This is a genomic window from Desulfitobacterium chlororespirans DSM 11544 (assembly GCF_900143285.1).
Taxonomy (GTDB): Bacteria; Bacillota; Desulfitobacteriia; order Desulfitobacteriales; family Desulfitobacteriaceae; genus Desulfitobacterium; species Desulfitobacterium chlororespirans.
On record NZ_FRDN01000007.1, the window covers coordinates 210,518 to 266,465 of the forward strand.

62 protein-coding genes and 1 riboswitch (1 of these 63 only partly in view) are annotated in these 55,948 nt (G+C 49.6%); of the genes, 10 read left to right on the top strand and 52 right to left on the bottom strand.

Features of this window, described 5'->3' with window-relative positions; genetic code table 11:
- From BUA14_RS11775 to BUA14_RS11805, 7 genes are all read right to left on the bottom strand, one after another.
- Positions 1 to 493, bottom strand: partial view of an FhaA domain-containing protein gene (locus tag BUA14_RS11775; RefSeq protein ID WP_072772767.1) — the 5' portion only. 311 nt of this gene lie to the left of the window's left edge; only the first 493 of its 804 coding nucleotides appear in the window; the start codon lies at positions 491 to 493; the stop codon falls past the left edge of the window.
- Positions 490 to 1,563: a dual-specificity RNA methyltransferase RlmN gene (gene rlmN / locus BUA14_RS11780; protein ID WP_084078565.1), complete on the bottom strand. Its 1,074-nt coding sequence runs from the start codon at positions 1,561 to 1,563 to the stop codon at positions 490 to 492. Before rlmN ends, BUA14_RS11775 begins: the two co-directional genes overlap by 4 nt.
- A gap of 14 nt (positions 1,564 to 1,577) precedes the next feature.
- The gene (gene rsmB, locus BUA14_RS11785) at positions 1,578 to 2,939 is read right to left on the bottom strand and encodes a 16S rRNA (cytosine(967)-C(5))-methyltransferase RsmB (protein WP_072772768.1); all 1,362 of its coding nucleotides are present in this window, start codon (positions 2,937 to 2,939) and stop codon (positions 1,578 to 1,580) included.
- Between the two features lie 36 nt (positions 2,940 to 2,975).
- On the bottom strand, positions 2,976 to 3,938 hold the full coding sequence (fmt, locus tag BUA14_RS11790; RefSeq protein ID WP_072772769.1) for a methionyl-tRNA formyltransferase: 963 nt from the start codon (positions 3,936 to 3,938) through the stop codon (positions 2,976 to 2,978).
- Between the two features lie 656 nt (positions 3,939 to 4,594).
- Positions 4,595 to 5,047 carry a peptide deformylase gene (def, locus tag BUA14_RS11795; RefSeq protein WP_005811815.1) on the bottom strand — a complete coding sequence of 151 codons (453 nt, stop codon included), beginning with the start codon at positions 5,045 to 5,047 and terminating at the stop codon, positions 4,595 to 4,597.
- Positions 5,048 to 5,213: 166 nt separating this feature from the next.
- Positions 5,214 to 7,541, bottom strand: coding sequence for a primosomal protein N' (gene priA, locus BUA14_RS11800; RefSeq protein ID WP_072772770.1), 2,328 nt, complete (start codon positions 7,539 to 7,541; stop codon positions 5,214 to 5,216).
- Between the two features lie 224 nt (positions 7,542 to 7,765).
- Complete coding sequence (locus BUA14_RS11805; RefSeq protein WP_005811819.1) at positions 7,766 to 8,086, bottom strand: heavy metal-binding domain-containing protein; 321 nt, start codon at positions 8,084 to 8,086, stop codon at positions 7,766 to 7,768.
- A 374-nt stretch (positions 8,087 to 8,460) separates the two neighbouring features.
- Here BUA14_RS11805 and BUA14_RS11810 point away from each other — a divergent pair, with 374 nt between their 5' ends.
- From BUA14_RS11810 to BUA14_RS11820, 3 genes are all read left to right on the top strand, one after another.
- Positions 8,461 to 9,699 (top strand): solute carrier family 23 protein, encoded by a 1,239-nt coding sequence (locus tag BUA14_RS11810; RefSeq protein WP_072772771.1) that lies wholly within the window; start codon positions 8,461 to 8,463, stop codon positions 9,697 to 9,699.
- Between the two features lie 181 nt (positions 9,700 to 9,880).
- Positions 9,881 to 10,273 (top strand): HEPN domain-containing protein, encoded by a 393-nt coding sequence (locus tag BUA14_RS11815; RefSeq protein ID WP_011460531.1) that lies wholly within the window; start codon positions 9,881 to 9,883, stop codon positions 10,271 to 10,273.
- On the top strand, positions 10,249 to 10,560 hold the full coding sequence (locus tag BUA14_RS11820) for a nucleotidyltransferase domain-containing protein (RefSeq protein ID WP_005811823.1): 312 nt from the start codon (positions 10,249 to 10,251) through the stop codon (positions 10,558 to 10,560). The genes BUA14_RS11815 and BUA14_RS11820 overlap by 25 nt, the downstream gene beginning before the upstream one ends.
- Before the next feature lie 288 nt (positions 10,561 to 10,848).
- On the opposite strand, the gene BUA14_RS11830 is transcribed toward BUA14_RS11820, so the two are convergent.
- The 8 genes from BUA14_RS11830 to BUA14_RS11865 all read right to left on the bottom strand — a co-directional run bounded on the left by BUA14_RS11830 (position 10,849) and on the right by BUA14_RS11865 (position 16,342).
- Positions 10,849 to 11,514: a TIGR04282 family arsenosugar biosynthesis glycosyltransferase gene (locus tag BUA14_RS11830; protein ID WP_072772772.1), complete on the bottom strand. Its 666-nt coding sequence runs from the start codon at positions 11,512 to 11,514 to the stop codon at positions 10,849 to 10,851.
- Positions 11,507 to 12,190 (bottom strand): TIGR04283 family arsenosugar biosynthesis glycosyltransferase, encoded by a 684-nt coding sequence (locus BUA14_RS11835; RefSeq protein WP_072772773.1) that lies wholly within the window; start codon positions 12,188 to 12,190, stop codon positions 11,507 to 11,509. The genes BUA14_RS11830 and BUA14_RS11835 overlap by 8 nt, the downstream gene beginning before the upstream one ends.
- The gene (gene arsS / locus BUA14_RS11840; protein WP_072772774.1) at positions 12,187 to 13,170 is read right to left on the bottom strand and encodes an arsenosugar biosynthesis radical SAM (seleno)protein ArsS; all 984 of its coding nucleotides are present in this window, start codon (positions 13,168 to 13,170) and stop codon (positions 12,187 to 12,189) included. The genes BUA14_RS11835 and arsS overlap by 4 nt, the downstream gene beginning before the upstream one ends.
- 3 nt (positions 13,171 to 13,173) lie before the next feature.
- Positions 13,174 to 13,506 (bottom strand): arsenosugar biosynthesis-associated peroxidase-like protein, encoded by a 333-nt coding sequence (locus BUA14_RS11845; protein WP_005811834.1) that lies wholly within the window; start codon positions 13,504 to 13,506, stop codon positions 13,174 to 13,176.
- Positions 13,507 to 13,520: 14 nt separating this feature from the next.
- On the bottom strand, positions 13,521 to 14,270 hold the full coding sequence (locus BUA14_RS11850; RefSeq protein ID WP_072772775.1) for a heterodisulfide reductase-related iron-sulfur binding cluster: 750 nt from the start codon (positions 14,268 to 14,270) through the stop codon (positions 13,521 to 13,523).
- A complete protein-coding gene (locus tag BUA14_RS11855; protein WP_005811838.1) occupies positions 14,267 to 14,932 on the bottom strand; it encodes a TVP38/TMEM64 family protein in 666 nt (221 codons plus the stop codon). The genes BUA14_RS11850 and BUA14_RS11855 overlap by 4 nt, the downstream gene beginning before the upstream one ends.
- The gene (locus BUA14_RS11860; RefSeq protein ID WP_072772777.1) at positions 14,922 to 15,641 is read right to left on the bottom strand and encodes a TVP38/TMEM64 family protein; all 720 of its coding nucleotides are present in this window, start codon (positions 15,639 to 15,641) and stop codon (positions 14,922 to 14,924) included. Before BUA14_RS11860 ends, BUA14_RS11855 begins: the two co-directional genes overlap by 11 nt.
- A gap of 200 nt (positions 15,642 to 15,841) precedes the next feature.
- Positions 15,842 to 16,342 (bottom strand): rhodanese-like domain-containing protein, encoded by a 501-nt coding sequence (locus tag BUA14_RS11865; protein ID WP_035214003.1) that lies wholly within the window; start codon positions 16,340 to 16,342, stop codon positions 15,842 to 15,844.
- Positions 16,343 to 16,607: 265 nt separating this feature from the next.
- Here BUA14_RS11865 and BUA14_RS11870 point away from each other — a divergent pair, with 265 nt between their 5' ends.
- Positions 16,608 to 18,215, top strand: coding sequence for a gamma-glutamyltransferase family protein (locus BUA14_RS11870; RefSeq protein WP_072772778.1), 1,608 nt, complete (start codon positions 16,608 to 16,610; stop codon positions 18,213 to 18,215).
- Positions 18,216 to 18,326: 111 nt separating this feature from the next.
- On the opposite strand, the gene BUA14_RS11875 is transcribed toward BUA14_RS11870, so the two are convergent.
- Both BUA14_RS11875 and BUA14_RS11880 read right to left on the bottom strand, forming a co-directional pair.
- Positions 18,327 to 19,691, bottom strand: coding sequence for a sensor histidine kinase (locus BUA14_RS11875; RefSeq protein ID WP_072772779.1), 1,365 nt, complete (start codon positions 19,689 to 19,691; stop codon positions 18,327 to 18,329).
- Complete coding sequence (locus tag BUA14_RS11880; RefSeq protein ID WP_072772780.1) at positions 19,688 to 20,407, bottom strand: response regulator transcription factor; 720 nt, start codon at positions 20,405 to 20,407, stop codon at positions 19,688 to 19,690. Before BUA14_RS11880 ends, BUA14_RS11875 begins: the two co-directional genes overlap by 4 nt.
- Before the next feature lie 146 nt (positions 20,408 to 20,553).
- Between BUA14_RS11880 and BUA14_RS11885 the strand changes: the two genes are divergently transcribed.
- From BUA14_RS11885 to BUA14_RS11895, 3 genes are read left to right on the top strand one after another with little or no spacing between them, the layout of a single operon-like run.
- The gene (locus BUA14_RS11885) at positions 20,554 to 21,468 is read left to right on the top strand and encodes an ABC transporter ATP-binding protein (RefSeq protein WP_072772781.1); all 915 of its coding nucleotides are present in this window, start codon (positions 20,554 to 20,556) and stop codon (positions 21,466 to 21,468) included.
- Complete coding sequence (locus tag BUA14_RS11890) at positions 21,465 to 22,217, top strand: ABC transporter permease (RefSeq protein ID WP_072772782.1); 753 nt, start codon at positions 21,465 to 21,467, stop codon at positions 22,215 to 22,217. Before BUA14_RS11885 ends, BUA14_RS11890 begins: the two co-directional genes overlap by 4 nt.
- 2 nt (positions 22,218 to 22,219) lie before the next feature.
- Positions 22,220 to 22,954: an ABC transporter permease gene (locus BUA14_RS11895; RefSeq protein ID WP_072772783.1), complete on the top strand. Its 735-nt coding sequence runs from the start codon at positions 22,220 to 22,222 to the stop codon at positions 22,952 to 22,954.
- 135 nt (positions 22,955 to 23,089) lie between these two features.
- Here the strand turns inward: BUA14_RS11895 and BUA14_RS28870 are convergent, their stop codons facing one another.
- Positions 23,090 to 23,407: a hypothetical protein gene (locus BUA14_RS28870; protein WP_345788633.1), complete on the bottom strand. Its 318-nt coding sequence runs from the start codon at positions 23,405 to 23,407 to the stop codon at positions 23,090 to 23,092.
- 461 nt (positions 23,408 to 23,868) lie between these two features.
- On the opposite strand from BUA14_RS28870, the gene BUA14_RS11910 reads away from it, so the two are divergent.
- The 3 genes from BUA14_RS11910 (at position 23,869) to BUA14_RS11920 (ending at position 25,145) form a co-directional block, all read left to right on the top strand.
- The gene (locus tag BUA14_RS11910; protein WP_072772784.1) at positions 23,869 to 24,138 is read left to right on the top strand and encodes a type II toxin-antitoxin system Phd/YefM family antitoxin; all 270 of its coding nucleotides are present in this window, start codon (positions 23,869 to 23,871) and stop codon (positions 24,136 to 24,138) included.
- Positions 24,125 to 24,439, top strand: coding sequence for a type II toxin-antitoxin system RelE/ParE family toxin (locus BUA14_RS11915; RefSeq protein ID WP_084078567.1), 315 nt, complete (start codon positions 24,125 to 24,127; stop codon positions 24,437 to 24,439). Before BUA14_RS11910 ends, BUA14_RS11915 begins: the two co-directional genes overlap by 14 nt.
- Positions 24,440 to 24,593: 154 nt before the next feature.
- Positions 24,594 to 25,145: a hypothetical protein gene (locus tag BUA14_RS11920; RefSeq protein ID WP_072772785.1), complete on the top strand. Its 552-nt coding sequence runs from the start codon at positions 24,594 to 24,596 to the stop codon at positions 25,143 to 25,145.
- Positions 25,146 to 25,314: 169 nt separating this feature from the next.
- On the opposite strand, the gene BUA14_RS11925 is transcribed toward BUA14_RS11920, so the two are convergent.
- From BUA14_RS11925 to BUA14_RS12090, 34 genes are all read right to left on the bottom strand, one after another.
- Positions 25,315 to 26,025: a vitamin B12 dependent-methionine synthase activation domain-containing protein gene (locus tag BUA14_RS11925; protein ID WP_072772786.1), complete on the bottom strand. Its 711-nt coding sequence runs from the start codon at positions 26,023 to 26,025 to the stop codon at positions 25,315 to 25,317.
- 15 nt (positions 26,026 to 26,040) lie between these two features.
- A complete protein-coding gene (locus BUA14_RS11930; RefSeq protein WP_072772787.1) occupies positions 26,041 to 27,891 on the bottom strand; it encodes an ASKHA domain-containing protein in 1,851 nt (616 codons plus the stop codon).
- 81 nt (positions 27,892 to 27,972) lie between these two features.
- Entirely contained in the window at positions 27,973 to 28,692 is a 720-nt protein-coding gene (locus BUA14_RS11935; protein ID WP_011460548.1) for a GntR family transcriptional regulator, read from the bottom strand.
- A complete protein-coding gene (locus BUA14_RS11940; protein WP_018307002.1) occupies positions 28,668 to 29,318 on the bottom strand; it encodes a cobalamin B12-binding domain-containing protein in 651 nt (216 codons plus the stop codon). The genes BUA14_RS11935 and BUA14_RS11940 overlap by 25 nt, the downstream gene beginning before the upstream one ends.
- Positions 29,319 to 29,442: 124 nt before the next feature.
- On the bottom strand, positions 29,443 to 30,141 hold the full coding sequence (locus BUA14_RS11945; RefSeq protein ID WP_018307001.1) for a DUF1638 domain-containing protein: 699 nt from the start codon (positions 30,139 to 30,141) through the stop codon (positions 29,443 to 29,445).
- A gap of 13 nt (positions 30,142 to 30,154) precedes the next feature.
- The gene (locus BUA14_RS11950) at positions 30,155 to 30,961 is read right to left on the bottom strand and encodes a methyltetrahydrofolate cobalamin methyltransferase (RefSeq protein WP_072772788.1); all 807 of its coding nucleotides are present in this window, start codon (positions 30,959 to 30,961) and stop codon (positions 30,155 to 30,157) included.
- A gap of 73 nt (positions 30,962 to 31,034) precedes the next feature.
- Complete coding sequence (locus tag BUA14_RS27900) at positions 31,035 to 31,178, bottom strand: hypothetical protein (protein ID WP_005811854.1); 144 nt, start codon at positions 31,176 to 31,178, stop codon at positions 31,035 to 31,037.
- A gap of 13 nt (positions 31,179 to 31,191) precedes the next feature.
- Positions 31,192 to 32,337 carry a uroporphyrinogen decarboxylase family protein gene (locus BUA14_RS11955; protein ID WP_072772789.1) on the bottom strand — a complete coding sequence of 382 codons (1,146 nt, stop codon included), beginning with the start codon at positions 32,335 to 32,337 and terminating at the stop codon, positions 31,192 to 31,194.
- Positions 32,330 to 32,977, bottom strand: coding sequence for a cobalamin B12-binding domain-containing protein (locus BUA14_RS11960; protein WP_072772790.1), 648 nt, complete (start codon positions 32,975 to 32,977; stop codon positions 32,330 to 32,332). Before BUA14_RS11960 ends, BUA14_RS11955 begins: the two co-directional genes overlap by 8 nt.
- A gap of 229 nt (positions 32,978 to 33,206) precedes the next feature.
- Complete coding sequence (locus BUA14_RS11965; RefSeq protein ID WP_072772791.1) at positions 33,207 to 34,019, bottom strand: energy-coupling factor transporter transmembrane component T family protein; 813 nt, start codon at positions 34,017 to 34,019, stop codon at positions 33,207 to 33,209.
- A complete protein-coding gene (locus BUA14_RS11970; protein WP_072772792.1) occupies positions 34,010 to 35,818 on the bottom strand; it encodes an ABC transporter ATP-binding protein in 1,809 nt (602 codons plus the stop codon). The genes BUA14_RS11965 and BUA14_RS11970 overlap by 10 nt, the downstream gene beginning before the upstream one ends.
- Positions 35,819 to 35,991: 173 nt before the next feature.
- The gene (locus BUA14_RS11975) at positions 35,992 to 36,504 is read right to left on the bottom strand and encodes an ECF transporter S component (RefSeq protein ID WP_011460553.1); all 513 of its coding nucleotides are present in this window, start codon (positions 36,502 to 36,504) and stop codon (positions 35,992 to 35,994) included.
- 74 nt (positions 36,505 to 36,578) lie between these two features.
- A complete protein-coding gene (locus tag BUA14_RS11980) occupies positions 36,579 to 37,352 on the bottom strand; it encodes an AIR synthase related protein (RefSeq protein WP_072772793.1) in 774 nt (257 codons plus the stop codon).
- 107 nt (positions 37,353 to 37,459) lie between these two features.
- Positions 37,460 to 37,641, bottom strand: a riboswitch (cobalamin riboswitch).
- 165 nt (positions 37,642 to 37,806) lie between these two features.
- Entirely contained in the window at positions 37,807 to 38,997 is a 1,191-nt protein-coding gene (metK, locus tag BUA14_RS11985; RefSeq protein ID WP_072772794.1) for a methionine adenosyltransferase, read from the bottom strand.
- A 5-nt stretch (positions 38,998 to 39,002) separates the two neighbouring features.
- Positions 39,003 to 40,205 carry a bifunctional phosphopantothenoylcysteine decarboxylase/phosphopantothenate--cysteine ligase CoaBC gene (coaBC, locus tag BUA14_RS11990; protein WP_072772795.1) on the bottom strand — a complete coding sequence of 401 codons (1,203 nt, stop codon included), beginning with the start codon at positions 40,203 to 40,205 and terminating at the stop codon, positions 39,003 to 39,005.
- A complete protein-coding gene (gene rpoZ, locus BUA14_RS11995; RefSeq protein ID WP_072772796.1) occupies positions 40,205 to 40,411 on the bottom strand; it encodes a DNA-directed RNA polymerase subunit omega in 207 nt (68 codons plus the stop codon). The genes coaBC and rpoZ overlap by 1 nt, the downstream gene beginning before the upstream one ends.
- Before the next feature lie 2 nt (positions 40,412 to 40,413).
- Positions 40,414 to 41,016, bottom strand: a complete 603-nt coding sequence (gene gmk, locus BUA14_RS12000) for a guanylate kinase (protein WP_072772797.1) — start codon at positions 41,014 to 41,016, stop codon at positions 40,414 to 40,416.
- Positions 41,017 to 41,027: 11 nt separating this feature from the next.
- Positions 41,028 to 41,303 (bottom strand): extracellular matrix/biofilm regulator RemA, encoded by a 276-nt coding sequence (gene remA / locus BUA14_RS12005; RefSeq protein ID WP_005811866.1) that lies wholly within the window; start codon positions 41,301 to 41,303, stop codon positions 41,028 to 41,030.
- Positions 41,304 to 41,318: 15 nt separating this feature from the next.
- Complete coding sequence (locus BUA14_RS12010; RefSeq protein ID WP_072772798.1) at positions 41,319 to 42,200, bottom strand: YicC/YloC family endoribonuclease; 882 nt, start codon at positions 42,198 to 42,200, stop codon at positions 41,319 to 41,321.
- Between the two features lie 579 nt (positions 42,201 to 42,779).
- Positions 42,780 to 43,667, bottom strand: a complete 888-nt coding sequence (locus BUA14_RS12020; RefSeq protein ID WP_072772800.1) for a radical SAM protein — start codon at positions 43,665 to 43,667, stop codon at positions 42,780 to 42,782.
- 1,002 nt (positions 43,668 to 44,669) lie between these two features.
- Positions 44,670 to 46,028, bottom strand: a complete 1,359-nt coding sequence (locus BUA14_RS12025; RefSeq protein WP_072772801.1) for a radical SAM protein — start codon at positions 46,026 to 46,028, stop codon at positions 44,670 to 44,672.
- A gap of 11 nt (positions 46,029 to 46,039) precedes the next feature.
- A complete protein-coding gene (locus tag BUA14_RS27905; RefSeq protein WP_072772802.1) occupies positions 46,040 to 46,357 on the bottom strand; it encodes a hypothetical protein in 318 nt (105 codons plus the stop codon).
- 16 nt (positions 46,358 to 46,373) lie between these two features.
- The gene (locus BUA14_RS12035) at positions 46,374 to 46,922 is read right to left on the bottom strand and encodes a putative phage tail protein (protein ID WP_242954639.1); all 549 of its coding nucleotides are present in this window, start codon (positions 46,920 to 46,922) and stop codon (positions 46,374 to 46,376) included.
- A gap of 1 nt (position 46,923) precedes the next feature.
- A complete protein-coding gene (locus BUA14_RS12040) occupies positions 46,924 to 48,033 on the bottom strand; it encodes a baseplate J/gp47 family protein (protein ID WP_072772804.1) in 1,110 nt (369 codons plus the stop codon).
- Entirely contained in the window at positions 48,023 to 48,424 is a 402-nt protein-coding gene (locus BUA14_RS12045) for a GPW/gp25 family protein (RefSeq protein WP_072772805.1), read from the bottom strand. Before BUA14_RS12045 ends, BUA14_RS12040 begins: the two co-directional genes overlap by 11 nt.
- A gap of 11 nt (positions 48,425 to 48,435) precedes the next feature.
- Positions 48,436 to 48,708 carry a hypothetical protein gene (locus BUA14_RS12050; RefSeq protein ID WP_072772806.1) on the bottom strand — a complete coding sequence of 91 codons (273 nt, stop codon included), beginning with the start codon at positions 48,706 to 48,708 and terminating at the stop codon, positions 48,436 to 48,438.
- Positions 48,709 to 48,728: 20 nt separating this feature from the next.
- Entirely contained in the window at positions 48,729 to 49,796 is a 1,068-nt protein-coding gene (locus BUA14_RS12055; RefSeq protein ID WP_072772807.1) for a phage late control D family protein, read from the bottom strand.
- Positions 49,797 to 49,806: 10 nt separating this feature from the next.
- Positions 49,807 to 50,382: a LysM peptidoglycan-binding domain-containing protein gene (locus BUA14_RS12060; RefSeq protein ID WP_072772808.1), complete on the bottom strand. Its 576-nt coding sequence runs from the start codon at positions 50,380 to 50,382 to the stop codon at positions 49,807 to 49,809.
- A gap of 44 nt (positions 50,383 to 50,426) precedes the next feature.
- On the bottom strand, positions 50,427 to 52,544 hold the full coding sequence (locus BUA14_RS12065) for a phage tail tape measure protein (RefSeq protein WP_072772809.1): 2,118 nt from the start codon (positions 52,542 to 52,544) through the stop codon (positions 50,427 to 50,429).
- Positions 52,545 to 52,817: 273 nt separating this feature from the next.
- The gene (locus tag BUA14_RS12070; RefSeq protein ID WP_072772810.1) at positions 52,818 to 53,159 is read right to left on the bottom strand and encodes a hypothetical protein; all 342 of its coding nucleotides are present in this window, start codon (positions 53,157 to 53,159) and stop codon (positions 52,818 to 52,820) included.
- 39 nt (positions 53,160 to 53,198) lie between these two features.
- The gene (locus BUA14_RS12075; protein WP_072772811.1) at positions 53,199 to 53,633 is read right to left on the bottom strand and encodes a hypothetical protein; all 435 of its coding nucleotides are present in this window, start codon (positions 53,631 to 53,633) and stop codon (positions 53,199 to 53,201) included.
- Positions 53,634 to 53,657: 24 nt separating this feature from the next.
- Entirely contained in the window at positions 53,658 to 53,846 is a 189-nt protein-coding gene (locus tag BUA14_RS12080; protein ID WP_072772812.1) for a 4Fe-4S binding protein, read from the bottom strand.
- A gap of 11 nt (positions 53,847 to 53,857) precedes the next feature.
- A complete protein-coding gene (locus BUA14_RS12085; RefSeq protein ID WP_072772813.1) occupies positions 53,858 to 55,267 on the bottom strand; it encodes a phage tail sheath N-terminal beta-sandwich domain-containing protein in 1,410 nt (469 codons plus the stop codon).
- 22 nt (positions 55,268 to 55,289) lie between these two features.
- Complete coding sequence (locus BUA14_RS12090) at positions 55,290 to 55,763, bottom strand: hypothetical protein (protein ID WP_072772814.1); 474 nt, start codon at positions 55,761 to 55,763, stop codon at positions 55,290 to 55,292.
- Positions 55,764 to 55,948 lie beyond the last annotated feature (185 nt).

Sequence of the window (55,948 nt, forward strand, 5' to 3'; positions counted from 1 at the left end):
AATTTCGGAGATTGTAAGGAAGTTCCCCTTGAAAGATATTGGTCTGATCCCGCCAATCCACAGATTCAACCGCTTCCTGGGCTTCTTCTTCGTACTCGTCATCGTCGTCCCAAAGGACCTCGATGGAATCATCAAAATCCACTTCGATGAACATTTCATGAGGCTTTACCGTGTCATCGGAGTGAAGTTCGATGGAAGGTTTGCTCAAGAAAGTGAAGCCGCTTTTCTTGCCCTCGGCATGCAGATATTTGGAAAGCTCAATTAAAAAGGCATCCCCAAAATTAGCAAAAGGACTCCAATCACTGGAGTGGAGAAAAACCCGGTAAACATTAGGCACATAAACCTGGGAAATGCTCACCTGCTTGTTTTTCTGCATGATGCGAACCAGTTCTTTAGCCAATTCCACAGGTTGCAGCCGAGAATTGTTATTCTTTTTAAACATACCCGTAAATAGACTTTCCGCTACTTCTTCAAAACGGGCCAATAGGTTCATTTCTGCTCACACTCCAATTGCCGTCTTAATTGACCGCAGGCTGCGTCGATATCTGTTCCTTTTTCTTCACGAACAGAAACGGGGATGCCCATACTCTCTAAACTCTGGGCAAATTGCTGAACCTCCTTGGCCGTGGGCCGGGCCATGCCTGTTCCCGCTACAGGGTTGACCGGAATGAGATTCACATGGGCTAATTGTCCCTTTAAAAGGTGCCCTACTGCTTGAGCAGCTTCCCGGGTTGCCTGACCGGAAATCAAAGCGATCTCAAAGGTAATACGGCGGTTCGTCAGCGTTGTATAGTCTCCGCAGGCTTCCATAAGTTCCTCTAAGGGATACTTGCGATTTATAGGAATGAGTTGATCCCGGGTCGTATTATGGGCGCTATGTAAAGAAACGGCCAAGCCTACCTGAGGGTTATCTTTGGCTAATTGCCGGATTTTCGGGGCTACCCCGCTGGTGGAGATGGTCATTCGCCTCATCCCAATCCCCTGACCTTCTGGATCATTGAGCAGTTCGATGGCTTTGAGAACCGCCTCATAATTCAATAAAGGCTCACCCATGCCCATAAAGACAATATTCGTGACCTGAAAATCCGGATCTTCCTGGCGCATGAGATAAGTGATGTCCAGAACCTGACCCAGGATCTCCCCGGGGCTTAAATTTCTCCGCCATCCCCCCAGGCCGGTGGCGCAGAAGGCACAGCCCACGGCACAACCAATCTGAGTGGACACACAGACCGTATGACGCTCTCTGTTCTTGCGGCGATCATAATCCATCAGCACACATTCCAGGGTTTCGCCGTCAGCACAACGGAAGAGAAATTTACGGGTGCCATCCTGAGAAATCTGTGCCTTGACTTTCCTTAGGGGCTGCAGGAAGAGACCCTCCTGCAGCTTTTGCCGATCCCCTGCTCCAATGTTCCTGAGCTCTTCCCAGTTTTGAACAGCTTTCTGCTGGACCCACTGGAATACTTGGCGGCCCCGGAATTTCGGCAGTCCCAGCTCGACACAATGCTGGGTTAATTCACTTTGATTCAGATCCCGGCAATCCATTCTCTTCATAGTATTCACCCAAATCTTTCCACCTAAACTTCCACCCGGCGAAATTTCGCCAGGAAAAAGCCATCCATACCCTGTTTATGGGGCAAAATCTGCAGAAATCCCTTGGCGGCTTGTTTCCTGTCTTGTTCTGATGCCAAAGAATAGGGAAGTTCCCCGCTGAAATCAACGGTGGTGAATTCCGGATGATTGGCACGAAAAGCCTTCACCACTTCGAAATTCTCCTCAGGTTCAATCGTACAGGTCGAATAAACCAGCTCGCCGCCGGCCGCAACGCATTGAGCCGCCCGCTCCAGGATGGCCAATTGCAAGGCCGGTAAAGTTTTTATTTCATCCTGTTCCTTATGCCAGCGCATATCCGCCCGGCGACGCAGGACCCCCAACCCCGAACAGGGGGCATCAACCAACACTTTATGACAGGAAGCATCCTTTACTCCCGCCAGCTCCCGGGCATCTCCGGCCTGGGCGCGGATGATGGTAATCCCTAAACGGGCGGCCAGATCTTCGATAAGCTTCACCTTATGGGGGTGGATATCAAAAGCAAGGATTTCTCCCTGATTCTCCATCCTTTGCGCCAGGTGAGTGGTTTTCCCTCCCGGGGCGCCGCAGGCGTCCAACACCTTTTGCCCGGCTTGAGGATTTAAGACATGAGCAATCAATTGAGAACTTTCATCCTGAACGGTGAAGTGTCCTTCCTGAAAACTGGGCAGTTTATCCAGAGATCCGAAGTCTTCGATCACCAAACTCTCCGGAACCCGTTCCCCAATCGTCACCTTTACTCCTTCCCCCTCCAGCCTTGCTTGTAAGTCCGCCCGGGAAATCTTCAGGGTATTGGTACGGATCCACACAGGAGCGGGCTCGTTATTGGCTTGGCATAAAGCTTCCGTATCCGCCATGCCATAGCGTTTCAACCAGCGCTTCACCATCCACTCCGGGTGAGAATAGCGCAGGGAAAGAAAGCGGACGGGTTCCTTCTCTTTGCTGGGCCAAAGCATGTCCCAACCGGTTTCCAAAACTCTCCTTAAGACACTGTTCACTAAGGAAGTGTATTTTCCCTGCTGCTTTTTGGTCAACTCCACCCCTTCGTTGATGGCCACAGCTGCGGGAATCCTGGAAAGGTAGAGAATCTGCAAGGCGCTGATTCTGAGAATCCAACGCACCTCATGGGGCAGTTGGGATAAAGGTTTGCGCAGATGGCGCCTTAAAGCATAATCCAGAGTCAGACGGTGTTTTAACGTCCCATTGATCAGAAGGGTGGCCAATTGGCGCTCCCGGGGATCGCTTAAATCGTGCAGAGCTTTTTGCATTACCAGATTGGCATAGGCTTTTTCTTCCTCGATGCGCCGGAGAATCTGCACAGCCAAGGCTCTTGAGGTTATTTTATCCATGCTTTACTCATCCTTTTGTCCTTCCCTGTCCAGTTTTCACCCAAAGCTCTCTCCCGCCTGTCCACGACGACCTAAGAAAAAGTCCCGGGCCGGCATGGGCTTCTTACCTGCAGGCTGTACCTCAACAATCCGGATCAACCCTTCTCCGGTCTGAACCAACAAGCCCTGCTGATCCCAAGCGATGATTTCACCTGGTTTAAAATCTTTAAGGGCAGGCGGGCCCGGTTCTGCTCCATCTCCTCTTGCTTGCGCAGAGATGCTTGATTTCCACACTTTGACCGTTTCTTCTCTGAACAGAGTATAGGAACCGGGCCAGGGGTTCAGGCCGCGGATCTGATTATGAATGTCTTGGGCGCTGCGTGCCCAGTCGATCTTCTCATGCTCCCGGGTCAGCAAAGAGGCATAACGCACCGGCCCCTTTTGGGGTGTCCTGGGCAATTCCCCCTTGTGAAGCTGCTCCAAAGTAGCGATTAAAAGCTGAGCGCCAGCTTGGGCCAGAGCATCATGAAGCTCCCCGGTGGTGGTATCCTCCCCAATCGGGAGTTCGGTTTTCAGAAGCATATCTCCCGTATCCAGCCCTTCATCCATCTGCATGGTGGTCACGCCGGTCCTTTGATCTCCCTTCAGGATGGACCAATGAATGGGAGCGGCGCCGCGCCAATCCGGCAAAAGGGAAGCATGGACATTGATGCAGCCGTAAGGGGGCAATCCTAAGATTTCTTTGGATAATAGTTGTCCATAGGCCACCACGATGATGACCTCCGGGGCCAGTTCCTTTAAGATTTCCAGGCTCTCGGGGCTTTTGACTTTGTGGGGCTGATAAACGGGCAGCCCCAGCTCCTGAGCGGCTGTCTTAACCGGACTGGGCTTCAGGTTCTTGCCCCGGCCGGAAGGGCGGTCCGGCTGGGTAAACACTCCCGCCACATCGTGACCGTGAGCCGCCAGGGCTTGGAGAGCTGGAACGGCGAAGTCCGGCGTTCCCATGAAAACGAGTCGCATAGTAATTACTCCTTATATTGAAGGTTATATCTCCTGAACGCTATATCTCCAGGATTTTGCTTTACGTCGTTCGCTCCATAAGCTGCGCGGACAAAACTAACGCTCAAGCCCTCCGCTCCATCGGGTCCCCGCCCAAATCGCTCCTGCTCAATGGGCGGTTGGAAACGTCCTGTTTCCAACCCGACTCCGCTGCATGCTTTTCGCGAAGTTTTGTTTCCGCTCGCTTAAATCCGCTCTCTTCTGTAAAGCAAAATCCTTGGGCTGTTTCTTGGGTTCAAGCAAGCGGGGCGTTGTAGGATAGGGATTACTTCACTCAGGACCCTTAAGTGCTGCTTATACTCAAGAGAAGATCTGAAAAGAGGACCTTCAAGTGTAGCTTTGCGCACAAAAGGGAACGGATTTAGCGGAGGGGTGGTCGGGTGAAGGTCGCTTTCTTAACGTAGCGCAGCCACGGTTCACATGCAGAAAACAGCGGGGTTTGGCGTAGCTGTTAAGGAAGCGAGTGAACCAGCCCCGGAGCTATGGAGAACGTGAGTCTCCGATCAAGAAGGCCTCCAGTGGAGGGTTTCAGGAGCTCACGCCCGAAGGTCCGTTGTGCGTAAAGCTACACACGACCCAAGCATCGGTTCCCCTTCTACCAATACAGCCAACAGGTGCTACCTCCGAGAAGTCTTCTTCGCTTTATCAACGAACAAGATCCCTTCCAGGTGGTCGATTTCATGCTGGAGGCAGCGGGAAAGCAGTCCTTCTCCTTCGATGACCTGGAGCTCTCCCTGGCGGTTGAGGGCTTCTACTTTGACTTTGGCTGCCCGGGCTACCTGACCGGTTATGCCGGGGATGCTTAAGCATCCTTCATCATCCAGATCTTCGCCCTCTTTGGCGATGATGACAGGGTTGATTAGCTCCAAGGGGCCTTCTCCTACATCGATAACGACGACGCGTTTGGAGACTCCCACCTGGGGAGCGGCCAAGCCTACTCCATTGGCATCATAGAGTGTATCCAGCATATTATCTAAAAGTTTTGCAATATTAGGTGTTATCTCTTTGACGGGAACAGCTTTCTCCCGCAGTACTTCGGAACCAATTTCTACAATCTGATAAATCGCCATGTCACGGTTTCCCCTTCCTACTCACTTCTTCTTATTTTATTATTTATTATACTACATATCTCCAATATTGAACGAGACCCCATTCAGGAGGAGATCCAACACCCACTGAAGGCCTGCCGAATCCACCCTGGACTTGGGGCAGGTTAGTTCAATACTCGATAATATCTTACATGCTTAAGGGATCTACTTCGATATTGAGTTGAATTCCCGAACTAATGGGATCACGTGCAAAACGCCGGACACCTTGATGCAAAAATTCACGCAGCACATCCATAGTTTTTCCTTTAACCGAGACCTGCCAGCGGAAATGATTTTTGAGGCGGGGAATCACAGCCGGAGCAGGGCCGAGAATATCTAAAGAAGTATGCCCATTTTGATCGGATACTATTCCCTGCCTTAAAGAATTGACCAGGCTATGGGCTCCTTTGATCACTTTCTCTTCCTTTTCATGAATAAGGGTCACCCGGATGACATGGGTGAAGGGAGGATAATTTCTGGCTTTCCGATAGCCAATCTCTTCCCAAAAGAAGCCCTTAAAATTGTGCTGAGAGGCTTGAATAATCGCCCTGTCTTCCGGTGTATAAGTCTGAATCACAACCTGCCCGGGTTTTTGACTGCGGCCGGCCCGGCCGGCCACTTGGGTCAGAAGCTGGAAGGTTCTCTCCCTGGCGCGGAAATCCGGCATATTCAGCATCTGATCGGCTGCCACAACTCCTACTAAAGTGACATTAGGAAAATCCAGTCCCTTGGCCATCATCTGGGTGCCCACGAGGATATCTGCCTCCTGGCGGCGGAATTTGCCCAGGATGTCCTCATAGGCATCTTTAGAGCGGGTGGTATCAAAATCCAGGCGGAGGATTCTTGCCGCCGGGTAAAGTCCTTTGATTTCATCTTCCACCCGCTGAGTCCCTTGCCCAAAAAAGCGAATATAGCGGCTGCCGCATTCCGGACAGGTGCGGGGAGGAACCTCTTCATGATTGCAATAATGGCAACGCATGGTGTGGCCTTGAGTATGGTAAGTCAGAGCGATATCACAGTCATGACAGCGAATCACATAACCGCATTCCCGGCAGACCACAAAGGTGGAGTAGCCGCGGCGGTTCAAGAACAGCATGGACTGTTCTCCCCGCTCCAGGGTCCTTTTCAGCTTGTCTTGCAGGGAGAGGGAAAACATACTGCGATTCCCTTTAATCAATTCCTCCCGCATATCCACCACTTCTACAGGGGGCAGCGGGCGGCGGTTGACCCGTTCTTCCATGGTAAGCAAAGGAACCTTGCCGGTCTGAGCCGCGGCATAGGCTTCCAGAGAAGGGGTAGCGCTTCCCAAAAGCACTACTCCCCGGAGCTGTTCCATCCGTTTACGGGCCACATTGCGGGCATGGTATTTGGGATTTTCCTCTTGATGATAGGCGCTCTCATGTTCTTCATCCAAGATGATCAAGCGTAAATCAGGCAGCGGGGCAAAAACCGCCGAACGGGCCCCGACGACAATCCTGATTTTCCCCTGGAGAATATCCTGCCAGGCCTTGGCCTTTTCCCCCACTTGCAATCCCGAGTGGAGAACAATCAACTGCTCGCCGAATTGGTCTTGAAAATAGCGGGCGATCTGAGACGTCAGCGAAATCTCAGGAACCAACAAAATGGCTGAACCGCCTTTAATCAGCACTTCCCCAATCAGTCTTTGGTAGACCTCCGTCTTGCCGCTGCCGGTAACCCCATGCAAGAGCAGGGTTTGATAACTTTGTTTATCCAGGGCCTGAGTAACTTTTTCACATACTTTCGCTTGTTCAGGAGTGAGTGTCCGCAGGTAATCCGGCCCCTGGTGAACATTAAGTTCAATATCGGCTTCATGCATCATACCGGTCATCGATTCCCTATCCCCCAGGTCATCGCCAACCCTCTCTTCGGAAGTAAGCGCAGCCTGGACTTTGCGGGGAACACCGGAGGTAAAGCGGGATTCCAGTTTGAGCCAGCCTTGCTTGGCTAAGTGCTCTACCTGGGTCTTGGACAGACCTGAGCGCTTAAGATAGATACTCAGGGGCAATGCCTTATTCCGTGACCGAAAGATAACCGCCAAAGCCTGATAGGTCTCTGAATCCAGGATTTTTAAAGCCTTAACATCCTCATCCTCCTGGGCAGCCATAGGAATGACATACTCTTCCACCTTACCCTTGAGCAGGGGCCAAACCGTATGAAGACTCTGGGCGATGGAGCAGATAGTCGTTTCCGCCAGCCACAGAGCTAAATCCACAAGATCTTCAGGAACGACATGCATGGTGTCAACAATCCCCAAAATGGGTTTTAGAGCCGAGTGCGCTATCCCCTGGGGCAGCTGCTCCGTGATCCGGACCACCACGCCTTGAACTTGACGATATTGCAAAGGCACAAGGACGCGCATCCCTCTTTTTAAGGATAGCCCTTCAGGAATTTGGTAGTGAAACACCTGATCAAGGCGACGATTGGCCACATCAACAAGAACTTCTGCATAATGCACTTTCATCGCCTCCTTTAATTTCTCTCTTAAAGCTTAATTCTGTCCTCACAGAGGATAAGGGCGACTTAGCTTCAGATGGAGTTAAAACTCCGTTTGAATCTAAATCTACTTTTACTTTATCACAAAGCAAGGCAAATACCCAAATTCTTGCCTAATGAACATGATCCAAAAAGGGATGCCGGCTTTTCCAACATCCCCGAACCTTTCATCTATAGCTTTGCCGCTCACACCACGGTAACAGCTGTTCCTGAGGCGCTCACCATAAGCATGCTGCCGCTTTGCCCCACCACTTCATAGTCGATATCCACACCGACCACGGCGTTGGCTCCCATGCGGGCTGCATTTTGCTCCATTTCTTTAAGGGCTATTTGACGGGCATCCTGAAGTTTTTCTTCATAGGCCCCTGAGCGGCCGCCAATGATATCTGTGATGCCGGCAAAGATATCCCGCACCACATTGGCACCCATGATGGCTTCTCCTGTAACGATTCCATAGTAGTTCTGAATCTTACGGCCGTCGATATTAGGGGTTGTTGTTACAATCATAGACTATACCTCCCGCTTTAAACATCAGCTTAGTTACTAAAAGTTAATTCTCCGCGAAGCAACAGAGTCCTGCTTAGTCATTATCTAATATTCTCGATGTTTCGATACTTTACACCTTTAATGACTACAAATTTACAAAACAGGAAAAATAATAACTCAATCTTCCTTCCCAGAGCATCATCCTCAAGAAAACTCTTGCCAAACTAATTTTATTTATGCTATGCTCTAAGCAAGGTAATTATCCCGTGACCTTTAAATTAGTCCCGTGAGACTAAGAAGGAAATGGCGTACCATGAACTATGTGCATGGACACCTCTTTCTTGCTTGCGGGCAAGGAAGAGGTTTTTTGTTTTACTAAAAAAGGAGGACAACCCATGATTAGAGAAGTTCAGATTCATGAAAGACTCTCTCTTGCCCAAACGATACCCCTGGGATTGCAGCATGTTTTCGCTATGTTCGGAGCCACGGTCCTGGTCCCTTTTTACACCGGATTAAGTCCGGCCGTCGCTCTTCTCTCCTCAGGGATTGGCACCATCGTCTTTCTTCTCCTGACTAAAAGTCAAATCCCGGCTTATCTCGGCTCATCCTTTGCTTACATCGCCTCCTTAACTTATTTTGTTAAAGATCAAAACAATTTAGCCGCAGCTATGGGCGGCGCACTTACCATCGGAATTATTTATGTCCTTCTTTTTGCACTCATGAGTTACTTCGGAAGCTCCTGGATTCATAAGATTGTTCCACCGGTGGTCGCCGGCCCCGTCGTCGCCATTATCGGCTTAAGCCTAACTCCGGTAGCTGCAGATATGTCGTCTAATAATTGGTATATCGCCATCCTTACTCTGGCCGTTACCGCTTTTCTCAGCATCTATGCCAAGGGCTTCTTAAAAATCATTCCCATTCTTTCCGGAATTATTATCGGTTATATTGTCGCCGCCTTCGCCGGTCTGGTGGATTTCACCGGAGTAACGGCTTCTCTGGCCTCGCTGGACAAGATTATCGTCTCTCCTATCAGCGCCGACACTTGGCAGGCACCAGTCTTTAATAAAGCTGCTATTCTGATGTTTGCCCCTTTGGCCTTTGTCACCATTATTGAAGATTTAGGTCATATGATTGTTCTGGGAAATATCACCCATTCCGACCCCATCGAGAAACCAGGATTTAACCGGGTCTTACTGGGCAATGGTCTCGCCACCGGAATCGCCAGTTTCTTAGGCGGCCCTCCCGTGACCACTTACGGTGAAAACATCGGCGTACTGGCAGTTACTCGGGTTTACAGCACCTTCAATATCTGGGTAGCAGCTTTTATCGCCGTTATCCTGAGTTTCGTCAGTCCCCTGCAAGCTCTGATTATGTCCATCCCCACAGCCGTTATGGGCGGCGTGTCCCTTTATCTCTTTGGTATGATTGGGGTCACCGGTCTGCGCACCCTGATTGAAGCCCGGGTGAATTTCTCCAAGAACAAAAACCTGATTATCGCCTCTGTCATCTTTGCCGTAGGAATCGGCGTCCAGAGCCATGGTGTCGCTTATGCCACCTTGGCAGGGATTATCCTCAACCTGGTTCTCCGGGAAGAGAAGGATGAAGTAGCCGGAAGTGGCAAAGAAGTATCCTAAGCTAACCGTTAAACGCCAAAGCCTTAGAGAGACTGACATTACAGTCCTCTAAGGCTTTTTTGATTGTTCCTCACGATAGGGCAAGATAAAACATTAAACCCCAAAAATAGGCTCTTGACTTTTATAAAAGCCTATGTTGGAATAAATTTGTAAACTTGTGTCCAGAAGGGGGGCTAGGCTTATGGATAACAAAGTTGAGTACTGGTTTAGCATAGCCGATTATGATTTTGAAACTGCAAAGGCAATGTTAGAAACAAAGCGGTATCTATACGTCGGCTTTATGTGCCATCAAACAATAGAAAAGGCACTCAAAGCAATTATTGCCCGCGACTGCGCCGATGGGGAACTACCACCAAAAACTCACGACTTGACAAAACTATCCATTAGGGCAAAACTCATAGACATAATGAGCGACGAACAACAGGATTTTATTGAGGAATTAAACCCGCTGAACATTGAAGCGCGTTACCCGGAATATAAAGAGCGTATAGCGCAAACGCTTGATAGCGAGGTAGGTCAAACCCTTATCAAGAGAACGGAGGGGCTTTTATGTTGGATAAAGGAACAGTTATAAATACCGTCACACAATATGCTGACGCTGTAACAAAAGAATTCAGCCCTGCCGCTATTGTCTTATTTGGATCTTATGCGAAAGGTGAAGCACATGACGAAAGTGATATTGACGTTGCTGTCATCTTTAACGGATTTTCCGGTGATTGGCTGAAAGCATCGTCTTTGCTGTGGCGTTTGCGTCGTGGTATCAGCTACGACATTGAACCGCACTTATTGGATACCACGGACGACAAAAGTGGCCTTGTGCAACATGTTTTCAAGACGGGGCAAATTATTTATCAGTCATAATTTTCGCGTTGCCTTACTCTGTTTTGGGTTTAATGAAGCTTTAATAAAGAGTGAGCTCTGTAGACGCTTTATTTTATCGCCTGAGACCACCCTTAAACGCCAAAGCCTTAGAGAGACTGACATTACAGTCCTCTAAGTCTTTGGCATTTATAATTTTCCATCGCTTATTTCCTGCTTGATATCCCGCATTGTATCTTCAAGCGGACGCTTTCTTCCTTCTTTTACTGCCGCCCTGCCCTCATGAAGCAGGCGGTAAATCCGCATTGTAGAGCATACCATAAAAGCTCGCTATCCTCGGCTGCCCTGCCATGTTTGCAGCCAATCCATAACCCGCCCTCTCAATTGCGGATTAGCGGCCTTCACCGCCAGGAGCCAGGCCAGATCCTCCGGCGTATCCAAGTCCCGCCGGACCGGCCCCAATCCTGGACGTAAGCCGTGGGCAGCACAGCAGGCCAGAGCGTCGGCCAGCACACTGCCGGTGCTGTACCGCTGTCCCTGGAAAACGGGGCGGAAAGGGGTGTGCATCCCTACCAGCCAGTACCCGCCATCGGTTGAGGGACAAAACACAATGTCCTTTTCCTCCAGGATGCGGCCTGCTTTTGCCACCTCCCCAGGGTCAAGGAGAGGCAGGTCGGAACCCAGCAGCAGGCAATCTTTGTAGCCAAGAGTCAGGACCGTATCCAGGGCATTATACATCCGCGCCCCCAAACCCCTCCCCTTCTGGGGGTACAGGCGTGCCTTCTCCGGCAGTTCATCCAGCAGCTCAACCGGCCCCTCATCCGAGTAAAAGATAAAGAGTTCCCGTTCCAAAGCGGCCAGGGCATAAGCTGTGTCCAGAGTCATGGCCTTCTGCAGGGCGGCGCATTCCGCTCCGCTCAACAAAGGCATCAGCCTGGTTTTCACCCTGCCCGGCACAGCAATCCTCGTCAACAAAATCAGCGCGCCTTTACTCATTGCCTCTCCTCACATCACGATATGCCCGGCTGATGGTCTCAATGTCCACCCCCCGGCGATACATAGCCCGCAGCCGCTGCATAGACCAGGTCACCCGGAAGATCCCACCCGCCTGAAAGCGCCGGGATGAAGTAATGATCCGGCTCTTCACCTGCACCGGAAATACCTTCATGCGTTTCAGCCCCAGGGAAAATTCATAATCCTCCATAATCGGCAGCTCCGGAAAGCCTCCTACTTGCTCAAAAAGGGCCCGGGTCACGAAAATCCCCTGATCTCCGAAGGCGATGTGCCCCCAGCGCACCCGCAAATTAGACATGTGCCCGCCCAGCCGATAGAGAAAACCGGTATTGTCAAAGCGGAGGGTGAGACAGCCCCACCTCGCTCCCCTGTCCACAGCAGCCCGGATGTGGAAGAGGGCGTCGGCAGGGATGGTACTGTCACAGTGAAGAAAGAAGAGCACATCCCCCCGGGCCTCAGCCCCAGCCCGGTTGCATTGAGCAGCCCGCCCTTTGGCCCCTGTTATCACCCGGTGACCTGTCAGCAGTTCCAAAGTACCGTCAGTGCTGCCCCCGTCGGAAAACAGCACCTCATGCTCTCCCGCCAGGCTGTCCAGGGAGGGTAAAAAAGTAGCCAAGGTCTGTTCCTCGTTGTAAACCGGGATAATGACGGAGATCATACGCCCTCCGTAGCCCCGCCGCAGCTGGAGCCTTGTCCTGCCGTACAGGCATAGCAGTGTTTGCCAAAGCGGATTCTCTGCTTCGCCATGGGCTTGCCCGTCCAGTGGAAGATCGTGGCGCCGTCTGCCATAGGCAGATCCGCCGCCTGGTTGAAGTCGCAGTTATAGAGCCTGCCGTCCCAGCCCACCGACACCTGGAAGCGGCACATCATGCTTTCCAGAGTGCTTGCATTAAAAGCTCCATAGAGCCTGCCCATATAGTCCTCCAGATTGCCGGAGCGCTCCAGAAAGGCCCCGAAACGGCCGATGGGGTTGTTGGTAATCGTGAACAGATGGCTGAAGCTCACTCCGTACTCCCGCAGCAGATGTTCCTTGTACTCAGCCTCCATAGCAGTCTGGGAGGGGGGCAGAAAAGCCCCGCCCGGGTTATAGACCAGGTCAAGAACTAATTCCGGCTCTTGTCCATAGCCCACTTCGTTCAGCCGCTTCATAGCTTCGATGGACCGCCGGAAGACCTGCTCTCCCCGCATACGGTCGGTGTTCTTGGCTGTGTAATGGGGTAGGGAGCAAACCACGTTGACGCGGTGATCCCGGTAGAATTCCGGCAGATCGGTATACCCTTCTTCCAACAGGGTGACCAGGTTGGTGCGCACGATAACATGAGCACACCCCTTGGCGCACTCCCCCACCAACCAACGGAAGTGGGGGTTGAGTTCGGGGGCTCCGCCGGTGATGTCCACCGTGGCGAAGGGATTTTCCTCCAAAAGGCGCAAGCAGGCTTCCATCACCTCCCGGCTCATCTCCTCAGTCCGGTTGGGTCCGGCTTCCACATGGCAATGCCTGCAGGCCAGATTACACCGTTTTCCTACGTTGATTTGCAGCACCGAGAGCTGCCCGGCGGTATTCATCAAGGCTTGATCCTCAATTTTTGTCTCAAAAGCTGGGATGTCCTCCAACCTTTCCAGTCTCGCATCACCCATAGCTTAGAGCTCCAGCTTCTTGACGATATTTTTCATCTGCACCCCGTGGACCAGACTGGCTCCGCCCCGGATAGCGCAGGCTACATGGATAGCCTCGGTCATCTGCTCCTCTGTGACTCCCTTGGACAGGCAGTCCTGAGTATAGGAGTCAATGCAGTAAGGGCACTGGACAGCTGTGGCCACTGCCAAAGCGATCAGGGATTTTTCCCGGGCGGTCAGATTCCCCTCGGCGAAGACTGCACCGTAATAGCCCATGAACTTCTCCCATAGTTCGGAAGCACACTCTCCCATAGTAGCAAATTTCTCCAGATCCTTTGCTTCATAGTAAGTCGCCATAGTGCATTTCTCCTTTATTTTTCAAATTTTCTTCTCGCCCGGTTGACAAGGGCGTGGGCGGCATCCGGCTCCTCCTCCACTCCCAGCAGGGAGGAAAGAAGATGGCGCACCTGGCCGCAGCCATGGCGCCGGAACTGTCCGGAGCAGGAAGCACAGTAGGTATAAATCGTCTTCCCCTCCCCTTCCTCCTTTGCCTGAGCACACAGCTTGTCTGCCGCCGCCGGGCCATGGGCGGCGATGTCCCCCCGCAATCCGCAGCAGGGGACCCTCTCCATGGTCTGCAGATCCGCCAAAGGCACCAGTTTACTGATCTCCTCCAGAAGCCGCCCCGTCTCCCGATCCGGACAAGGGCGAAAGACTACTCCGGACGGGGGCGGGCTCTGGCAGGTGTAATCCCAGCGGGAAAGCAGGGCGTAGATGCTAATCACCGGGAAATCCAGAGTTTCACCCAGATATTCCAGGCAGTTGGGGCACAGACAGACTACCTCTCCCACACCCAGCCGCTTCAGCCGCTCAGTCATCTTTTGCGCGATCCGCACCGTGTCCCGTTCCCCCTTCAGTTCCGCCACCGGTTTGCCGCAGCAGTCGTAGGCCACGCCCACCCCATGCTCCCGGCACAACTCCGCCAGTGCATCCATAGTCTTGGGGAACTGGGAAGGAAAACTACACCCTGGAAAGAGCAGGGTGGTACAGGACTCTTTAGGGTAATTGCGGAAAGGATAATGGCTCTTTTCCAACAAAGTGATGAGCTGTCTCGCCTTCACACCTTCACCCCCTTCTTTTTCAATATGAAGGATAGGGTTAACACAAGGGCCAGCAAGGCCCCTGCAATCATTAAATAAAGACCCCGTCTCTCCGGACTGGCCACCCCTGCCGCCCCTACGGTATAGGCCGCAGTGCCCGGCAGCATAAAAAGGGCCGAATACAGAGCATAGGGCAGGAATCTGATGTCTGTGATGCCGTAGGCAAAATTTTGCAGATTATAGGGAAAAAGCGGTACCAGCCGGGTGATCGCTAACAAAAATACATCCCTTTGTCCCGCTCCCGCAAAGAGGAGGCGGTTGAGATAGCTGTTCTTCTCTAATTGGGGCTTCAGCGTATCCTTGAGAAAGTAGCGCCCAGCCAGAAAAGACAGGCAGGCACCCAGGGTCACAGCCAACCAGCAGGCCAAGGTTCCCCACACAGGACCGAAAAGCACCCCGGCCACAATAGCAAAAGTCACCCCCGGCAAAGCCAGCAGCACACAGCCGGCCACGGTGAGGACCCCGTAGAGCAGCAGGGCCAGGGCAAAGTTATCCTCCAGGGCGCGGCGCATAACAGGCAGGGTCTCCTGGTTGGCTAGATAATCCGACCAGCCGAAGATAGAGTTGCCGATTAACACCAGCACCACTAACCCCAAAAAGAGCCAAGGCTTCCTATTTTTCATCCGCAGCTTCCCTTTTCCGATCATGATAAATCTTCCTGAATAGGTAAATCAAAACTGTGAGGGCGAAGAGAATCAGCAGGGCGGTGACGAAGAGCCTGGCCCCTCCGGTGAGCATCCCCCCCACATAAGAGTACACAAGTGTGGCAGGGAGCTGCCCGATGCCCGTAGCCAGGAAAAAGCCCCCAAAACTCATGCCTGTCAACCCTGCGGCATAGCTCACCAAATCGAAAGAAACGAAGGGAAGCAGACGGCAGATAAGAATAGTATGCTTTCCGTACTGCCTGAAAAATACATCCACGCTGCTCAGAGCTGTCTTGGAGGCCAGCTTCTCCACGGTGTCCCGCCCCAGAAGGCGGGCAATCCAAAAGCAGACGGCCGCTCCGGTCATGGCGCTGGACCAGGAGAGGATGGCCCCCTGCCACCAGCCGAAGATCATAGCGTTGGCGAAGGTAATCAGAAAGGCCGGAAGAGGAGCAGCCACAGACTGGAGGAGCATCAGGCAGAAGGAAACAACGGCCGCCCAAGGACCGAAGGAGCGGATGTACTCCACTACCTGGCTGATGTCCATTGAGGAAAGCAAAATGAAGACTGACCCAAGCCCGGTCCTAAGGGGAGGTACAATCAAGCAAATGATCACCGCCAGGATAATGACTGCCCAAACAACCCGCTTCCGATATTTCTTCGACCATCTTTGTTCGTTCATTGACATTACCTCGTTTCTACCTACCTGGCACAATATGCTAAGGGCTGCCAGGGAAAGCAATAGCCCCCTGGCAGCCCTTCTTTAGCCGTATCGATCCTCACCTCGGGCATTTACAAAGAGCACATCTTCACTGCCCGTTCGCTCTTTATATACTGAGAATCGTCGATGTACTAGTCGCTGAATGATGTGTCCACCACAGAGGCGGCTTAATTAGGAATGGCAGAGTCGTTGACAGTGGTCGTGTATTCGGGAATTTTCCAACCATCACCGCCACCTTCCAGGATGAATAGGCGCTCGGGAGCAATCCCTTGATCCTGCAGGAAAGATATGGCCCGTTTGGCCCCTTTGTTGCCGCTTTTGCATACGATCACGATGGGGTCATCACCCTGGAGATTAGGCACCGCATCTTTCAATACCTGTTCAAGCTCCGGAGTATCCACGGGATAGCTGGGCACATGGTAGGCACCGGGAATATGACCTTTAGTATACATGTCATCCGGACGGCTATCAAGAATGATGACACTCTCCTGAGCATCCAGCATAGCCTTGGTCTCGTCGGCGGTCTTGTACTGCCAGCTGATGTTGGCCTCTGCACGATCGGCAGCAGGCGCTGGGGAACCTCCACTAGCAGGTGTTGCCTGAGTACAGCCTGCCAGTACGGATACTGATAAAAGCAGGCACATTGTTAGGGACAGTAATTTTCTCATAGTTAACCCTCTCCTCCTTCTTATCTCTGCTACAATCTTCATTATAGTCAGACAAATAATGGGGTGTCCAATTGAAAATAACAATCAGATACCCAAGCACTATAGTTTTTTTATATAAATCTATAGCTCTTCAGGGCAACCTGAAGAGAAACAAAAAGTTAGGGAATCCCTTCCATAGAGATATTAAGAGGTCAGGATTTTTAAACAATTAATGATATACTTAATCCATTCATAGTTAACGATCACTATATATTTGGAGGTTATTATGTTTTACGATCCCTTATATCATCCTTATCCTTCCAAGCGTTCCCTGAGCTTTGCCAGCCGGGGCATGGTGGCGACTTCCCAAGGCCTGGCCGCTCAAGCAGGTTTGGACATCCTCAAAAAAGGCGGAAATGCCATTGATGCGGCTATTGCTACTGCCGCTTGTTTAACTGTGGTTGAACCCACATCCAACGGCATGGGCGGCGATGCTTTTGCTCTCGTCTGGACTAAAGGCCGGCTTCATGGCCTGAATGCCAGCGGAACAGCCCCTGCTTCCCTTTCCGGCCATGACCTCATCAAAGCCGGACACCAAGAAATGCCCCAATACGGCTGGATTCCCGTGACGGTGCCGGGTGCGCCTGCAGCCTGGGCAGCCTTATCGGAACGCTTCGGCCGGCTGCCCCTGACTGAAGTCCTTAAACCGGCCATCGATTATGCTGAACAGGGCTATCCCGTCTCTCCCGTGCTGGGCCAGAACTGGCAGATAGCCTACACGAAATACGCCCAGGAGCTCAAGGGGGAGGAATATGAATCCTGGTTTAAGACCTTTGCTCCCCAAGGGCGCGCTCCTTTCATCGGCGAAATCTGGCGTTCCCCTGATCATGCCCGCTCTTTAGCCCAAATCGCGGAAAGCAAGGCCCAAGCTTTCTATAAAGGAGACTTAGCCGATCGGATCGATGCCTTCTCCCAAAAATACGGCGGCCATCTGCGCAAAAGGGATCTGGAAGAGTACCAACCCCTCTGGGTGGACCCCATCCATCTCAATTACCGGGGCTATGATGTCTGGGAAATCCCCCCTAACGGCCATGGCTTAGTCGCCCTGATGGCGCTTAATATCCTTAAAGGCTTCCAATTCTCGGCAAAGGACTCTATCGAGACCTATCATAAGCAAATTGAGGCCATTAAGCTGGCTTATGTGGATGGGCGCAAATATATTGCCGATCCCCGGAGTATGGAAGTCAAGATCGGCGATCTGCTCTCCGAAGGATATGCCCTGGAACGCCGCAAACTTATTGGCCAAACCGCCCTCCTCCCCGAACCGGGCACTCCGCCCAAAGGGGGAACTGTCTACCTCGCTACTGCCGATGATGAAGGAAACATGGTGTCCATGATTCAGAGCAATTATATGGATTTCGGCTCGGGCCTGGTGGTTCCCGGGACGGGGATCAGCCTCCATAACCGGGGCAATAATTTTTCCCTCGATCCCCACCATGCTAACTTTTTAGAACCTAAAAAACGCCCCTACCATACCATTATTCCCGGCTTCCTTACTAAAGACGGCAGCGCGGTAGGTCCTTTTGGGGTCATGGGCGGATTCATGCAGCCCCAGGGGCATGTTCAGGTGCTGATGAATACCCTCGACTTTCATCTCAATCCCCAAGCCGCCTTGGACGCTCCCCGTTTTCTCTGGGTCCAGGACCGCCATGTTCAGGTGGAGCGTTCCCTGCTTTCCCATATCGGGGACGGCCTCAGCCGTATGGGGCATGAGATCGAGTGGAGCGCCAATACCGGGCTCTTTGGGCGGGGACAGATGATCTGGCGCAATGAGCATGATGTCTTGGTCGGTGCCACCGAACCGCGAACTGATGGCGTCGTTGCCGCTTGGTAATAACTAATCATGGGATCTGGCTTCCTTAAGCCTGGACTAAATGAAAATTTGGCCGTTTTTGAATTGACTCATCTAGATGAGTCGATCTCAAAACGGCCAAATTTTATCCCCCTAGGAGGCCGGCGGCAGATTGATCACTACCCGGCACCCTCCTTCCGGCAGATTTTCAAACTCCGTGGTCCCCTCATGAACCCTTGCTATCTGCCGGACAAGGGTCAGCCCCAGGCCATGGCTTGGCATCCCGGTCAAAGAGTCCTCCTCCCTGAGCCGGTCCAGAAGCTCTTGGTCAAAGCCCTTGCCGTTATCGGAGACTGAGATGACCCAGCGGGATCTTTCCTGATGAAGGGCAATGCGGATAATACAACCTTGGGGATTATGCCGGATGCTGTTTTGGATCAGATTATAGACAGCACGTCTGAGCAGCTCCTGATCCCCCAGGACTTTAGCCTGCCGGGCTGGTTCGTCCATATCTAATTCAAGGAAATAGGGCCGGGAAAGCCCTCCGTTTAAAAAATCAGCGGCAATCTGACGCAGCAAGGGCGCCAGGAGCACCTCTTCTTGGTGCAAGGGCTGCATATCGTATTCCAGCTTAGAGGCCAGATTCAGATCGTTGACCAGGGTCTTGATCCGTTGGCTTTGCTGGCGCACGATTCCCGCCTGCTCCCTGACCGGCCGGGGAAGCTCCTGATTATCCTCCAGCTGGCTGGCATAGCCCATAACCATGGATAGGGGAGTGCGGATGTCGTGGGATATGCCGGCGATCCATGAGGTTCGTGCGTAATCCCTTTTTTGCAGAGCTATCTCCTGCCTTTGCAGCTCCCGGGAGGTTTGATTCAGAGCGGCGGCCAGGTCCCCTAAAACTCCGTTGGTCCCCAGCTGCACCGGCTGCTTTGCCGCCATTTGTTCAATCCCCTTCACCAGGGTGTGCATGGAGCGGAACAGGCGCAGGCCAAGCAGCAGGGCCAGCAGCACGGCAGCCAGCCCATTGGCCGCCAGCACGATGGGTATCCAAAAGATGGTTTTGTCCATAATGCTTTGGGGCAGCTCCATGCCCATTTTCCAGACGCTTCCCTTGGGGCAGCCCGCCACCAGAAGCCCGTCCTGATGACGCCAGACATAGACGGGATAATCCTGCAGATACCATCTGGTGAAGCTGGCTACTTCCGGGACGGTATAGGTTCGGGAAAGCTCCGGGGGCAAATTCAGACTCCACAGGATTTCTCCTGAATCACTCAGAAGCATGGCCCATTCATAGCGGGCACTCATGGCTTGCCGTGCACTGTCGGCAAGGGTATACTCTTCCCCCTCCTTGACCAGGCCATCGGCAATGACGGAAACCCGGTAAGAGTTTCCGTTTTCTTGTTTAGCTCCGGTCACCCACAGCAAAAACAAAGCGGCATTCAGGATCAGCAGCATCAGCGCAATGCCGGCGGCGCTGCCCACATAACGTCCCAAAATCCTCAGCATGCTTTTCATTTTTCCACCACCCCGGTCAGCTTGTATCCTAAACCCCGCACTGTGAGGAGATAGCAGGGAGAAGAGGGCTCCGGCTCTATTTTTTCCCGCAGGCGGCGGATGTGCACCATCAGCGTATTCTCATACCCGTACAGATCATCCCCCCAGGCCGTCCGGCACAGACTGTCCCCGGTGACGATGTTGCCCCTGTTTTCATACAGCTTTGCCAATAAAGTGTACTCTTTGGCGGTCAGGGTCATCTGACCCTCGGGACGGGTTACCAGGGCGCTGTTCAGATCTACCACCGCTTCCCCCAGGTGGAAGAGGGGTTTCTTGCTCTGCCGCAGGATGGGGGGAAAATAGGTTCGTGTCAGCACAGCCTTGAGCCGCAGCAGCAGTTCCCGCGGCAGAAAAGGCTTGGTAATATAATCGTCGGCACCAAGCCCCAAGCCCAGCAAGCGGCTCTCATCCTCATCCCGCGCCGACAGAAACAGCACCGGCACCGCCGAAAAGCTTCTCAATTCAGCCATCAATGAAAAGCCGTCGCCATCGGGCAAGGAGACATCCAAAATCACAACCTGGGGCTGTTCTGTTTGGAACAGCTCTTTGGCTTGTTGGCAGCTGGCTGCTGTCCGGACGCGCTGAAAGCCTTCTTTTTGGAGAATCTCCACCAGCATCCCGCGCAGATCCGGCTCATCATCCACTAACAAAAGTTTGCAGTCAAAAATTGTGTTCATGTTTATCACCGCCTTTATTATAAGGTATCGCCGGGAGAATACCTATGAGCCGGCAAAGATTTAAGGTAAATGTAAGGTGACCCAAAGGTTCCTGTAAGCCTGCTCTGCTATGCTGAGCTTACTTTCAGATTAAAGGTGGTACTTGTATGGCTGATATTATCAAAACACAGGGTCTGTGTAAGCACTATGGCAAGACGCCGGGAGTCAGTGATTTGGATCTGTCGGTTGCGGAGGGAGCCGTCTACGGTTTTCTTGGACCCAACGGCGCCGGCAAATCAACAACACTTAAAATGATTCTGGGACTGGTTAAGCCCACCGCCGGCAGCATTACGGTATTCGGCAAAACCATGAATCACCGCAGCCGCATGTCCATTCTCAAGGATGTGGGCTCTTTAATTGAGTCCCCCAGCTATTATGGCCATTTAAGCGGCTATGAAAATCTCCGCATTATTGCCACCCTCAAAGGCACTCCGGAAAAAGACATCGGGCGGGTTCTGCAGATTGTCCGGCTGGAAAACCAAAAAAACAAAAAGACCAATCAATATTCTCTGGGCATGAAGCAGCGTTTGGGGCTGGCCTGCGCCCTTTTGGGCAATCCCCGGCTTTTAATTCTGGATGAACCTACCAACGGACTTGATCCCGCCGGGATTCAGGAAATGCGGGAGCTGATCCGTTCCCTGCCCAAGGAGTACGGTATCACAGTTCTGGTCTCTAGCCATTTGCTCAGTGAGATCGAGCAAATGGCGACCAATCTGGGCATCATCAGCAGGGGCCGGCTTGTTTTTCAAAGCAGCTTAGGGGCCCTGCACCAAAAAAGCAGCCCCGGCATAGCCATCCGCACTTTGGATAATCACCGGGCTGCCGCTGTTCTGGGGGAGCAAGGTATTGCTGTGCAGAGCCAGCAGGATTACCTGCTCCTCCCAGCCTTTGAGGATGGGGAATTATCCCGTTTAACTCTGAACCTGTGTGAAGAGAAGGTAGGGGTCGTGCGGATTGAACAGCGCGAAAAAAGCCTGGAAGATATCTTCCTGGAACTGACGGGATCGGCGGTGAGTTTATGAGAAACGCCCTGTCCGTCGAATTCGGAAAGACCCGGCACCGCAAGATTTGGCTGATTGTGGCCGCCTTGCTGGGCTTTCAGCTGCTCTGGTTCTTCTGGGGGTTAAAGCATATGGACGCCGGGAAGCTGCAGCAGGGCTGGCTGCTCTGTCTGTACCAGTTTCCTGTGCTCAATGCCATTATCCTGCCGGTGGTCACAGCCGTTGTGGCCTCCCGGCTCAGCGATGTGGAGCATAAAGGGCAGACCTTCAGGCTTTTAAATACGGTCATGCCGGCGGGAAAATTGTTTGATGCCAAATTTCTCTGCGGTGCCTTCTATCTTCTTGCCATCGTTATTATACAGGTCGTGGCTATGCTTTTAGCCGGCTACGTTAAAGGTTTTACAGAATCTCCTCCCCTCCCCCAGCTGGGATACTACCTTCTGTTCACCTCCTGGGTGACTCTCACCCTTTTGCTGCTTCAGCAGACTTTATCCTTGCTGTGCAGCAATCAGATGATCCCTCTTTCCCTGGGATTGCTGGGGGGCTTCGCCGGGCTTTTCATCATGTATCTCCCCCCGCAATTTGCCAAGCTGATTCCCTGGGGCTATTACGGGGTGTTGATGCAGGTGGGGATGAATTGGGACCGGGAAACACGGATCAGTGATTTTTATTGGACGGATATCGACTGGCCGGGATTCCTGACCATCATAGCCGCCTTCCTGCTGTTCTATAGCGGCGGGCGTGCCCTATTCAGGAGAAGGGAGGTCTGATTATGTTTGGCCGCGCTCTCAGAGCTGAAGGAATGAAGCTGCGCCACAGTCCCGTCTGGCTGGCCTTTATCCTGCTGCCTATGCTGCCCGCTTTGATCGGAACCTTTAACTATCTGCAGAATATCGGTATTTTACAGGATGGATGGTACAGCCTCTGGACCCAGCACACTTTGTTTTCCTGCTATTTCTTTCTTCCCGCCATTATTGGTGTATACTGCTCCTATCTCTACCGGCTGGAGCATCTGAACCACAACTGGAACTCGGTTATGACCATGCCCATTCCGGTGAGCTATTTCTTTCTCGCCAAGCTGTGCATCGCCTCGGCTATGGTCATCTTAACCCAGGTTTGGACGGGGGTATTGTACCTTTTGTCGGGAAAGCTGGCGGGGCTGTCTTCCCCGGTTCCCGGACAATTTTCGGAATGGCTGCTGACCGGCGCTGCGGGAGCCATCACCATCTGCGCCGTACAGCTCTGTCTATCCCTGATGATCCGCAGCTTTGCCGTGCCGGTGGGACTGGCCCTGATGGGCGGTATTGCCGGACTGGGCATGCTTGCCAAAGGGTATGGGGTCTTCTTCCCTTATTCCCTTTTAAGCCTTGGCATGCGTGCTAATCAGCCTGGGGGACCTATGCAGTGCGCTCTAGAACACTTTCTCCTGAGCTGTACCCTCTATGTCCTTGCTTGCGTACTGTGGGCCGCGCTCTGGATGAAGCGGCGCGATGTTCACACCGGCTGAGCCGGGTTTACGGAAAGGGGCCTGTTATAGCTAAATGAAAATTCGGCCGTTTTGCGATCGATTCATCTAGATGAGTCAATCCAAAACGGCCGAATTTTTAAGCAAAGAACCCCGATTCCTCGATCAGCAAGTCGGTTAATTCCAATCGATGTCTGAATGGCTAACGGTTTCATTGTTGGCTATTTCTTTTTCGGCTTCTATTAACCGCTCTCTTTCTAAAGGGGTTAACTTTGTAAAATCGCTGTCCCAAGCAAGGACCATCCTTTTAATCATTTCAAATGCCAGCTTCTGTTCCGACTCAGGCAACATATCAATCATATCAATAATTTGCTTAATATCACCCTTTGGTGGTACTTCAAGTAATCCTTCTATTCCAGCTTTAACTCTCAGTTTTGTAGACTTATCAAGACTATTAATTGCTTTGAAGGCGACTCTGGAATATACAATTTCCACGCTCTTCACTCCCTTACCGGAGATATCTAAGTGGTGCATGTGGAAGGAGCTAATTTCCCTACAATTCGATCGCAATACAAATTGTGCGAATCCACCTTCATTATAAATTCCAAGTACTCAGAATTCAAGCTTCGTATTTTTCAAGGCCCGCCCATTATAAGTGGTCGGGGTTCTCATGTTAATTGCTTACATCAAGACCCCTAGTACTCTGTGACACCTAAATCCTTACCTTTCCAGCGGTTAAATTTCCGTATGACTGCGTTGTCGTCAATCGCCATACGACCGGTATGGCTCATTCCTCCGCCTTGTCCTACGAAAATTTTCCTCGCCGGCAAGGCAAGTTTTAAATATCACAGAGTACTAGGCTCTCTGCTTCATCTCTTTGCTTCCATTGCTAAGGATCAAAATTCGGTATAAAATAAGATCAAAATATGGATTTAATTTTGCACAGGAGTGATATTATGATTATAAAGCCCACCTCTTCACTGAGAACGGAACTTGGGGAAATTACTAAAATATGCAAGGAGAAGGCCGAACCTGTTTATCTGACCAAAAATGGTGAGGGTGAATTGGTTATTATGAGCATAGCTGCTTACGAGCACAGGGAAGCTATGTTAGATCTGAGGACTAAGCTATTAGAAGCCGAAAAGCAGCGTCTTAATGGCGCACCGAGCTATACCTCAGATGAAGTGAGGGAATATATAAGGCGTCTTCACAATGATCAAGTATAAAGTCACTCTATTGCAAGTGGCCCGTGATGACATTGGCGAGATATTCATATATATTGCGGCAGACAATCCAGAATCGGCCTTGGAAATATCGGAGAAGATTATTGAGAAAATTGACTTATTGGCAGAATTTCCGTATGCGGGGAAAATCGTACCTGACAGTGCATTAGCTAAGCAGGAATACAGGATGCTCACTGTCAGCAACTATATAATTTTTTACAAAGTCATTGATAATGAGGTTATCGTATATAGGATTCTTCATGGAATGCGCGATTATCCCGGCTTATTCAACGGGCCGTTATAACTTTCCAGCGACGCATGGCTTTTATCTACCAGTTTTTCACTGGCTCGATTCCTGACACTATTCCTATCCGCTACAAACTCAATCAAATGTGCGAAATGCTGTAAAAAAAGAAGAAATTCAATCAAATCCAAAGGTCATTTGAGGAGGGAAAAACATGAATACTAAAAGTGCTCGAAAGAGAACATTGCTGTTATTCGAAAAACATTTTAAAACCAAGGCGAATAATATCTCGATTGAGAATGACTGTGACTTTTATTTTCAGCTTATGAAAGCTATCAAGGAAGAATATAAGAACCAAATAGACCATAATCGTTATGAAAATTTCATTATAATGGAACAAATATTATTAGCTAGTAAATTAAAGTTTTTACAAGAAACTAAAGTAAATCTAAATTTTTTTCCAATTTACATAACAATTCTATTAAATTGTTTAATTTTCACATTTACCTTAATTTTTAGTGGTTTAAATTTATATCTTGGAAAGGCAATCGACCGCAATTTAGAGGCATTGAATGTGAACTTTTTGTTCGATTTAAGTAATGACTTTGTATCACTGTGCACAAATATTGCCTTTGTTCTTATTATTAGTACTGGTTTATTTTTTATTGCTTACGTAATTCTTCAAAAGAGAATAAAAAGGAGGCATGCTATCGAATATTCATTTAATCAAATTTGCCTTAAAATTATATCCTCCATTTATAAATAATTCTAGAAAAAACCACTTGGATTACATTACTATAAAGCTGTGAAAGAATTTTTTCCCTTCTGGCCCTTTGAAATTCAACAAAATTGGAGAACCCCGATCGCTCGTTACAAGCAACCGAGGTTCTCTATTGCCTATCAAAATCTATACACTCCCATATACATGGCTGCCCTCAGCAATTATTGGCGCCAAGCTCCCGCATCGTGCAGTTTCCCTTAAGATGGCAAAAATCGCAATGGGTTTTACCTTTGAAGTCCGGTAAGTTGCTGCCCACTCCCATGACCATGGCAATGGACTTTTTGGGCAGCATAAGGTTGGACTCTGTCAGGCTGATGCCAATCTGCTCCCCTTTCAGGTAATCAATAATCGTTCTTACATCTTCGAGCCCTTTCCAGTAAGAATGCCCAGGGCCTAAAGAAAACGTGGTATCCAGCTGCTTTTCTTTATAAAGTCCTGCGAGCTCGGAAATAGCATGATAGGCCGCTTTGGCCAGGATGGCTGATCCGGCCGCATCCATGATAAAGGCTTCCAGGGTTTTGCCTTGATGGGTGTATTCCTTGACCCGTTCATCTATCCCTTCCCCGATGGTCATAGCAAACAGAACCACACTATCTGCCGGGCCTAACACCTTAGGCAATAAGCTGCCTCTTAACGTAAGTCCACCCTCAAGATAAATCTCCTGCTGCTCCGAACCCAGCACTTTGGCTTCCTGCCAGATGATGCTGACCTTTGCTAATTCCTTGGCTTCCGCCAATAGCTTCATGTTTAAATCGACCATGTCCTGCCTCGGCGAGCGCCGGCTCAAATCGGCGCCCTGTGCAGTAAACAGCTCTTCTATGGTTACCTCAGGCACCAAAACCGCAAAGGATCCTGCTTCTGCCATAGTGTCCCACACCCCTCAATCCAACTTAAAATAGGTGTTTTGCGCAAAAATAGTGTTGAATCCCGGATAGCTGCCCAGTTCAACAAAGGAAACCCCTCCGGCCAGATCCTTGGCTCGCGAAAACTCCTGGGCAGAAAGCAAGGCAATTTTCGCCCCATTTCCTGCCGCATTGCCGATGGTCTTGATCCGGCTCTCCAGCTCCCGGGGAATTAAGCCGATCACACAGGCACTGTGGGGATTGAGATAATTGCCAAAAGCTCCGGCCAGCAGCACTTCCTTAATATCATCACACACGATGCCCATGGCCTCCTGCAAAATCCTCACACCGGCTGCAATAGCCCCTTTGGCCAGCTGAAGCTCGCGAATATCGTTCTGAGTAATCAAAATCGGTCGGCCATGGCGGGTTTGACCGGCTTCAACCAATTGAAAGGCCCAGGTCTCTTCATATTTAATAAGTCTGTCCTTTAATTTAAGGGCGCCGGGATGGGTAAGTTTTTCAGGCTCCAAAAATTTACCCCGTTTATTGATCATGCCCAGCTCCACGAAGCCGGCTACTCCGTCGAGAAGAGCGGAACCGCAGATTCCTATGGGGCGCCCGTTGCCAATGACCGTATAGCTCAAACCATCGTCAAAGGAGATATGATCAATCGCCCCGTCGGCGCCTCGCATGCCGCTGGTGATCTGGGCTCCTTCAAAAGCCGGACCAGCTGCCGCGGAGCAGGCCACCATCCGGTCTTTGGAACCTAAGACAATCTCCCCATTGGTGCCAATATCCAAAATCAGGGTAACATGATCCCTTTTCTCCAGCTCGGCGGCTAACAGAACAGCCGTAGTGTCCGCACCCACAAAGCCGGCGATATTGGGCAGGACGAAAACCCGGCCGGCCTTATTGATTTCCAGACCCAGCTCCCCAGGAGCCACCACAAGCCCCTGGTTAATGGCGGAAACATAGGGCGACATGCCAATGGTCCGGGGGGTTATCCCCAGGAAAAGGTGATGCATGGTGGTATTGGCTGCCACCGAAATTCCGTAAAGCTGATTTCTGTTCACCCCCGCCTTGTCAACCGCTTCACCGATCAGCTTGTTCATAGCCCCTGTTACGGCTTGGTGCAGGGTCTCCAGCCCCTTTTCCTCTTTGCCGGCAAAGGTTATCCGGGATATGACATCCCCCCCATATTGGGCCTGGGGATTAAGGGTCGATACCACTTCAAGCTCTTTGCCCGAATTTAAATCCAGCAGATACCCTACAATGGTCGTCGTTCCGATATCAAAAGCCATTCCCAACAGAGTCCCGGTTGTATCTCCCTGCTCTACTCCCAAGACCTGAGAACCATACACTACGGTTGTCACCCGGTTGGCGGACTCTCTTAGGGTGTCCGGCAGCCGGCGGAGCACGGAGAGAGGGGCCTGCAAATCATGGACACTGCAGCCAAGCCCGGCCAGGCTTTCCTGCAAGCGCTGCCAGTCTGACTTATGCTCGCTGAGGGAGGGCTGGGCAATTTCCGCAAATACCTTGACCAGGTGGGGATGAATATGAAACGGTCTCTCTGCAGAATCAATCAGAATATGATGCTGCAGCTTTTTGGGACTCTGAATCTCGATCATCATGTCTCTGTTTATTTTGGTGGCACAGGCTAAGCGAACGCCTTCCGCCAACTCCTGAGCTGTCAAATGATCTTCATCAATCGCCGTAAAATCTTCCCGTCCCTCCCTAACCTTTACCCGGCATTTTCCACATTTCCCCCTGCCTCCGCAAGGGAAATCCTCCCCCAGTCCCGACCGGTTCATGGCTTCCATGATGGTGGTGCCGGCAGCCACCGGCACGCTGATCTCCCCAGGTTGGAACACTATCCTGACTTCTTTCAAGAAAACGACCTCCTCCCCATGGTGGGCTTGTGTAAAGCAAAACTGCATCGTAGATTGATGCAGCTCATTAAATTAGCAAGTCTACTCACTTCTGCCCTTTAATTTTATATAGTCTCCCCGGAAATAAGTCACGCAAAAGCCAATCGGCTTATTCTCTTCATTATGGATGCGCTGCTCAATAACCAGCAGTGCCAGATCATCATGAATCTTTAACGAGTTCCTGATCTCTTCATCAGGTGTCTGAGCATAAATGGTCAGTTCCTTTTTTAGAGAAAAAGAGGACACACTGCCCGAAACCATCTCGGGAAAAGTGGCTTGTTCCAGCTCCTCTTCCACGATGGGCATCCCTTTGGAGTAGGGCAGATATTTTATATCATAGGCGATGGGTTTGCCCTCGGTAAAAAACAACCTGCGAATCACAATCACATTTTTATTCCTGGTGATCTGCAATTCCCCGGCCAGTTTTTCATCAGGCATGATGATATTGACTTCCAGCAGGCGGGAGCGGTCTACCGTGTTGATGGAGTTCTTCATCTCATCATAGTAAATGGTGTATTTGTTCAATTCCGGCTTCTGCACAAAGCTGCCTTTGCCCGGAATGGAATAAATATAGCCATCCTTGGCCAGAATCGCCAGCCCTTTTCTGACCGTCATCCTGCTGGCCCCATATTCCTTGCCGAGAGCATTTTCTGAAGCAACGGCATCCCCCGGCTTCAAGGACCCGCTATTTATTTTCCGTTTGATCTCTTCCACAATCTGAAGATAGACGGGATTAATCATCTTTTCATCCATTCCAAACATATTTCAATCCCTTTTGAGGCATCGGTGGCGAAAGCATCAGCACCTATATAACTGCAGCCATCAGCGTTAAGGTAATTTGCTCCGGCAATAATCCTGACTTGGTCCTTCAGTCCTGCAGCGGCTAAAATGTCAATGACCTGTTTCATTTGATCGATGGTGCTGGTCAGCACCCCGCTCAGTCCAATGATATCAGGTTTAAACTCCCTGGTCTTTTTGACAAAAGTTTCCCCGGATACATCCACACCAAGATCCAAGACTTCAAAGCCATGGGTTTCCAACAAGGCCCGGAAAATCTCTTTGCCAATATCATGGATATCGTCTTTGACAGTGCCCAGGAGCACCTTCCCGCTTTTCTTTTTGTGATGGCTGCTGAAATACGATGTCATAGGCTTCAGCTCCAAAACTCCCCGAAAAATGATGCCTGCCATGATCAGGTCGGCGATATAATACTCCTTTGCTTCGTAGCGTTTGCCCACCCGGCTCATCCCTTCGATGATTAAGTTGACCAGGTCTAAAGGATTCATCCCTTGGTCTAAAGCATGATTGGCAAGCTCAAAGACTTTAGTTTCTTCGAGTTGTTCCACATAATCGATCAAGAGTTCTTCAGTAGTGCCAAAATCCTTCATTACGCCCTCCCTAACAGGTATACTCAGGTCTATTTAACAGAGGTATCCTTCATAATCATCTTATTTCTCACGCTATGGTTTGTCAATTTTTAAAGGAAATGGGTCTCCCCTCAATACCTGCAGGTCAATAGGGCTGGCGGGGAAGGTCCTGGTTGCAGCAGGCAAAATCCTGTTGACTTACTGTTTCTCCTCGGGGTGTAATGCTGAAATCCTGAGCAAAGCTCCCTGAAAGCAGTTTCCTTAGAAACCAAACATCGCCCTCAGCAAAGGTCAGTTCTAAATTAAGGCTTTGGGCCAGCAATTCTACTTCAGCCAGGCATTCCTCAATACTATAGGACTTGGTATCGATGAGCATTAAATACTTATAGTGCCTGAACATCTGCTCAAAGATCTTTTTCGCCCGTTCCGGCCCGTAGCGTTTTACGGCATGCTCTATTTCTCTGGCCATGCTGTGGGTGCCTTCCAGCCAGCCCTTGGTCATAAAAAAGGTGGCTTTGGGCCGCCAATAGGCTTGGCCCTGCCGGCTCATCAGCATGGAAATACAATCTTCAGTCCGGGGAATGATCAGATCCCCGGTGGTCGCCTTCAAGCCTACGGTGCCATTGCCGCAGCAGCCATAGGCCAAGAGGATGGTGTCAACCTCTTCAAGCCGGTCAATTTCCTCCTGGAGCTTAGCTCTTAGTCCATTAGGGTCTGTATGGTATTCGGAATCAATCCAGATGATCGGATAGGGGCAGCCACTCTCATCTATGGCCTTATTCAGTTCATGCTGAAGCATCTTGCAGGCAATGAGCACCGTGCCTCCTGCACTCTCCTTAACCATACATCCTCCCCATTTACTCTTTGATTGGGCCGATTTTGTTCTTGCGGAAAGCATTGGCGAAGTTTCTGCAGAGACGGTCCCGGCCCAGCAGAGCTTCAGTAGCCATAAGCGTGGTCATCATATCCCGGTTGGTCGGGTCGAGGATGGCGGAATCCATTCCCACATAAAGGGCAATAGTCAAAAAGCCTTGATTGACAACTTTTCTTAAGGGCATGCCAAAAGAAATATTGCTTAATCCGGAAGTTACTTTAAGCGTGGGATAGAGCTCCTTAGCTATTTTTAAAGTCTCTGTGAAATTGAGCAACGATTTATTATCCGCTGATAAAGCCAGCACCAGCGGATCAAGATGGATTCGGTCCGGAGTGATGCCATGCTTTTGGGCCTTTTCCACAATCTTTTTGGTAATTTCCACCCGTGTCTCTATATCGGAAGGGATGCCTTTATTATCGCAGGTCAGGGCTATAACCTGCCACTCCGTGCCTTCAAGCAACGGGAAAATAATCTCGCATTTATCCCCTTCCTCGGAAACGGAGTTAATCAGCCCGGGACGCCGGGCATGCTTGAAGACTTCTTTGATCACGGCGGCATTGGGACTGTCAATGCACAAAGGAGTATCCACCGTATCCTGAACGATATTCATCAGCCAGATCAAGGTTTCCACTTCGTATTCCGGTGCTGTACTGGCGCATACATCGAGGAAATGGGCTCCTGCTTCCGTTTGTTTAAGGGCCAGGTTGCGGATGAACTCTTCATTCCGCTCAGCAATCGCCTGTTTTACACTGGGGATGGTTCCATTAATTTTTTCTCCGATAATGATCATAGCTTAGTCTCCTTTTGTTACAAAAGGGGCTGTTTAGCCACAGCCCCTTTGTTTCTGTTTTTTATAGAACTACTTAAGCGCAGAGGAACATGATGAAGCCAAACATCATATCCTCGTAGCTCTGCATTTTAGGTGCCATGACCTGAGCCTCCTGCTCATCGATCTCCGGATGAGCGGCCAGGTATTCTTCCCATGTTTTATAGTAATCGGTGTTCATGAAGTTCCCCTCCTTAATAGTTGGCGTTATTGGCTACATAATCCAGAACCGCTCTGGTATTATCAATATTCACGCTGTCAGCAGTGATGATCGCCTTGTCAAAAGTAAAGTAATAGCCGCCGCCTGGGGCCAGAATCTCATTAAGCTCTTTTGCCTTGTCGATGCATTCCTGTTTGGTCCCTGTCTTCAGGAGGGTAAGGGGATAGAAACCGCCAATAATATGCTTCTTGCCCAATTTTTCCTTAACAAGCTTGGGATCCCCGTACTCAAAGGTCATTACGGTTCCGGCCGGAAGCTCGGCCAGATAGTCGATATAACGCATCCAGTCCTCCTCCACAAACAGATAAGACCTCATGCCTTTTTCCGCCAGACCTTCCACCAGTTTTTTAAAGCTGGGCCAGTAGAATCTTTCGAAATCCTTCCCTCGGAGATAGGGAGCCATGTGCAAAGGAATAAAGGTGGCATTGTATTTGTTCGGGAAAGGCTGGGTTCCCATTTTGATCATTAAAGGAGTGACCGCATTGACAGCAGCTTCCACTTTATCAGGAATCCGTCTGACATCCATGGAAATATTTTTGAATCCTCTTAACTGGTCGGTCAAAATATCAAAGGGTGCTTCGCAGAAGGCAGCGAAGAGGGATACGGTACCGTAACCGTATTTGCCGATTAGATTCCCATAGATCCTGAACAAGTTGTTGTTTTCGTCTGTATAAGCTTTGAAGGCCTTAGCCATGACGATAGAGCGGGTGACAGGGTCGGCGTTAAGCTCGGAATATAAATTGGGCAGCACTTTTTCGACGATACAATTATAGGGGGAGGCAATAAAATCATCATACTCCTCTACTTTGAGCCCTTCGACCTCCGGATGCTGCAGAAACCCATTGGACCCCATGACAAAGTTCCGCGAACCCAATATCTTATAGAAAGACGGCATTCTGAACGCTGAGACAGGCAGGAGATCTGAATAAAAATCTTCGCACACTTTCTCGAAGCTGGCCTCTAAATCCGTCGTATCCCATTGGACCTTTTTTAAATCCATACCGGCATATTGAATAGCAAATTCATGGGTAAACATTGACATAATCGGAACCCGCTTGGGGATTTTCCCGTCAATCAGATCCGTGAATAACTGTGTTCTTTCAGCCATCTTATCAGACATGTTGTTCCACCCACCTCTGACAAATTTTTACGCCCTCGGCGGCATTGGTTGTAAACATATCGGCTCCGATCTGTTTGCAGGCCTCCTCGGTGACAGGGTTGCCGCCGATGATGACCTTCACTTGATCCCGCAGGCCCGCCGCTTCCAAAGCGTCAACCGTTGCTTTCATGGAATCAATGGCCAGGGTAAGAACTCCGCTCATCCCCAATATTTCTGCTTTCACCTCTTTTACCTTGTCCACAAAAACCCCAGGCTCCACATCGATGCCCAGATCATGGACGACAAAACCTGCCGCCTCCACCATACTGGCAAAGATGTTTTTGCCAATATCGTGCATATCCCCCTGGACCGTGCCCACAACGATGCTGCCCGCCTTGCTGTTGCTGTCTCCGCCAATCACGGGTTTCAAAAGATCAAATGCCTGGCTTAAAAGTTCACCGGCGAAAATAAGGTCACCAACATAGTACTCCTTTTTTTCATAAAAGTCTCCGACGATGCTCATCCCTTTTTGACAAGCCGCAACCACTTGGTTGGCCTCCGCCATACTGGGCTTGGAGGCAACAAATTCCTCCAATAAGCTTACTACTTGTCCTTCGTCCAGATCCCCAATGGCCTGTGTCAATGCATTTAAATCCAGCATCCTTTTCACTCCCTTAATGTTTTTAATAACCGGAAAGCTACATATACCTGTATATACAGCTTGGGGTAAAATAAAAGATGTTCTATGTTTTTATATTAACACGCCAGAACTATTTGTCAATATCAAATATTCAATCAATTTCTACTATTTTTGCGCTTATTTTTACTTAGGGCTTGCGGCTTACCCTGGCACTCACTATCCTTAGCAAGCTGTCTATACTCATGAGGATTCATAACACCCCTAAGTTTAACCCGACCCGCAAATACAACCCGCTGCCTAAGCATAGCAAAAGAGCCCCTAGAATCCAGTAATCCATTGCCGTCGAAGGGTGTTCATGGCTTGGGGTTATCAAGGAGCTATATCCGTAACCGCGGTTCAGCATACCTTTTGCTAAGTCCTCGGCAATCAAAATAGCATTTACAAATAAGGGGACCATAATCGCAAGATAGGTTTTGAGCCGCCCTATACTGCTTTGCTCATTGATCCTGACACCCCGGGCCCTTTGCGCTTCGATAATAAGCAATCTTTTTTTATCCAGTGTGGGGATAAAGCGCAAGGCTGTCGTGATCATAAAGGTTATTTCCGCCGGCACCCTAAGCCGATTCAAAAACAGCATGAACTCATCCAGGGGGGTCGTTAAGGTTAGCAGGGAGGACCCCCATACCATAATAAGCAGGCGGCAGATGTAATTAATCCCCGTTAAAAAGCCTCCCACGGACAAGGCAAGCCGCCCCTCATTGGCTGCGGAGAAAAGAATGACCTGACTTATTTCGCTCTGAAATCTTTCCTGAGGGTAAGTTATGCCGGTAAAAAGAAGCAGAAAGAGACAGATGGGCATTAAAGGCCGGATCATCTGCCAGACTTTCTGCACAGGGATTTTGCTTTGCAGTGCTAATATTAGGATGCCGAGTAAACAACTTAAATTGTAGAGAGGATTTTGAAACAAAAAACACCAGATAACAGCCACTAGAAAACCACATATTTTGGTACGGATATGGAGACGGTGCAGCAGAGAGTCCCCTGGCAAGTAGTCTATAAACAAGGTTTCCTTTCCCCCTCCTCAATGATCTGAAACAATGCCTGCCTGAATTCCTCAGCCGATTGGGCCGAATAGCCCAAATCCTGCAGTCTTTGATTTAAAACGCATAATTGGGGAGGAAGGACTGCCGCCTGCCGGAGCATGGACTCATCAGCAAAAGCCTCCCAGGGAGGGGCATCGATCATCACCTGACCCTCCCGCAAAATGATCACCCGTTCGGCATAGTCGGCAACACTGTCCATATCATGACTGATCATCAGAATGGTGGTCCCCTCTCTATGGAGCTGCTGAAGCAGCTTCATAATTTTCTCCACCCCCACCCAATCGAGACCTGTCGTCGGTTCATCAATGACGAGAATTTCCGGGGTAAGGGCTAAAACGGAAGCCACGGCGATGAACTGCCGTTCCCCTTTGCTTAGAGTGTAGGGATGAACCTGACGATAGTTTTCCAGCCCGGTTAAGGCCAAGGCCTGGGTGATCCTCTCTGCAATCTCCGTCCTGGTAAAGCCGGCGTTCTTCAGGCCAAACTCCAACTCCTTCTCTACTGAGACGGAAAAGATCTGGTGATCAGGGTTCTGGAACACATAGCCGACAGTTTTGGCCAACTGGGCCGTGTCAACATCTTTAATATTCAGGCCCTTGACGATAACTTCCCCCTCGGTGGGCCTAAGCAAGCCATTGATGTGTTTGGCTAAAGTGGTTTTTCCGGCTCCGTTGGCGCCTGCCAAAGCCACAAATTCTCCCTTTTCAATGTTCAGATCAATTCCCTGTACGCCTGTTTGTCCCGATTCAAATCGGTGCACAAGCTGCTTAATTTGGATCAACGCTGAATTCAGCGGGCTTTTCCCTGCTTCCATATTCAGTGGGCTCTTCTCTGTTTCCTTTTCTTGATGGACTTTGCCTCTTGCCGGCGGTTCAATCAGCGGGACCACTCTGTTTTGTAGGCTGGACCGCCCTATCAAATTGCGGATCAGGGATTCGGCCTCGGCAACATCTAAAGGAATGTCCTGGCCTTCAATCCATCCTCTTTGCCAAAAACTCCAGCCTAATAAGCTGACTGGCAAAGGCTTGATCCCGAATTCCTGCAATAGAGGGATATTGCGAAAAAGCTTTTCCGGTGCCCCTTGCCAGGCAATTTTCCCGTGCTTAAGGACGATAACTTCGTGGGCTCTATGCAGGATTTCTTCACTGGAATGTTCAACGACCAGAATCGTCCGCTCTCTTTCACAACAGAGATCATCCAAGGTGCGATAGACCTGGAACCGTCCTTCCGGATCCAGTTCAGAAGCCGGTTCATCCATGACCAATAGTTCCGGTTCCAGGGCCAGCACCCCGGCGATCACCAGCCGTTGTTTTTCCCCGCCGGACAGCTCTGCTGTAGAGCGCTGATCATAGCCATTCAACCGAACCTTGGCCAAGGCCTGGGCAACTCTTTGCTGAATTTCCTGCAGGGGTACACCGAAATTACGAGGGCCAAAAGCCACATCCTCCCCCACGGTTCGCCCGATGATCTGACTTTCTGCATCCTGAAGTACAAGTCCTACTTGCTTAGCCAGGTCCTGCACCCGGACCTCACGTGTGTCTTTCCCCCCAATCCTGACCTCTCCCTGCAGCTCTCCTTGCAGAAACTGGGGAATCAAACCATTCAGACACAAACTTAAGGTTGTTTTACCTGCTCCCGTGGGACCCATCAAAGCAATGAATTTTCCTTTGGCCACTGCCAGGCTGACTTGTTTTAAACTCTCCTCTTCAGCTCTTGGATAACGATAAGAAACATTTCTTAATTCAATCACTGTCTCCACCCTAACACCCCTCTAGTACTCTGTGACATTTAAAACTTGCCTTGCCCGGCGAGGAAAATTTTCGTAGGACAAGGCGGAGGAATGAGCAATACCGGTCGTATGGCGATTGACGACAACGCAGTCCTACGGAAATTTAACCGCCGGAAAGGTAAGGATTTAGGTGTCACAGAGTACTAAATCAACCGGCTTCCTTTAAGCGCTTTATAGGCTAAGGCCGATACGGCAACATTTAAGACCGACCCTAATAACAAAAAGGGCATTAACCCTAAGACTGCACCCATACCACCGATGGGGAATACGGAAAAGGCCGCTACCACACCATTGAGGAGGGAGGTAATAATCACGGCAGGAATCAAACCGATTTTCTTATTGACCAGGCGATAAATCAAGGCAAAGACAGCCATTTCGATGGCGATGACCAAATGCATAGGAATTCCCAGGGGAAAACCGACCACTGCCGAGGTAAGCAGATGACCTATGGCAATAACAATACAGCCTTCTATGCTGCCAAAAGCCAAAGCGCTGAAAAAACCCGGAGCAGAATCCAGGGCCACGGTCCCCAGCGGGCTGGGAATTTTAATCAAGGCACCTACCGCACTCAAGGCAAGAAAGACCGCCATGATGGCAATCCGTCGGATATTCTGAGCTGATTTGGGAATCGTTGTTTTCTTTGCAGGTTCAATCATTGTTATTCTCTCCTTCATTTCATTTTTTTCTTTTCATTTAACTTGAATCTTGCCGCTAACCTTCCTCTTGGATTTTAATCTTCATTTTCTGTTGGGAGGCCTCCACCTCCATCCTCCTCCAGCCTGCCGATTTTATGGATGGGTAGCTTGCCGAAATCCCCTAATTCAATATCCTCAGCGGCCGTAAAAATGAGACAAGTTGAAGGTCCTGCCGATTTATTGATATAAAGTTCACATTGGGTATCTTCTCTAAATCGAGCACCGACAGCTTGGGCAAGGGCTTCGGCTTCACCCCTTATCCCTTGGGAGCCTACCGGAATAATGTCATACACTCCAGGGATACTAAGCAATTGAACAAGATGTATCCCTTGCAGAATGTCCGGATCTTCCGGGTCAGCCGCCTCAGTTCCCACTTTGGGGAGCCCCAGGCAAAACAGGCTGTGGCCCGGCTTGGCTCTGCCAACGCGAAGTTTATCCTGATCGCAAAGCCCTATGACCGTGATGCCTAAGCCGGTTTGCTTGGTGGGCATATTCTTTTCCGTGCTGACGGCCGTAGGCAGGGAGAGCAGATTCATAGCCTTCAGCTCTTCTCTCACCCCCTTCATTATTTCTTCGCCTGCGGGCAGGGGCTCATTGGCAATGGCAATGCTGATCATCTGGGGAACCGCTCCCACCGCCAGCACTTCCAATAAAGCTACCCGGGCCGTCATCCTGCCGGTTACCCACCAGGGAACTTTGACTGCATCCAGCTCTTTCTCACCAATAGCACCGCAGGAATCGCAAGCTGCGACAAGATATTGAGCATCATTCAGGGCAACCACCTCAACATCTCTTCCCTGATATCCCAAGGCCTTCAACTCTCCTCTCTAATAATTTTCTGTAAAATAAAAAGTCCATAGCCACCTCGCTTCTCCTTTCAGACAAAGCAAAATGACCATGAACTTTACCAAACTTCATGTGTCCCCGGATCCAGGCAGGTCTCCTGACTTCGAGTCATTGTCTCCTTGCTGCCTTCCCAGTTACCCAGTGGCATTCAGCGCTGAGACTCCTCTTTACAGTGGCGGGTCCGTCCGGGAATTGCACCCGGTTCCCTATTCTCCCTTCTTGGCGAAGGGCACCTGAAATCCTTAAATTGTTAAAACCTACTAAATTCAGTTTAGCCAAAACTAAGATAATGTCAAGTCAAAATTCGTCCCTATGGCAAAAGTAAGGCGTTTGTTTTATTCTCTAAACTAATCAAGGCCGGAGGATTGTTTCAATAGGAACAATCCTCCGGCCTTATCTGCTTCTGAAATTTATAATTTATAGGCCTGCCTGCTCCCGCAGGGCAGCCGCTTTATCGGTCTTTTCCCAAGGCAGATCCAGATCAGTGCGGCCAAAGTGCCCATAAGCAGCCGTTTGGCGGTAGATGGGGCGGCGCAGATTCAGAGTCTTAATGATCCCTGCCGGACGGAGGTCAAAATTAGTTTTGACCAGTTCTCCGATTTTTTCCTCGTCAATTTTGGCGGTTCCGAAGGTCTCCACCAGGACGGATACAGGCTGGGCTACCCCGATGGCATAAGCCAACTGAATTTCGCAGCGCTCGGCTAAGCCGGCGGCCACCACGTTTTTGGCTACATAACGGGCGGCATAAGCGGCAGAACGGTCGACCTTTGTGGGGTCTTTGCCGGAGAAGGCTCCGCCGCCATGGCGGGCCATCCCGCCATAAGTATCGACAATAATCTTGCGGCCGGTTAAACCGGCATCCCCTTGGGGACCGCCGATGACAAAACGGCCTGTGGGGTTAATAAAATAACGGGTGCTCTCATCCAGCAATTCCGATGGGACCACGGGAAATACCACATGTTCCAGGAGATCCCGGCGAATCCGCTCCTGGGTTGCTTCCGGATGGTGCTGGGTGGAGATCACGATGGTATCGATACGGACAGGGCGATTATCCTCATACTCTACCGTCACCTGAGTCTTGCCGTCCGGGCGGAGGTAATCCAGGATATCCGACTTGCGGACTTCACTGAGGCGGCGGGCCAGGCGATGGGCCAGATCAATGGCAAGAGGCATATAGCTTTCTGTTTCGTTGGTGGCGTAACCAAACATCATCCCTTGGTCGCCGGCGCCAATGGCTTCGATTTCTTCCTCACTCATCTCGCCATTTTTAGCTTCCAGAGCTCTATCCACTCCCAAAGCAATGTCGGCAGACTGCTCTCCAATGGAGGTGAGAACGGCACAGGTATCGGCATCGAAGCCATATTTGGCCCGGGTATAGCCGATTTCACGGATGGTTTGTCTTACTGTGCTGGGAATATCCACATAACAATTAGTCGTAATTTCACCGCTGACTAACACCAGGCCGGTGGTCACCGAGGTCTCACAAGCGACCCGGGCATTGGGGTCTTTAGCGAAGATAGCATCTAAGATGGCATCGGAAATCTGGTCGCAGATTTTATCGGGATGTCCTTCCGTGACCGATTCGGAGGTAAACAGTTTTTTTGCCAATGAAGTCACTCCTTTTCACTAAGGCGCTCAGCAATCTCCTGAACCAGCCGCCGAGCTACGTCTAATTTGTTCATTTGGGGCAGATCGATTTTTTTCCCATCCGGGAAAAGCAGGCTCACGATATTCGTAGGGCTGCCAAATCCCGCTCCGGGTTGGGTTACGTCATTTGCTACCAGCATATCGACATTTTTGCGCTGCATCTTGGCTTGAGCGTACTCATAAAGCTTTTCCGTCTCAGCGGCAAACCCGACCAGGAACTGGTTTTCTTTCTTCTTGCCGCATTCTGCCAGGATATCGGGGTTGGGTACAAGTTCCAGAGTAAGATTTGTCCCATCTTTTTTGATTTTCTGCTCAGCACTGACCGCAGGCCGATAATCGGCAACTGCTGCGGCTTTGACCACAATATCCATCTGGGTAAATTCGTCCATGACCGCAGCATGCATTTCCTGAGCTGTCATAATGTTGATTCGCCTTACTCCCGGCGGGGTGGGCAGTTCATTGGGCGCAGAGACAAGGGTTGTTTCCGCACCGGCCTCACTCAAAGCTTCAGCCACGGCAAACCCCATCCTGCCTGAAGAACGATTGCTGAGATAACGGACCGGGTCAAGGGGTTCCTGGGTCCCCCCGGCAGTGACCAAGGCTTTCTTACCCGTCAACAATCCTGAAGCAGCGAAAAAACTCTGCAAAGCTTCCACAAGGTCCTGGGGCTCACTCATACGGCCATCTCCATCAGTGCCGCAGGCCTGAAAGCCTGTAGCCGGTCCCAGAATGCGTACGGAACGTTCCTGAAGCCGCTTCAGGTTCTCCTGGGTGGTGAGATGATGATACATATGATGATTCATGGCCGGAGCCACAAAGATAGGGGCCTTCGTGGCCAGCAGAACGGTGGACAGAAAATCGTCGGCGATACCCACGGTCATTTTGGCTAATAGATTAGCCGTAGCCGGGGCAACCAATACCGCATCGACGGCTTCCGCCAAGGCGATATGCTCAACATTCCACACCTTAGGCTCTTCGAACATGTCCACATAGACCGGGTTGGCGGAAAGGGTCCTCAGGGTTAAGGGGGCAATAAATTCAGTCGCCCCCTTAGTCATCGCTACATACACAATTACGCCCTGCTTGCGGAGGCGGCTCACCACATCCGCTGCTTTATAAGCCGCAATCCCACCCGTGACGCCTAAGAGGATCTTCTTACCCCGCAGCATTATTTGATTCCTTCACTGGTCAATTCAAAATGATATTTCCCTTTAGCGATTTCATCAAAAGCAAGGCTTACCGGCTTAGATCCACGGTAATTCACTTCAAACTCCGGATCCTCCATGAGGGTACGGGCTCGTTTAGCCGCTGCCAGCACCAAGGTATATTTACTGTCCACTTTGCTCAACAAAATATCGAGGGAAGGCTGTTTCATGGTTACACCCCCTGAAATACATAAGGTTTTCTTTTCACACGGCATTTCTCAGCCAGCAGAATGCTCTTTAATTTGTCTACTGCCAGAGGAATTTCATCATTGACGACCACATAATCATACTCGCTCACATACTCCAGTTCCCGAGCGGCGGTCTGCAGCCGTTTTTGAATCACTTCCTCAGATTCAGTACCCCGTTTATGAATGCGCTGTGAGAGTTCATCCATGGAGGGGGGCACGACAAAAATAAACACTCCTTGGGGGAAACGCTGCTTGACTTGTAAAGCTCCCTGAATTTCAATCTCCAGAATGACATCATTCCCGGCTTGAAGGGCTTGCTCCACAGCGAACTGGGGAGTTCCGTAATAATTGCCGCAAAACTCTGCCCATTCCAAAAGTTGATCCTGTTCGATCATGGTTTGAAATTCTTCCCGGCTTCGGAAATAATAATGCAATCCATCCACTTCACCAGGACGAGGCTGGCGTGTCGTGGCCGACACGGAATACTTTACCTGAGGCATCTGTCTCAGCAGTTCCTGGCAAAGGGTTCCTTTTCCCGCCCCGGAAGGACCGGATAGAACAATCAATAAGCCATGATTTTGTTCCACGATGACCCCCCTTAATCAGCTGGGTCTTCGGCAGTGTTGCTGGCTTCTTTCGCGGAGAGGCGATGGGCAACGGTTTCCGGTTGAACTGCCGACAGAATGACGTGATGGCTGTCACAGATAATCACGGCCCGGGTTCTGCGGCCATAGGTGGCATCGATCAGCATTCCTGCGTCCCGTGCTTCCTGGATAATCCGCTTGATGGGAGCTGATTCCGGGCTGACAATGGAGATAATGCGATTGGCGGATACGATATTGCCAAACCCAATGTTAATCAATTTAATGTCCAAAACTTAACCCTCCAATTATTCCAGATTTTGAACTTGTTCCCGAATCTTCTCTAATTCGCTTTTCATCTGAACGACATGCTGAGTAATGCTTAAATTATTAGCCTTCGAGCCAATGGTATTGATCTCCCGGTTCATTTCCTGAACCAGAAAATCCAGCTTGCGCCCGACGGGTTCAGAGCTTTGCAGAGCCTCCCGGCATTGGTCAAGATGGCTTTGCAGACGAACCAATTCTTCGGTAATGGATGCTCTGTCTGCAAAAAAAGCCACTTCATTGGCCAGGCGAGCTTCATCGAGAATGGCTTTATCTCCCAGAAGGACCTCTATCCTCTCCTGTAAGCGGGTTTGATAATCTATAACAATGCTGTCGGCATAACCTGCTACGTTTTCTTTAGCCAGCATGATGGTATGTAAACGGCGCAAAAGATCTGCCGCTAAGCCTTCCCCCTCTACCTGCCTCATGGCTACGAACCCAGCCAAAGCTTCGGCTACGGCACGGCTCAAAGGTTCCCAAATCAGTTCAAGGTCAATATCCGTATCCTCTAGGTCAAAAACCTCGGGCAAGGAAGCTAAACGGTAAATATCCGTCTCATAGGTTGTATTCAGGGCTAAAGCGAGTTCCTTCAGTGTCTTATCATACGACAGGGCTAAATCTTTGTCAACCTTCACCAATCTCTTTTTTTCTTCTGTTTCCTTCACATTAACAAAGACATCAAGGCGTCCGCGGTTGATTTTGCTCTGCAGGATTTTGCGTATTCTATCTTCTAAACTATTCAGATGGCGGGGCATCCGTACCGACGTCTCGAAAAAGCGATGATTGACCGCTTTCAGCTCAATTGTAAATTGGTAACCGTAACCGGAGGCTTCCCCCCGGCCAAAGCCTGTCATGCTGTTTGCCATGCTCTGACCAACTTTCTTTTTTAACATTTTAATTTATTATAGCGATTAATGTTCAAAAAAACAATTTAAGTTGTTTTTGGGGTATAAAAATTGTAAATGAAGCTTTCTTTCTATAGAAAATAAAGACCATATAACAATAGACTTTTGACTCAGTTATTATACAGCAAAGTGAAAGGAACACCTTACAGTACCTTCCGGGGAGAAATTAGCAAAAAGAAGGTGTATCTCTTCTAATACTTCCTAATGCTCGTAGAGGGTGTAGGAGTATAGAATAGATACACCAGCAATGGATTCTCAACGTTTGTTTATTGACCAAGTAAGATAATCTTTATAAGCAAAGATTTTTTCACTGGTGATTTCATCGGATGTGGGAATCAGTAATATCTTCTTGTAAACCAAAAGAATAATTAAGACTTCAGGCCAGCCGAAAATGCTTTTGATTTCTAAAATCTCGGGTAGCGTATTACCGATCAAGCTTAACTAAACCATAAAGAAATTGATTCACCCTCGTTCTGGATAATTTCTTGCATTGCCTTTACGTTATTCAAGACCGTTCCTTCCAAGAAACTACCTTTATAATCATGCACTAATCCCCCTTAAGCGTTTTTGGTGGTTATCATAGACCGTTTTTCGGATATAATGAATCATTTCCCAAGTATCATCCCGTTGTTCACAGCGTGTCACATTATAATCCTGTTTATAGGTAATGTCATCTCCAGATCTACCATAACTTTCTCCTATTATTTTTCCTGTCACGGGATCTTTGATATAAGTTCTTACATCATCACAAGGCTTGAGCCAATTGAATTGTCCGATATTCAAACCAAGGTATGTTCCATTAATAACTTTTTGAGATACTAAGTCCAGCTCTTCTATAAATCGCTTGCAATATTCCTGATCGATTTGGATTGTCTTTTCCACAGTCCCAAGTCCAATATGCCGAAATCCAAGGTTATACAAATGCTGTATGCTATCGGAAATGTAGGCTACATTGTAGGGATGTGTTACCATGTGAACACTTGGCTCAATGCCATTTTCTTGGAGCTTCTTAAGATTTTCCACAACTAAGTCATAAGAATTCTCATGCGTATTTTTTATGGTCCGCAGCTGGTTTGCGTGTCTGTGCCCGTCGAGACTTGCCGCCCATCTGAGCTTTTTATTTTTAGCCAAGTAATCAATGATTTCATCATTTAAAACTGTTCCATTTGTTGTAATGGCATAATCAGAAACGTTAACCTTCGTGTTGGCTTCAAGATACTCATAGGACTGCCTGATTAAATTCCAAGCTAAAACTGGCTCCCCGCCTAAAAATTCGATGCCAAACTCATCCGAAGTCCGATATTTTAAAAGGGCGTCGATGAACTCTCTAACCTCTTCCCAGGTATAAATACTGCTCTTATCCTCTTCATAGCAATACAGGCAATCCATATTACAGGCTTTGGTTACATGCATAACATATCTTTCCATAAGTCCTCCTTAAGCAAATCTTTTATCGACATTACATGAGCATCTACCATTGCAAGTACAATTATCTGTCCCGGTTCTACTTACACAGCTGCAAGAACCTGTACGATAATGGCAAGCACAAATATTGTCTCCTGTCCTCGAAACGCAGTCACAGTAACTATCTACATTACAAGTACACGCGGAAATAGAAGTCCTGCTAACACAGTCACACGAACCAGTCCTATCATTACAAGTACAAGCTGATACAGCATTTCTAGATTGACAGTTACAGTAAACCTCAATATCACAACGACACGAAGGTGCATCAGTTCTAGACATACAATCACACGAACTTCGACTGTAGCAATCACACGCCGGTAATTGGACTTCACAGGTTTCTAAATTCCTAATTTGACAAGTGCAAGGTGTCGATGTTCTAGAATTACAGTTACAAGGATTTCTGTAATAGCAATTACAAGGAACATCACTAGTTCTATCTTCACAATTACATGAAGTGATCGTCCTCAAATCACAAGTACACGCTGCCGCTATGGTTCTGCTTTCACAGTCACAAAAACCGTTTCCTGTGGCTCGTGTATTGCAGCCACACCCACCCGTCCCTGTTCTGCTCACGCAGTTACAGGTGCTGGTACGGGTATTACAAGTGCAGGTAGATGCACTTGTCCTACTTACGCATTCACAGTAGGTATCCACATTACAAGTACAACCACCTGTCCCGGTTCTGCTCACGCAGTTGCATACTGTAGCCGTGTTAACATTACAAGCGCACGGCTTCAACAATTTACCTGCTTCATACATATCCCCCAGGGATAATGCTCCTGTGTACGCCGTACCACCATGCCCTGTGCAAATTATGCCCGATTGGGATCTGACTCGGTACATATCATTAATCAACGCTTTAAGGTCATTCAGCTGTGAGTGTTTTGGGGTGATATCATATCCCTCTTTGGCGATTAGGTATTCCTTTAATTCTCTTAAACTTAAGCTCATTTTTCACACCCCTTAAAGGAGCTTCTTGAGGATCAAAGCTTGCTCTTTTTCAATCGTATCTAATTTATTTAAAACTGTTTTCAGGGCAAAGGCTATGACATCATTGTCTGATTCTTCCGAGTTTCCACAACCACATTTTGATACAGGATTAGTAATATTTTCAGGAGCCGCTCCACCCCTGGAATCACATAGGCAATCTGGGTTATTCGGATTATTTCCTTTGCGCGTATCTGTGCATTTTTGATTTAATAATCCCACTTGCATCAGTTCCTCTCTAATTTTTAACTGTATTTTACGTTCTACTTGGGACATCTTGCATCTCGGACCTCTAATAGTGCTAATAATACTTCCCTTTCGTTGCCAGTGTTCGGCAATACAACGGTAGCACCCGTAAGCATCACATTCTGGATTATCTTTGGCACAAGTCATGTCTTCGTTATCATAATTAACGAAAATAGCTCTTCTTGGCTCATCAATACCTGCCCAAATGTCACCTATTTTTGTCGTTTTCTCCGGATCGTTAAAGTAAATCTGGTGACAAGGGTATAACTCGCCACTGGCAGTAATGGTTACAAAGTTTTTTCCAGCTCCACAAGGCGCACCTGGGAATCCGTCAGGCTTCAAGCAGCGGTCGATGGGGGCATAGTTATCAACTTCAGCAATATTACCTTCACGTTTCGACCTCTCAAGAATATAATCCGCAATTTTCCCTAACTGCTCTTCGTAAATGCCCACATCGTTTTCATCCCAATCCTCAGAGTGGATGGGCATGAACCAAATACGCTCAAATCCCCATTCTTCGCGGAAGAAGAGATAGTTCTCGTAGAGTCGGGGCAGCGTTTTCTTATTTGAACACCCATGAATATTCAGCATTCTTGGATTATCAGCGAATAATTCTTGCCACTGAGGGATATTTTTCGCTATAACATCAAAGGAGCCTTCGCCCGCGCGTGTTACCCTGTAAGCGTCATGTACATCTTTAACCCCATCAACCGATAGTTGAACACTGAGCTGAGCCGGCCCCTGATATGTTTTCATGATTCTTTTTACATCATCAGTTAAAATGGTAGCATTTGTAACCATGCTAGCCGTAAAAATCAGACTGTATTTTTTCCCGAGCTCCAATCCGTAAGACAAGATTTCTTCCACAATATCGGGGTTCAACAACGGCTCACCGCCGAACAGCATGGCATGGAAATGATCGTCTCCATTTTTTATAGCACTTTCACAAAGGTATTCTAACCCTTTGCGGGCAACTTCCCTTGTCATATGGTTTTGCTTATGCTTTTCAAAGCAGTAGGTACATCTTAAATTGCAATCTTCGGTAACTAAAAAGCTGGCTGAGGTTGGCAGATTGATTATAGTACTCATCTCATTTCTCCTTATAAAATAGCTGTCCATGACATACTGCCGATAAAGCTTCCGCTGTTCCCTATATAAAGGTTTGTAGAGTCCATTCTGATCCATACTTCTCCTAAACACCCGCCGGGATCTTCCGCAGGAAAGACATATGCGGATGTGGGAATAGTCGATAAACCGTGTGCAATCATAACCTCTGCGCCGTTACCGGCAAAATCAGCATTACCACCGGTAATAACTCCATCAACCGCTTCGGCTAGTTTTTTTATATCAGCCGCGGGATCAGCCCATTCATTTTCAAGTGGATATGGTAGGTTTAACCTTATAGTACTTCCTGGCATTTTCAACCACCTCTCATTATGCTGAATTCCATGTCTTCAGCTGTTCATAAGTTTTCTCAAGGGCCGCAATCTCTGCATAGTTTTTTCCACTAACCGCCAATTCACGGTAAATTAGATAAGTAAATTCATACATTACTTCCAAATGTGCCGGCTTTATCTCCTCAATGGCTTCTTTAAGGTCTTCCCAATCAGGCGGTATTCCCTTGGTATCAATAAATTTGATAACAAAATATCCTTCTTCCGGATGATCGGCTACCGTAACCAGACCGCTGTCATAAGACTGAGCAACCTTTTGGATCAACTTCACTGTTACGGTACCGACTCCACGGAGCTTTGAAATAATCCGACTTCGGCGCTGCGCCACAGGTTTTCCAAAATAAGAACTTAACCCCAGCTCCTTTTCCCATTGCTCAAGTCCCCAGGTGGCGGTGTTTACAAAGAACTGATTGACCACGTCCCATATGCCATCTCGAAACTCTTCCAGCTCATGACCAAAGGCGTCCAGCACAGCCCGGCTTTCTCCAGTAGCATAATATCCGGGTAAAAGGTTCAGCATTTGTTCCATACTATTCATCCAGATTCACCGTCCCCAACACAGCTACCGCTCCGGGCAAGACTGTAATGTTTCCACTTTCGCCATTAATACTCAGCTGGGAATAATCCATAATACCTGAAATGTCTAAAAGGATATTGCCTATTTTAGCGATGCGGACCGTCGGATCAGCGGAATAAGCAATGGCCTTAAAGTAATTGTGCATGCCGACAGTAAACTCTTCGGTGACTTCCCCTAAGTTTTTCCCGGGAGTAAGGGCAACAACAGCTTCGACATTTATTGTCACCTCCGGTGCAGCCACCACGGTCACTACCGCTCCAATCGGCGCCACCCCGGAGCCGGAGCCATGGGGAAGGGGATCGATAAACCCTTGGACCTCCTCCGCAATAGCAGGTGAAACCGGCTGCTTGGCTGTATCAATCAGATAGACTTTGACTGTGCCCCGTCCGTCCCATAAGGGCTCCACGTAGGCTCCGCCGACGCCTGGAATACTCAGGGCCCATTTTAAATATTGGGCTTTATTCCCGGATGTCCCAGGAGAACGGCGCATAAGCAGCAATCTTTGCCTGAGCTGTTCCGCAGTTTCCGGGTCTCTTCCGCCAGTGAAGCCGGGAGCCGCCACTGTAATAGCTTCAATCAGTCCTACAGAGATTCCAAAAAGCTTCAGCTCCGTACCCGTTTGCAACATTCCCAACTTTCCCACCATGGTTGCTTGAGCCGGCACTGTAACCTGTGTCTCCCCCTGGGCTAAAACTTTTTCCTGGGTAGTGGCAATCTCCACTTTTCCATCCGGTGTGCGAAACACTGTACCGGGGGGAATGGTTTCACTGAAGGGTGCCGGGGACATTCTGGAGCAAATAATCTCTCCGGAAGCCTCCGCTCCGGCATCCCAGACTGCCCCCAGTTCATCCGCATAAAGCTTCAGATAGTCCAGACCGGCAGTGGTAATAAAATGTGCTTCCATCAGTTGCTGCATGGTATGATACCCTCCGGCCAGGCCGGTTGCCACAGCTTCTACCAAGGATAAATTCGGGGTCCCGGGACTCCAGTCCGTGAGAGCGGAAGCTTCCGATGCTTTGGCGATCATTTCGTTTCTGGCCTGTTCGTAGTTTTTAAACTCCATAAGGCACCTCCAGCATGGTCTCGGTTATATCTCTATCTTCGTTGACAGAATATCGAATCATAATTTGGGCCGTTCTTTTTTCTCTAAGTACATTGACCCCAATGCTCTTCACAGTTATCCGCGTTTCCCCGGCCAGGCACTCCCGTACTGCCAATTCTGCTTTAACCGGAAAGTCATCCTGCAAAGGGTCGGAAACAATGGCAAATAACCTATTGCCATATTCCGGGTGCAAGGCCAGGGCGCCTAAAGGGGTATGAAGCCTCAGCTCAACGGCCTGCCGGACATTATCTGCCCCGGAGACCAGCGCATAGCTGCCTAAGTAATTCACTTGCAGATTTTTATCGGCACTGAAGGCCAGCGACACGCCTAAGCCGTCCAATTCATTGACCATAAACATCCCTCCTATCCCATACGAAGGGCTACGATTCCTTGGTTTATATCGCCGTTGGCAAACACCACCAAAACCTCATCCCCAACTTTCAAAGTATTGTATACCATCTCATTGAAGCTGAAGCTTTCCGGTTGGCCGGTAAGCTGAACCTCCTTTTCATAAAGCAGGTTGGAGCTGACCCGGATCCAGCCGGTCTCTATTTTGAAAAGAGGAAGGTACACCTTGGCCGTGTTGCCGCTCAGCGAAGTCAGAATGCCCAACTGGGGGCATATTAACTTTTGCATGGATCTTCCTCCCTAGTCGTTCATCCCCTTATCTCCCCATGATCCTCATACAAATCCTGGCGGTACTGCTCTGCTTCATCCGGCCGGAGATTGGTCAGATTAAACTCTGTTTTGGCTCCGCTGCTTTTGGAAAGGGAGTGGGTCACCTGATTGAGATAATATTCCCCTTCAAACCGCCCGAACCCCTGACAAAGAACCTTGCGTTCCGCGGCTATTTCCGGATTCAAGGCACAGAGCCCTTCCGCCGTAACTACATTTCGGGACCACTCCTTCAGCCTTTTCTCTGCGTATTCTTTAGCCAAAGCAGGGGTCTTGGCTTTGCTCTCATAGACGATCCGCTCTTTGAGCTGACCGCCCATAGCGGAGAGCAGGCTTTCATTAACAGCCGATCCTTCGATCAGCTTTTTATTAGCACCCAACCAGTGCCGGACTGTTACTTTATTGATAACATCCACTGTGGAATCATCAAAATTCAAGGTACAGTTCACTTGTCCGGGACCTAGATTATATAGTCTGGCAATCACCGTTTCATCGGTTTCTTTCCGGGGACCGAAGTACAATTCCTTATCCTTGGTCACATAGCAGACAAAACCTTCCAAATCGGCCAGGGCCTGCAGGACTTCCCATTCCTTTTTGTTGGTTATCAGCTCTTTATCGGCGATAGCGCCGGTATGGGTGATAATGGGTTTTAATCCGTATTTTTTAGCCATAATCCCGGCAATTTGGCCGGAGGTCTGATTCTCAAAAGCAACAGAATACTCTGTATCGATCATAGGCGCGGAATAATCCCTGCCAATCAGTTTGACTATTTTCTTGCCGGACCACTCCGGCTTAATGCCGTCGATCCTGCCCGTTAAGAGATGGGTTAACTCCCCCTTGGTCCAGGACTCCGGATTGTCTACATAGCCGAAATATACTTTGACCTCTTGCTGTTTCCTGAACCAGTCCGAAAGAAGGAGATCGTTGCGAAGTGTCACCTCAAAACTGTCCGCAGCCAAATATAAGGTGTTCTCCAGGCTGATATCCAGAATATCCTGCCACTTGACATTGACCCCTGAGACTTCAAGGATGGCTCTTGGTGCCTTCATATTTTTCCTCCTATGGGCTGGGCAGTTTAAGAACGGTGCCCACCCTCAATTTTCTTTCGTCGGCAATCCCATTTAAGCTGGCTATGTCTTTCCAGCGCAGAGGATTGCCCAGCTTATCCCCGGCTATGGCCCAAAGGGTGTCTCCGGAAACCACGGTATAGGTTTTCACAGAGTTCTTTTCCTCAGCTACGGACCGCTCAGGTGAGGGCGTGGCGACGACCACCGGTTCCGGGCCGGGTTCGGCCGATTCCACTGCTAATTCGATACTGTAGGAAACATAGTCTTTGCGGACGAGCTCCCAGTCAAATCTGCTGATGCGTACTTTGCTGCTCAGCTCTGGGCAATCGGTGACTCTAAGCTGCACCGGGTTTCCGGTGTTTTTCATCACTTCAAGCTGCATAGCTCCGGCATAAGCATCCTCGATCAATACTCCCGACCAATCGATGACCGCCCCGTCTTCCCCCATATCCTGATAAGAAGGCCCTGCGCCGGGGATATCCAGCTTCACCAGGGTCCGGGGATTTTTATAGCCTATCTTCTGGCGGGGTCCGGGGCGAAATAGAAAGTCATCCAGATAAACGTCCACACCATTCCCTCCTTCCCTAATTCTTCAACAGATGGGTGAACTCTTTAGCCCCAGGAAAGTTGTGGATAGGCTGGATACAGATAATCGGCAAAACGGGGATCCCGGGAAGCCTGATACTTATCCAGGTCCTTTCCTCCGAACAGGGAGCTGATCTCATTGGCGGCTCCTTCCGGGTCTGTGCTGTTGATATTGAAATTGTACTGACGGTTATCTGCCGATGATCCGCCGTCTCCCAGGAAAGGAATTGATGCAGGGTCATTCAAAAACTTGAGATCCGGTGAATTATTCAGATCTTGCCCTTTATTAGACACCACCGTTAAATTAGTATTAGAGGAGTTTATATTAAAAACGCCTTTCACTTTATTGATGAGATCTGCAATCCATGCCACCTTATCCAGTATCCAATCACGAAAGCCAAGGAAATTTGTTTTCCAGGCGGCGATTCCTCCCGCAATCAAAGCCGTTACTCCAATAATGATCCAGCCGACAGGCCCTAATCCGATCAACCAGGCCAAGGCCATCCGTGCTCCCGCCAGCAAAGCTCTTCCGCCCGCTGTCAGTGCTTTGATGCCAAAATCCACCAAAAACCCGCCGGCTTTTAATAAAATGGAAAACCCAGAAGTAACAGCGCTCCACAACATTCCAAGCAGTCCTGCAACGCGCCGGAATAAGCCGAAGGTTGAAGCAAAGTTCTTTACCTTGGAGGCCGCCTGGCCAAGACTAAAGATAAAACCGCCTACCGTTCCCCCTAAATATTTAAATACTCCGGAGCCCATTTTTAGCAAAGCCAATCCGCCGATGGTTTTCATTATAGCTTTGGTTGCTTCGGGATGAGCTTCTGTCCAGGCCTGAATCTCTTGGAGCGCATTACTGGCAGTATCGGCAAAACTTTTCAGTTCCTCCACCAAAGGGGTACCTGACGAGGTCATCAGTGTGTTCCATGATTCCTTCAGAGTGGCAAGCTTGGCCAGCAACGTATCTTGCTGGGAAATAACCTGTTCTTCGATCCCTTTCATATGGGAAGCCTTTTCCGCCATTTCCGCATAACTGTCTTTGCCTGTTTGCGTCAGCGCAATTGCTGCTCTCATGCCTTCCAGACCAAAGGCGTCTTTAAAATTCTGCAGGCCACCTAAATTGCTGCTTTGCTCCACCAGGGCTTCGATTTCTTCGGCCGGCAATAGTTTTCCGCCGGCATCATATAAACTGCTTAGATCGACTCCTTGTAAAGAAGCACGCAGGCTTTCAATCAAATGCTGGGCGCTTTTGATTTGGCCCTGCTCATTGAACATGCTGTTCTCGCCGCCGCTGATCTTCATGGCTCCGGATGAAGTCTCTGTGACCGTAGCACCGTTAAGCATCCCCATTGCTTCCAGAGCTTTACGGGCCTCCGGCGTTGCTCTGTTCAAGCCGGACAGCATATCCTTCAGGTAGCTTCCGGAGGAATCTCCCAGCCCCATCGTGTGAAGCGTACCCAGCATCAAGGAAGTCTCCTTGGCGGTCAACCCCAGTGACTTAGCGGTACCACCCGCTTGGGTCATATTATCCATCATGACCTGGACACCCACATTGCCGGCGTCGGCGACCCGGGTAATATCGTCCGCCACCTCCATCAACTGGCTGCCGTTGAGGCTAAACTTCTTAGCAATCTCATTTACGGCTTCGGCTGCCGCTGTGGGCGCAATGCCGGCTGTCTGCCCCAAGTACAGTGATGCTTTGGCTCCCCCTTCCAGAACATCCTGAAAGGCCATGCCATTTTGCAATAACTTCTCCTGGGCTTTTGCCGCATCCTCATAGCCAAATTTGGTTTCAGCACCCAGGCTTAAGGCCAGCTCTCTTAACTCCTCCATCTGCTTTTTTTGTTCTTCTAAAGGAAGGGATGAATCATACATGGCATTTTCCACGCCGAGCATGGCCTCTTCAAATAATGCGGCTTGGTTGACCGCTTTTTTAAGCTGGTCAAGGAGGGACTTTCCGGCACGGATATCCTCTAATCCGGATTTCTTCATATTCTTAAGATTATCGGCGGTTTTTTGGGTTTGACTGGCTGTTTTCCCCTGATCAGCACTCATGATCTTAGCCGTAAGTTTAGCTGAAGCGATATTGGAACCTAAGTTATTCATGAAGGTTAAGACTAAGTCCACTTGCGTCCCATCACTTCCCATTTGCACTCACCTCAATTCATTGTCAAGTTTCGTTATTGATAATGCTGCCGCCTGGGGCATGAACAGCTGGGGCAACCAGGAAGGGGCAGGGCGTGCCCCTTCGCTTTCTGCCGCCGAGCGCCATAACTCACCCCTTTTCAGACACCTTCTGCATTTCTGCATGATACCATTCGAGGGAGCGCCAAACCGCATTTTTCATCTGCCGGGTCATATGGAGCCATTCGTCCAGGGAGACATGAAAGGCCTTGGCAACCTGGCACCAGCGGTACAGATCTAGTTTTTGAGCAAAAAATCCGCAGCTTTATCCGCCTCTGTCTGCAGTTCTGCACCCATGCCCACGCACTTGTCATAAACACGGCGGTAAAAGGTGATGTCCTTGTTTTTCCAGTCGTCAAACAGTGTTTTATATTCCCCGGTGGTTTCCTTGCCGTCGATTTCAATAACGCATTTGGCCGCTACATATTCATCGATAAGCATGGCCCCGTTAATCAGATTTTCCTCAGAGATAGGCACCATCTGCATCACATTGTTTTTATCAATTCCCAGGGGTTCCCGGAATTTGATGACCTTTCCGCTGGGCAAGGTGAGGGGCCCGAATACGCGCTTTTCTTCCATGACTTTACCTCCTGTCATCTGTCATTTGTCTTCTGTCTGTTATTTTACCGGCTCAATTCCTTCAGCCTTGAAGCTTAAATCCTCGGAGACCACATTCTTGCCGCTCTGGGCCTTAATGGCCAACTCATCGATTTTGCAGGCCAGCAGTCGGTATTTTCCCGAGAATCCTTTACCTGGGGCATCCACATTAAAGGAGATGGCAAAACGGGGTGCCGAAGGGATCTTTTCTCCGCGCTTCAAAGCCTTGGCCCCCCAAATGCGGTTGATTATATCCAGTTGGGTGTGTCCCCGTTTCAGTTTTCCTTCAATGGTGATCTGCCCGTCTAAAATTTCAGCAATCCGTTCACCCAAGGCTAAATAGCTTTCTGAATCCTCTTTAATGGTAAATTCCACCTCTTGATACTCCCCAACGAGATCGGGGCCGTTATCACCGACGATGGTGACCGAGACATCAAATCCTTGCAACTTAGGCATTAGTTTTCACCCTCCGTTCTTGACTTATCTTTTGAACACCGAATTCTTCGGCAATTCCAGCTGATTGACAGGGCATTGCCCCATACATAACCCGCATTCAAGGCAATTTTCGGTTACACTCAGCTTTCCCCCGGCTACGGTGAGAGCCTTTACCGGGCAAACCTTCAGGCAGGCGCCGCAAGCCGGGCAATGTTCAAGTATTTTAATGGCCATTAAAGCTCCTCCTAACTTTCCCCTCCGGTTTGTCTTTGCACATAGAGATTGACATAGTCCGCCGGATAGGTAAAGCGGGGCCGGATCACCACATTAAGGATTCTGGAAGCGATGGTCTCCCCGGTATTGTTGGTGTCATTGCAAATCGTGGCCAGGAAATCATAAATCCGGCCTTTTTGCTTTTTGACCAGCAGCATGGAGTCCAGCTGAGCCGACACCGCTGCCCGCAGCTCCGGTGTATTTTCTTCACTGATTGCCCACTGGATGGCATCATAGGCTTCCATATTCAGTTCATCCGCTGCACGCCGGATACAGGTCTGATCCCAGGCGGCATCGGCAGAAAGGTTTAACCCGTTTCTAACCGCAAACCCACCCCGGCGGGGCATCCGTGTGATCGAGCTGATTCTGGCTAAAGTCAGGTCCCTTACATCGGCATCGGTCAAATTTCTTTCTGCAGAGAGAATTCCCAGCACCGGCTTATTGGAGGGACTTTCATTGGAATGGCGCACTGCCAGAAGACCGGCATAATACCCGTCAGATGCCACATAGCTGCCGGGGGCTTCCTTAGGCTCAACCCAGGGATAGGCAAGGATGGCCCGGGCTGAATCCAGAGATGCGGTCAGAGGCGCTACTGTGCCGGGGGTTAATCCTTTGCCGGTATTTAAAATACCCACCCTTAAACCCTGTCCCAAAGAGGCATTGACACAATGAGTGATGATTGCATTCTGCACTGTGGGGCCAAACTGTTGAGCGCACAGCACCAGCCCCACCTGGACGGTTTCCAGCACCTTTAATCCTGAAGGGCTGCCGTATTCGTCAACAGCTCCGATATAATCGCTGTCCGTTGCTTCAGCTCCGTCATCTCCCCCTGCCAGGGGTACTGCCGTGATAGTCTGAGGAATCTGCCCGGCGCTTTCGGCCTTTTCCAGGGTGATATACTGTGAAGCTGCCTTATGCAGATTATCTAAAGTAAGATTATCCAGGGTTTCCGATTCTGAGCCGCAGATCACAATGATCCTGAAGGTATCGTTCAATGTTCCTGGGGCCACGGCAACCTTAATCTCATTCCCCCAGGTTCCCGGTGTGGCTGCCCTGACCTTAACGCTGTCGGCGTCCGTGCTGTCCTTAAGGATCCTCTCTGCTTCTTTGAGGGAGGCAGAACCAATCCGGACAATTTTTAAATCATTAGCCCCCTGGTTCAAAGCACCTAAGGCGCTTTTAATACCGGTCAAGCCGGTCTTATCCGAACCAAACAAGGATTTCAGCTGGTCGTCGCTCTGAACAGAAACGGCTTTGTTTACAGGTCCTTTCGCGAACGTTCCCACAATACCGATTCCGGATAAACTGACCTCCGGCTGGATCCGGGCCCCCACATCCGACTCGTCAATGGCGATCCGGGGTTCAATATACTGGTTAGCCATGTGTCATACTCCTCTCCAAATCTTAATGATGGATTTCAACTTGAACTTCTCCGACCTCCCAGGCCGGTTCCCTTTCTGTCCGTTGAGTCAGACAGCTTACCTGGTAATCCATCTCGGCCAGGTAAGTCAGCATTTCCTGCCCTTGATCTGATGCTGAATATTTGATCTCCGAGACAAAGCCTGAATCAATCAATCCGTCAAGATATGGATCTTTGACCAGGGCATAGCGGACAAGACGGGCAAATCTTCTGACCTCCGACTCACCCCTGGCCGGGTCGGAATCGTTGACCCAGACATAGATCTTCAGGCTGACTTCGGTGTTGTCAAATCTGCGATCATAGGCTGTAAAGGTTTCCTTTTCCGCTCCCACCGAGATTCCCGGCGATTTTAAAGGAATAAAACAATTGACTTCCTGCCAGTCCTCGATCTCGGCTAATCCGGGCTCATCTTTGAGCACATCCAGGGCCGCGTGGATGATATCACTTAATTCCGCCATGGTATAAACTCCTTTGAATTGGCTCTTTTAGCAATTAAGCCTGCTGGGATCCTGAACCAAGCTTATTTCCGCTCCCGTCCTTTGCATTTCCATGAGTATGTCATAAATCTTGTCGAGCTTTTGCTCATTGTTGGCTGTTACCCGGATAGGGCCTGCGCAACCTTATCTTCCTCAAACTCGTCACG

Excerpts from the sequence above, each read along its gene's own strand:
- def (WP_005811815.1), bottom strand. The coding sequence starts at position 5,047 with ATGGCGATTTATCAGATTGTAGAAATTGGTTCCGAAGTACTGCGGGAG.
- BUA14_RS11805 (WP_005811819.1), bottom strand. The coding sequence starts at position 8,086 with ATGATTGTAACAACAACCCCTAATATCGACGGCCGTAAGATTCAGAAC.
- BUA14_RS27905 (WP_072772802.1), bottom strand. The coding sequence starts at position 46,357 with ATGCCAGGAAGTACTATAAGGTTAAACCTACCATATCCACTTGAAAAT.
- BUA14_RS11915 (WP_084078567.1), top strand. The coding sequence starts at position 24,125 with ATGATCAAGTATAAAGTCACTCTATTGCAAGTGGCCCGTGATGACATT.
- BUA14_RS11910 (WP_072772784.1), top strand. The coding sequence starts at position 23,869 with ATGATTATAAAGCCCACCTCTTCACTGAGAACGGAACTTGGGGAAATT.
- BUA14_RS11865 (WP_035214003.1), bottom strand. The coding sequence starts at position 16,342 with ATGAGAAAATTACTGTCCCTAACAATGTGCCTGCTTTTATCAGTATCC.
- BUA14_RS12070 (WP_072772810.1), bottom strand. The coding sequence starts at position 53,159 with ATGGAAGAAAAGCGCGTATTCGGGCCCCTCACCTTGCCCAGCGGAAAG.
- BUA14_RS11845 (WP_005811834.1), bottom strand. The coding sequence starts at position 13,506 with ATGGCGACTTACTATGAAGCAAAGGATCTGGAGAAATTTGCTACTATG.
- BUA14_RS12085 (WP_072772813.1), bottom strand. The coding sequence starts at position 55,267 with ATGGCTAACCAGTATATTGAACCCCGGATCGCCATTGACGAGTCGGAT.
- BUA14_RS11925 (WP_072772786.1), bottom strand. The coding sequence starts at position 26,025 with ATGGCAGAAGCAGGATCCTTTGCGGTTTTGGTGCCTGAGGTAACCATA.
- BUA14_RS12080 (WP_072772812.1), bottom strand. The coding sequence starts at position 53,846 with ATGGCCATTAAAATACTTGAACATTGCCCGGCTTGCGGCGCCTGCCTG.
- rpoZ (WP_072772796.1), bottom strand. The coding sequence starts at position 40,411 with ATGAAACAGCCTTCCCTCGATATTTTGTTGAGCAAAGTGGACAGTAAA.
- BUA14_RS11955 (WP_072772789.1), bottom strand. The coding sequence starts at position 32,337 with ATGTCTGATAAGATGGCTGAAAGAACACAGTTATTCACGGATCTGATT.
- BUA14_RS11820 (WP_005811823.1), top strand. The coding sequence starts at position 10,249 with ATGTTGGATAAAGGAACAGTTATAAATACCGTCACACAATATGCTGAC.
- BUA14_RS11810 (WP_072772771.1), top strand. The coding sequence starts at position 8,461 with ATGATTAGAGAAGTTCAGATTCATGAAAGACTCTCTCTTGCCCAAACG.
- fmt (WP_072772769.1), bottom strand. The coding sequence starts at position 3,938 with ATGCGACTCGTTTTCATGGGAACGCCGGACTTCGCCGTTCCAGCTCTC.
- BUA14_RS27900 (WP_005811854.1), bottom strand. The coding sequence starts at position 31,178 with ATGAACACCGATTACTATAAAACATGGGAAGAATACCTGGCCGCTCAT.
- BUA14_RS12065 (WP_072772809.1), bottom strand. The coding sequence starts at position 52,544 with ATGGGAAGTGATGGGACGCAAGTGGACTTAGTCTTAACCTTCATGAAT.
- BUA14_RS11920 (WP_072772785.1), top strand. The coding sequence starts at position 24,594 with ATGAATACTAAAAGTGCTCGAAAGAGAACATTGCTGTTATTCGAAAAA.
- BUA14_RS11950 (WP_072772788.1), bottom strand. The coding sequence starts at position 30,961 with ATGATCATTATCGGAGAAAAAATTAATGGAACCATCCCCAGTGTAAAA.
- arsS (WP_072772774.1), bottom strand. The coding sequence starts at position 13,170 with ATGGGTGATGCGAGACTGGAAAGGTTGGAGGACATCCCAGCTTTTGAG.
- BUA14_RS12025 (WP_072772801.1), bottom strand. The coding sequence starts at position 46,028 with ATGAGTACTATAATCAATCTGCCAACCTCAGCCAGCTTTTTAGTTACC.
- rsmB (WP_072772768.1), bottom strand. The coding sequence starts at position 2,939 with ATGGATAAAATAACCTCAAGAGCCTTGGCTGTGCAGATTCTCCGGCGC.
- BUA14_RS12075 (WP_072772811.1), bottom strand. The coding sequence starts at position 53,633 with ATGCCTAAGTTGCAAGGATTTGATGTCTCGGTCACCATCGTCGGTGAT.
- BUA14_RS12050 (WP_072772806.1), bottom strand. The coding sequence starts at position 48,708 with ATGCAAAAGTTAATATGCCCCCAGTTGGGCATTCTGACTTCGCTGAGC.
- BUA14_RS12090 (WP_072772814.1), bottom strand. The coding sequence starts at position 55,763 with ATGGCGGAATTAAGTGATATCATCCACGCGGCCCTGGATGTGCTCAAA.
- BUA14_RS12020 (WP_072772800.1), bottom strand. The coding sequence starts at position 43,667 with ATGGAAAGATATGTTATGCATGTAACCAAAGCCTGTAATATGGATTGC.
- BUA14_RS11960 (WP_072772790.1), bottom strand. The coding sequence starts at position 32,977 with ATGCTGGATTTAAATGCATTGACACAGGCCATTGGGGATCTGGACGAA.
- BUA14_RS11860 (WP_072772777.1), bottom strand. The coding sequence starts at position 15,641 with ATGTCAATGAACGAACAAAGATGGTCGAAGAAATATCGGAAGCGGGTT.
- BUA14_RS11855 (WP_005811838.1), bottom strand. The coding sequence starts at position 14,932 with ATGAAAAATAGGAAGCCTTGGCTCTTTTTGGGGTTAGTGGTGCTGGTG.
- BUA14_RS11870 (WP_072772778.1), top strand. The coding sequence starts at position 16,608 with ATGTTTTACGATCCCTTATATCATCCTTATCCTTCCAAGCGTTCCCTG.
- BUA14_RS11945 (WP_018307001.1), bottom strand. The coding sequence starts at position 30,141 with ATGGTTAAGGAGAGTGCAGGAGGCACGGTGCTCATTGCCTGCAAGATG.
- BUA14_RS11935 (WP_011460548.1), bottom strand. The coding sequence starts at position 28,692 with ATGTTTGGAATGGATGAAAAGATGATTAATCCCGTCTATCTTCAGATT.
- BUA14_RS12045 (WP_072772805.1), bottom strand. The coding sequence starts at position 48,424 with ATGGTCAATGAATTGGACGGCTTAGGCGTGTCGCTGGCCTTCAGTGCC.
- BUA14_RS12010 (WP_072772798.1), bottom strand. The coding sequence starts at position 42,200 with ATGGCAAACAGCATGACAGGCTTTGGCCGGGGGGAAGCCTCCGGTTAC.
- BUA14_RS11895 (WP_072772783.1), top strand. The coding sequence starts at position 22,220 with ATGTTTGGCCGCGCTCTCAGAGCTGAAGGAATGAAGCTGCGCCACAGT.
- BUA14_RS11940 (WP_018307002.1), bottom strand. The coding sequence starts at position 29,318 with ATGAAGGATTTTGGCACTACTGAAGAACTCTTGATCGATTATGTGGAA.
- BUA14_RS11975 (WP_011460553.1), bottom strand. The coding sequence starts at position 36,504 with ATGATTGAACCTGCAAAGAAAACAACGATTCCCAAATCAGCTCAGAAT.
- BUA14_RS11890 (WP_072772782.1), top strand. The coding sequence starts at position 21,465 with ATGAGAAACGCCCTGTCCGTCGAATTCGGAAAGACCCGGCACCGCAAG.
- coaBC (WP_072772795.1), bottom strand. The coding sequence starts at position 40,205 with ATGCTGCGGGGTAAGAAGATCCTCTTAGGCGTCACGGGTGGGATTGCG.
- BUA14_RS12040 (WP_072772804.1), bottom strand. The coding sequence starts at position 48,033 with ATGGAGTTTAAAAACTACGAACAGGCCAGAAACGAAATGATCGCCAAA.
- BUA14_RS11875 (WP_072772779.1), bottom strand. The coding sequence starts at position 19,691 with ATGAAAAGCATGCTGAGGATTTTGGGACGTTATGTGGGCAGCGCCGCC.
- BUA14_RS12035 (WP_242954639.1), bottom strand. The coding sequence starts at position 46,922 with ATGGAACAAATGCTGAACCTTTTACCCGGATATTATGCTACTGGAGAA.
- BUA14_RS11830 (WP_072772772.1), bottom strand. The coding sequence starts at position 11,514 with ATGAGTAAAGGCGCGCTGATTTTGTTGACGAGGATTGCTGTGCCGGGC.
- BUA14_RS11880 (WP_072772780.1), bottom strand. The coding sequence starts at position 20,407 with ATGAACACAATTTTTGACTGCAAACTTTTGTTAGTGGATGATGAGCCG.
- BUA14_RS11815 (WP_011460531.1), top strand. The coding sequence starts at position 9,881 with ATGGATAACAAAGTTGAGTACTGGTTTAGCATAGCCGATTATGATTTT.
- BUA14_RS11885 (WP_072772781.1), top strand. The coding sequence starts at position 20,554 with ATGGCTGATATTATCAAAACACAGGGTCTGTGTAAGCACTATGGCAAG.
- BUA14_RS11835 (WP_072772773.1), bottom strand. The coding sequence starts at position 12,190 with ATGATCTCCGTCATTATCCCGGTTTACAACGAGGAACAGACCTTGGCT.
- BUA14_RS12055 (WP_072772807.1), bottom strand. The coding sequence starts at position 49,796 with ATGAAGGCACCAAGAGCCATCCTTGAAGTCTCAGGGGTCAATGTCAAG.